Source organism: Mesorhizobium sp. CA13 (assembly GCF_020165235.1).
GTDB lineage: Bacteria > Pseudomonadota > Alphaproteobacteria > Rhizobiales > Rhizobiaceae > Mesorhizobium.
Genome location: NZ_JAIUHS010000004.1, coordinates 334,843 through 390,851 on the forward strand (window position 1 = coordinate 334,843; position 56,009 = coordinate 390,851).

At 63.8% G+C, this 56,009-nt stretch carries 54 protein-coding genes and 2 pseudogenes (2 of these 56 only partly in view); 25 read left to right on the forward strand and 31 right to left on the reverse strand.

The window, feature by feature from the left end; all coding sequences use genetic code 11:
- On the forward strand, positions 1–413 hold the 3' portion of the coding sequence (locus LB566_RS13070) for a DUF4864 domain-containing protein (RefSeq protein ID WP_224624685.1). The gene continues 7 nt to the left of window position 1, outside the view; only the last 413 of its 420 coding nucleotides appear in the window; its start codon lies off the left edge, out of view; it ends in the stop codon at positions 411–413.
- Positions 414–417: 4 nt separating this feature from the next.
- On the opposite strand, the gene tgt is transcribed toward LB566_RS13070, so the two are convergent.
- The 7 genes from tgt to coaD all read right to left on the reverse strand — a co-directional run bounded on the left by tgt (position 418) and on the right by coaD (position 4,995).
- Positions 418–1,548 carry a tRNA guanosine(34) transglycosylase Tgt gene (gene tgt, locus LB566_RS13075; protein ID WP_224624686.1) on the reverse strand — a complete coding sequence of 377 codons (1,131 nt, stop codon included), beginning with the start codon at positions 1,546–1,548 and terminating at the stop codon, positions 418–420.
- Positions 1,541–1,810 (reverse strand): hypothetical protein, encoded by a 270-nt coding sequence (locus LB566_RS13080; protein WP_224624687.1) that lies wholly within the window; start codon positions 1,808–1,810, stop codon positions 1,541–1,543. The genes tgt and LB566_RS13080 overlap by 8 nt, the downstream gene beginning before the upstream one ends.
- Positions 1,800–2,888, reverse strand: a complete 1,089-nt coding sequence (gene queA, locus LB566_RS13085) for a tRNA preQ1(34) S-adenosylmethionine ribosyltransferase-isomerase QueA (protein WP_224624688.1) — start codon at positions 2,886–2,888, stop codon at positions 1,800–1,802. The genes LB566_RS13080 and queA overlap by 11 nt, the downstream gene beginning before the upstream one ends.
- Entirely contained in the window at positions 2,888–3,337 is a 450-nt protein-coding gene (locus tag LB566_RS13090) for a DMT family transporter (protein WP_140515312.1), read from the reverse strand. Before LB566_RS13090 ends, queA begins: the two co-directional genes overlap by 1 nt.
- 12 nt (positions 3,338–3,349) lie before the next feature.
- Complete coding sequence (locus LB566_RS13095) at positions 3,350–3,862, reverse strand: peptidylprolyl isomerase (protein WP_140548255.1); 513 nt, start codon at positions 3,860–3,862, stop codon at positions 3,350–3,352.
- A gap of 27 nt (positions 3,863–3,889) precedes the next feature.
- Entirely contained in the window at positions 3,890–4,384 is a 495-nt protein-coding gene (locus LB566_RS13100) for a peptidylprolyl isomerase (protein ID WP_224624758.1), read from the reverse strand.
- Positions 4,385–4,494: 110 nt separating this feature from the next.
- The gene (gene coaD / locus LB566_RS13105) at positions 4,495–4,995 is read right to left on the reverse strand and encodes a pantetheine-phosphate adenylyltransferase (RefSeq protein WP_224624689.1); all 501 of its coding nucleotides are present in this window, start codon (positions 4,993–4,995) and stop codon (positions 4,495–4,497) included.
- A 193-nt stretch (positions 4,996–5,188) separates the two neighbouring features.
- On the opposite strand from coaD, the gene LB566_RS13110 reads away from it, so the two are divergent.
- On the forward strand, positions 5,189–5,341 hold the full coding sequence (locus LB566_RS13110; protein WP_140548251.1) for a hypothetical protein: 153 nt from the start codon (positions 5,189–5,191) through the stop codon (positions 5,339–5,341).
- 68 nt (positions 5,342–5,409) lie between these two features.
- On the opposite strand, the gene gyrA is transcribed toward LB566_RS13110, so the two are convergent.
- Together gyrA and LB566_RS13120 are read right to left on the reverse strand one after the other, a co-directional pair.
- The gene (gyrA, locus tag LB566_RS13115) at positions 5,410–8,208 is read right to left on the reverse strand and encodes a DNA gyrase subunit A (RefSeq protein WP_224624690.1); all 2,799 of its coding nucleotides are present in this window, start codon (positions 8,206–8,208) and stop codon (positions 5,410–5,412) included.
- Positions 8,209–8,391: 183 nt separating this feature from the next.
- A complete protein-coding gene (locus tag LB566_RS13120; protein ID WP_224624691.1) occupies positions 8,392–9,222 on the reverse strand; it encodes a helix-turn-helix transcriptional regulator in 831 nt (276 codons plus the stop codon).
- An 87-nt stretch (positions 9,223–9,309) separates the two neighbouring features.
- On the opposite strand from LB566_RS13120, the gene LB566_RS13125 reads away from it, so the two are divergent.
- Together LB566_RS13125 and LB566_RS13130 are read left to right on the forward strand one after the other, a co-directional pair.
- Complete coding sequence (locus tag LB566_RS13125) at positions 9,310–9,846, forward strand: hypothetical protein (protein WP_224624692.1); 537 nt, start codon at positions 9,310–9,312, stop codon at positions 9,844–9,846.
- A gap of 325 nt (positions 9,847–10,171) precedes the next feature.
- Positions 10,172–10,801: a MarC family protein gene (locus LB566_RS13130; RefSeq protein ID WP_140498833.1), complete on the forward strand. Its 630-nt coding sequence runs from the start codon at positions 10,172–10,174 to the stop codon at positions 10,799–10,801.
- Positions 10,802–10,806: 5 nt separating this feature from the next.
- On the opposite strand, the gene LB566_RS13135 is transcribed toward LB566_RS13130, so the two are convergent.
- Positions 10,807–11,232 carry an OsmC family protein gene (locus LB566_RS13135; RefSeq protein ID WP_140548243.1) on the reverse strand — a complete coding sequence of 142 codons (426 nt, stop codon included), beginning with the start codon at positions 11,230–11,232 and terminating at the stop codon, positions 10,807–10,809.
- Between the two features lie 75 nt (positions 11,233–11,307).
- Entirely contained in the window at positions 11,308–11,829 is a 522-nt protein-coding gene (locus tag LB566_RS13140; protein ID WP_140548241.1) for a single-stranded DNA-binding protein, read from the reverse strand.
- 236 nt (positions 11,830–12,065) lie between these two features.
- On the opposite strand from LB566_RS13140, the gene LB566_RS13145 reads away from it, so the two are divergent.
- The 8 genes from LB566_RS13145 (at position 12,066) to LB566_RS13180 (ending at position 20,175) form a co-directional block, all read left to right on the forward strand.
- A complete protein-coding gene (locus LB566_RS13145) occupies positions 12,066–12,380 on the forward strand; it encodes an ArsR/SmtB family transcription factor (protein WP_140548239.1) in 315 nt (104 codons plus the stop codon).
- Positions 12,377–12,880 (forward strand): SRPBCC family protein, encoded by a 504-nt coding sequence (locus LB566_RS13150; RefSeq protein ID WP_140548237.1) that lies wholly within the window; start codon positions 12,377–12,379, stop codon positions 12,878–12,880. The genes LB566_RS13145 and LB566_RS13150 overlap by 4 nt, the downstream gene beginning before the upstream one ends.
- A 32-nt stretch (positions 12,881–12,912) precedes the next feature.
- Entirely contained in the window at positions 12,913–13,518 is a 606-nt protein-coding gene (locus tag LB566_RS13155; RefSeq protein WP_140498846.1) for an ATP-dependent Clp protease proteolytic subunit, read from the forward strand.
- Between the two features lie 101 nt (positions 13,519–13,619).
- A complete protein-coding gene (locus tag LB566_RS13160; RefSeq protein WP_140549356.1) occupies positions 13,620–13,901 on the forward strand; it encodes a hypothetical protein in 282 nt (93 codons plus the stop codon).
- 708 nt (positions 13,902–14,609) lie between these two features.
- Positions 14,610–17,531 (forward strand): excinuclease ABC subunit UvrA, encoded by a 2,922-nt coding sequence (gene uvrA / locus LB566_RS13165; protein WP_140498850.1) that lies wholly within the window; start codon positions 14,610–14,612, stop codon positions 17,529–17,531.
- A 28-nt stretch (positions 17,532–17,559) separates the two neighbouring features.
- Positions 17,560–18,030 carry a GNAT family N-acetyltransferase gene (locus LB566_RS13170; protein ID WP_224624693.1) on the forward strand — a complete coding sequence of 157 codons (471 nt, stop codon included), beginning with the start codon at positions 17,560–17,562 and terminating at the stop codon, positions 18,028–18,030.
- Positions 18,031–18,071: 41 nt separating this feature from the next.
- Positions 18,072–18,875, forward strand: coding sequence for a DUF72 domain-containing protein (locus LB566_RS13175; protein ID WP_224624694.1), 804 nt, complete (start codon positions 18,072–18,074; stop codon positions 18,873–18,875).
- A gap of 148 nt (positions 18,876–19,023) precedes the next feature.
- Positions 19,024–20,175: a GGDEF domain-containing protein gene (locus tag LB566_RS13180; protein ID WP_224624695.1), complete on the forward strand. Its 1,152-nt coding sequence runs from the start codon at positions 19,024–19,026 to the stop codon at positions 20,173–20,175.
- Positions 20,176–20,226: 51 nt separating this feature from the next.
- On the opposite strand, the gene LB566_RS13185 is transcribed toward LB566_RS13180, so the two are convergent.
- The 6 genes from LB566_RS13185 to urtA form a co-directional block, all read right to left on the reverse strand.
- Positions 20,227–20,403, reverse strand: a complete 177-nt coding sequence (locus LB566_RS13185; protein ID WP_140498860.1) for a hypothetical protein — start codon at positions 20,401–20,403, stop codon at positions 20,227–20,229.
- Between the two features lie 230 nt (positions 20,404–20,633).
- Complete coding sequence (gene urtE, locus LB566_RS13190) at positions 20,634–21,329, reverse strand: urea ABC transporter ATP-binding subunit UrtE (protein ID WP_224624696.1); 696 nt, start codon at positions 21,327–21,329, stop codon at positions 20,634–20,636.
- 69 nt (positions 21,330–21,398) lie between these two features.
- Positions 21,399–22,145: an urea ABC transporter ATP-binding protein UrtD gene (urtD, locus tag LB566_RS13195; RefSeq protein ID WP_224624697.1), complete on the reverse strand. Its 747-nt coding sequence runs from the start codon at positions 22,143–22,145 to the stop codon at positions 21,399–21,401.
- Between the two features lie 6 nt (positions 22,146–22,151).
- Positions 22,152–23,381, reverse strand: a complete 1,230-nt coding sequence (gene urtC / locus LB566_RS13200; protein ID WP_224624698.1) for an urea ABC transporter permease subunit UrtC — start codon at positions 23,379–23,381, stop codon at positions 22,152–22,154.
- Positions 23,378–24,994, reverse strand: coding sequence for an urea ABC transporter permease subunit UrtB (gene urtB, locus LB566_RS13205; protein WP_224624699.1), 1,617 nt, complete (start codon positions 24,992–24,994; stop codon positions 23,378–23,380). Before urtB ends, urtC begins: the two co-directional genes overlap by 4 nt.
- 186 nt (positions 24,995–25,180) lie before the next feature.
- Positions 25,181–26,491 (reverse strand): urea ABC transporter substrate-binding protein, encoded by a 1,311-nt coding sequence (urtA, locus tag LB566_RS13210; protein ID WP_140498870.1) that lies wholly within the window; start codon positions 26,489–26,491, stop codon positions 25,181–25,183.
- A 312-nt stretch (positions 26,492–26,803) separates the two neighbouring features.
- Here urtA and LB566_RS13215 point away from each other — a divergent pair, with 312 nt between their 5' ends.
- Positions 26,804–27,202 (forward strand): hypothetical protein, encoded by a 399-nt coding sequence (locus LB566_RS13215; protein ID WP_140548219.1) that lies wholly within the window; start codon positions 26,804–26,806, stop codon positions 27,200–27,202.
- A gap of 49 nt (positions 27,203–27,251) precedes the next feature.
- Here LB566_RS13215 and LB566_RS13220 read toward each other — a convergent pair whose 3' ends face one another.
- From LB566_RS13220 to LB566_RS13230, 3 genes and pseudogenes are all read right to left on the reverse strand, one after another.
- Complete coding sequence (locus LB566_RS13220) at positions 27,252–27,974, reverse strand: DeoD-type purine-nucleoside phosphorylase (RefSeq protein ID WP_224624700.1); 723 nt, start codon at positions 27,972–27,974, stop codon at positions 27,252–27,254.
- A 160-nt stretch (positions 27,975–28,134) separates the two neighbouring features.
- Positions 28,135–28,336: pseudogene (locus LB566_RS13225) on the reverse strand (IS5/IS1182 family transposase); the annotation flags it as partial.
- Between the two features lie 85 nt (positions 28,337–28,421).
- A complete protein-coding gene (locus LB566_RS13230) occupies positions 28,422–29,264 on the reverse strand; it encodes an oxidoreductase (protein WP_224624701.1) in 843 nt (280 codons plus the stop codon).
- A 50-nt stretch (positions 29,265–29,314) separates the two neighbouring features.
- On the opposite strand from LB566_RS13230, the gene LB566_RS13235 reads away from it, so the two are divergent.
- On the forward strand, positions 29,315–29,941 hold the full coding sequence (locus LB566_RS13235; protein WP_224624702.1) for a TetR/AcrR family transcriptional regulator: 627 nt from the start codon (positions 29,315–29,317) through the stop codon (positions 29,939–29,941).
- Between the two features lie 55 nt (positions 29,942–29,996).
- Here LB566_RS13235 and cckA read toward each other — a convergent pair whose 3' ends face one another.
- Positions 29,997–32,573, reverse strand: a complete 2,577-nt coding sequence (cckA, locus tag LB566_RS13240) for a cell cycle histidine kinase CckA (protein WP_224624703.1) — start codon at positions 32,571–32,573, stop codon at positions 29,997–29,999.
- A 244-nt stretch (positions 32,574–32,817) separates the two neighbouring features.
- On the opposite strand from cckA, the gene LB566_RS13245 reads away from it, so the two are divergent.
- A complete protein-coding gene (locus LB566_RS13245; protein ID WP_224624704.1) occupies positions 32,818–33,555 on the forward strand; it encodes a flagellar biosynthetic protein FliO in 738 nt (245 codons plus the stop codon).
- Between the two features lie 131 nt (positions 33,556–33,686).
- Here LB566_RS13245 and dksA read toward each other — a convergent pair whose 3' ends face one another.
- Entirely contained in the window at positions 33,687–34,103 is a 417-nt protein-coding gene (gene dksA / locus LB566_RS13250) for an RNA polymerase-binding protein DksA (RefSeq protein ID WP_140498888.1), read from the reverse strand.
- A gap of 271 nt (positions 34,104–34,374) precedes the next feature.
- On the opposite strand from dksA, the gene LB566_RS13255 reads away from it, so the two are divergent.
- The 4 genes and pseudogenes from LB566_RS13255 to LB566_RS13270 all read left to right on the forward strand — a co-directional run bounded on the left by LB566_RS13255 (position 34,375) and on the right by LB566_RS13270 (position 38,179).
- Positions 34,375–34,878 (forward strand): SixA phosphatase family protein, encoded by a 504-nt coding sequence (locus LB566_RS13255; protein ID WP_224624705.1) that lies wholly within the window; start codon positions 34,375–34,377, stop codon positions 34,876–34,878.
- Between the two features lie 62 nt (positions 34,879–34,940).
- Positions 34,941–36,420: pseudogene (locus tag LB566_RS13260) on the forward strand (YcjX family protein).
- On the forward strand, positions 36,417–37,556 hold the full coding sequence (locus tag LB566_RS13265; protein WP_224624706.1) for a YcjF family protein: 1,140 nt from the start codon (positions 36,417–36,419) through the stop codon (positions 37,554–37,556). Before LB566_RS13260 ends, LB566_RS13265 begins: the two are co-directional and overlap by 4 nt.
- A gap of 71 nt (positions 37,557–37,627) precedes the next feature.
- Positions 37,628–38,179: a hypothetical protein gene (locus LB566_RS13270; protein WP_224624707.1), complete on the forward strand. Its 552-nt coding sequence runs from the start codon at positions 37,628–37,630 to the stop codon at positions 38,177–38,179.
- An 83-nt stretch (positions 38,180–38,262) separates the two neighbouring features.
- On the opposite strand, the gene LB566_RS13275 is transcribed toward LB566_RS13270, so the two are convergent.
- A complete protein-coding gene (locus tag LB566_RS13275; protein WP_140547541.1) occupies positions 38,263–38,529 on the reverse strand; it encodes a hypothetical protein in 267 nt (88 codons plus the stop codon).
- A 264-nt stretch (positions 38,530–38,793) separates the two neighbouring features.
- Between LB566_RS13275 and LB566_RS13280 the strand changes: the two genes are divergently transcribed.
- Together LB566_RS13280 and LB566_RS13285 are read left to right on the forward strand one after the other, a co-directional pair.
- Positions 38,794–40,632, forward strand: a complete 1,839-nt coding sequence (locus LB566_RS13280; protein ID WP_140548201.1) for a monovalent cation:proton antiporter-2 (CPA2) family protein — start codon at positions 38,794–38,796, stop codon at positions 40,630–40,632.
- A gap of 9 nt (positions 40,633–40,641) precedes the next feature.
- A complete protein-coding gene (locus tag LB566_RS13285) occupies positions 40,642–41,187 on the forward strand; it encodes a DUF924 family protein (protein ID WP_224624708.1) in 546 nt (181 codons plus the stop codon).
- Here the strand turns inward: LB566_RS13285 and folK are convergent.
- The 3 genes from folK to folP are packed head-to-tail and all read right to left on the reverse strand — an operon-like array spanning position 41,179 to position 42,904.
- On the reverse strand, positions 41,179–41,706 hold the full coding sequence (folK, locus tag LB566_RS13290) for a 2-amino-4-hydroxy-6-hydroxymethyldihydropteridine diphosphokinase (protein ID WP_140548197.1): 528 nt from the start codon (positions 41,704–41,706) through the stop codon (positions 41,179–41,181). The genes LB566_RS13285 and folK overlap by 9 nt on opposite strands.
- Positions 41,690–42,049, reverse strand: a complete 360-nt coding sequence (gene folB, locus LB566_RS13295; RefSeq protein WP_140498905.1) for a dihydroneopterin aldolase — start codon at positions 42,047–42,049, stop codon at positions 41,690–41,692. Before folB ends, folK begins: the two co-directional genes overlap by 17 nt.
- 3 nt (positions 42,050–42,052) lie before the next feature.
- Positions 42,053–42,904 (reverse strand): dihydropteroate synthase, encoded by an 852-nt coding sequence (gene folP, locus LB566_RS13300; RefSeq protein WP_224624709.1) that lies wholly within the window; start codon positions 42,902–42,904, stop codon positions 42,053–42,055.
- Between the two features lie 119 nt (positions 42,905–43,023).
- On the opposite strand from folP, the gene LB566_RS13305 reads away from it, so the two are divergent.
- Both LB566_RS13305 and LB566_RS13310 read left to right on the forward strand, forming a co-directional pair.
- A complete protein-coding gene (locus LB566_RS13305; RefSeq protein ID WP_224624710.1) occupies positions 43,024–43,641 on the forward strand; it encodes a DUF922 domain-containing Zn-dependent protease in 618 nt (205 codons plus the stop codon).
- 238 nt (positions 43,642–43,879) lie between these two features.
- Entirely contained in the window at positions 43,880–45,355 is a 1,476-nt protein-coding gene (locus LB566_RS13310; RefSeq protein WP_224624711.1) for an MDR family MFS transporter, read from the forward strand.
- 11 nt (positions 45,356–45,366) lie between these two features.
- On the opposite strand, the gene LB566_RS13315 is transcribed toward LB566_RS13310, so the two are convergent.
- The 3 genes from LB566_RS13315 to LB566_RS13325 form a co-directional block, all read right to left on the reverse strand.
- On the reverse strand, positions 45,367–46,401 hold the full coding sequence (locus LB566_RS13315; protein WP_224624712.1) for an NAD(P)/FAD-dependent oxidoreductase: 1,035 nt from the start codon (positions 46,399–46,401) through the stop codon (positions 45,367–45,369).
- Between the two features lie 334 nt (positions 46,402–46,735).
- Complete coding sequence (locus tag LB566_RS13320; RefSeq protein ID WP_137931040.1) at positions 46,736–47,056, reverse strand: 2Fe-2S iron-sulfur cluster-binding protein; 321 nt, start codon at positions 47,054–47,056, stop codon at positions 46,736–46,738.
- 98 nt (positions 47,057–47,154) lie between these two features.
- Entirely contained in the window at positions 47,155–47,523 is a 369-nt protein-coding gene (locus LB566_RS13325; RefSeq protein WP_224624713.1) for an Hpt domain-containing protein, read from the reverse strand.
- Between the two features lie 272 nt (positions 47,524–47,795).
- Between LB566_RS13325 and LB566_RS13330 the strand changes: the two genes are divergently transcribed.
- Positions 47,796–53,942: a kinesin gene (locus LB566_RS13330; protein ID WP_224624714.1), complete on the forward strand. Its 6,147-nt coding sequence runs from the start codon at positions 47,796–47,798 to the stop codon at positions 53,940–53,942.
- A gap of 97 nt (positions 53,943–54,039) precedes the next feature.
- Complete coding sequence (locus LB566_RS13335) at positions 54,040–54,654, forward strand: 3'-5' exonuclease (protein ID WP_224624715.1); 615 nt, start codon at positions 54,040–54,042, stop codon at positions 54,652–54,654.
- 31 nt (positions 54,655–54,685) lie between these two features.
- Here LB566_RS13335 and LB566_RS13340 read toward each other — a convergent pair whose 3' ends face one another.
- On the reverse strand, positions 54,686–55,285 hold the full coding sequence (locus LB566_RS13340; RefSeq protein ID WP_224624716.1) for an ABC-type transport auxiliary lipoprotein family protein: 600 nt from the start codon (positions 55,283–55,285) through the stop codon (positions 54,686–54,688).
- Positions 55,286–55,379: 94 nt separating this feature from the next.
- Positions 55,380–56,009, reverse strand: partial view of an MCE family protein gene (locus LB566_RS13345; protein ID WP_140498920.1) — the end only. Its footprint extends 744 nt past the window's final position; 630 of the gene's 1,374 nt are visible here — the last part of the coding sequence; the start codon falls outside the window, past its right edge — the gene reads right to left on this strand; its stop codon occupies positions 55,380–55,382.

Here is a 56,009-nt window from a genome sequence, read left to right on the forward strand (position 1 = left end):
GCACGTTTTTCGCATTCGCATTCGTTCCTCTCTTCCTGCCATCGTCGGTGTTTGCCGGCGAGGCTGAGGTCAAGGCGGCGCAAGCGGCCATTGACGGCCAGCTGAAAGCGTTCCTCGCCGACGACGGCGCCACCGCCTACAGCTTCGCCTCACCAAACGTGAAGCGGATCTTCCCGACCGTCGACACCTTCATGAACATGGTGACCAACGGCTACGCGCCGGTGCGCAACCCACGGAGCTATTCGTTCGGCAAGGTCGAGGAGACGGGTCCGACCTCGATCATCCAGCAGGTGCTGATCGTCGGCCCTGACGGCAAGGACTACGAAGCTGTCTACACGTTGGAGCGACAGCCCGACGGCACGTTCCAAATCACCGGCTGCAGCCTGCGCGCGTCGAATTCGCTGAGCACCTGAACCGTCACAGCGCCGGGATATCGCCCCTCGCCCAGCCCTGGGCAATTTCGGCAGCGCGTGCCTCGAAAGTGCCGGTCTCTATCGCGGCGCGTATGTCCTGCATCAGCTTCTGATAATAGGACAGATTGTTCCAGGTCAGAAGCATCGCACCGAGCGCCTCTTGCGAGCGCACGAGATGGTGCAGGTAGGCGCGGGAATAATCGCGTGCCGCCGGGCAGTCGCTTTCCTCGTCGAGGGGGCGCGGATCGTCGGCATGGCGGGCGTTGCGCAGATTGACCTTGCCGCGCCTTGTATAGGCAAGCCCATGCCGGCCGGCCCGCGTCGGCATTACGCAGTCGAACATGTCGATGCCGCGCGCCACCGATTTCAAGATGTCGTCCGGCGTGCCGACGCCCATGAGATAGCGGGGTTTGTCATCAGGCAGTTCCGGGCAGGTGATGTCGAGCATGTCGAGCATGACCGCCTGCGGTTCACCGACGGCAAGGCCGCCAACCGCATAGCCTTTCAGATCCATCGCGCTCAGCGCTTGCGCAGAACGCACGCGCAAAGCCGCGTTATCGCCGCCTTGTACGATGCCGAACATCGCCTTGCCGGGCTGGTCGCCGAACGCCGTCTTGCAGCGCTCGGCCCAGCGCAGCGACAATTCCATGGCGCGCTCGATTTCCTTGCCCTCCGCGGGTAAAGCGGTGCACTCGTCGAGCTGCATCTGGATGTCTGAATCGAGCAGGCCCTGGATCTCTATCGAACGTTCCGGCGACATTTCGTATGCAGCGCCATCGATATGCGAGCGGAAGGTGACGCCCTTCTCGGTTAATTTCCGAAGCTTCGACAGCGACATCACCTGGAAGCCGCCGCTGTCGGTCAGGATCGGATGCGGCCAGCGGGCGAACTCGTGCAGGCCGCCGAGCCGCGCCACGCGTTCGGCGCCGGGCCGCAGCATCAGATGATAGGTATTGCCCAGGATGATATCGGCGCCGACGCCGCGCACCTGATCCATGTACATCGTCTTGACCGTGCCGCCGGTGCCGACCGGCATGAAGGCAGGCGTCCGGATTTCGCCGCGCGGCATGCTGATCAGGCCGCGCCGCGCCTTGCCTTCGGTCGCCAGCACCTTGAAGGTGAACGTCTCAGCCATTGAATTCCTTGTCGTGTACCGGTGCGCCCGGAGCCTGTTCGTCCAGCGACTGGCGATAGTGGATGCAGCCGCGCATGAATTTTGGCCAGGGCGGCACGGCGATTGCCGGATCGATCTTCTCGGGCAGCAGCTCCCACAAATCGGGATGATGCCAGCAAAGATCGTGCCCCGATGCATCGCGATGCTGGCGAATGCCGGCGCGCAATTTTTTGACTTCGGCGATCAAACTGTCGCGGTCCAGCCTGTCGAGGTCATCGTCCATCGCTCATCTCCGCTCGATAAAGCAGGCTTGCATCTCCGTAGGAGTAGAATCTGTAATCGTGCCCAATGGCATGCGCATAGGCGGCGCGCATCGTCTCGAGGCCGCTGAAGGCCGAAACCAGCATGAACAGCGTCGAACGCGGCAGATGGAAATTGGTCATCAGCATGTCTGCGGTGCGAAAACGGTAGCCGGGCGTGATGAAGATATCGGTCGGCCCGGACCATCCAGCCAGCACGCCATCCTCTCGCGCGGCGCTTTCCAGCAGGCGCAGCGAGGTCGTACCGACGGCAATGACGCGCCCGCCCCTCGCCTTCGCCGCATTCAACGCGTCGGCTGTTGCCTCGCTGACCGAGCCGACCTCCGCATGCATCTTATGGTCGGCGGTGTCGTCCGCCTTCACCGGCAGGAACGTGCCGGCGCCGACATGCAAGGTGACGAAGCGGCGTTCGATCCCCTTGGCGTCGAGCGCGGCAAACAGCTCGGGCGTGAAATGCAGGCCGGCCGTCGGCGCTGCGACGGCGCCTTCCTCCCGGGCATAGATGGTCTGGTAGTCGGCCCGGTCGCGCTCGTCGTCGTCGCGCTTCGAGGCGATATAGGGCGGCAGCGGGATGTGGCCGACCGCATGCAGCGCCTCGTCGAGGAAAGGGCCCGACAGGTCGAAACCGAGCAGCGCCTCGCCCGCCTCGCCCTTTTCGATCACCGTGGCGTCAAGCTGGCCGAGGAAACAGGAATTGCCGTCATGGCCGAAATGGATGCGGTCGCCGACGGCAACGCGCTTGCCCGGCCGCATGAAGGCCAGCCAGCGGTCCGGCGCCACCCGCATGTGCAATGTGGCTTCGACCTGCGCCGCCGCCTCGCCGCGCCGCCTGATGCCCTTGAGCTGCGCCGGAATGACCTTGGTGTCGTTGAAGACCAGCACGTCGCCGGCCTGGAGCAGGGAAGGCAGGTCGCTGACCGTCCGGTCCGAAACCCCCTCGCCCGGCCTGACCACCAGCATCCTGGCGCTGTCTCGCGGCTCTGCCGGGCGAAGCGCGATACGCTCTTCCGAGAGGTCGAAATCGAACAGATCGACACGCATCAGAAGAGCCTGATAAGCAGCGCCCCGGCCAGAAGCAGCACCGCGCCGGCCACGCGGCCGAGCGAGATTTCGCGAACCGCGACGCCGAGGAACCCGACGCGGTCGATCAGCATGCCCGCCAGCAACTGGCCTGCCACCAGGAACGCCATCAGGGCGGCGGCGCCGATGCGTGGCGTCAGGATGGTGGATAGCGTGACGTAGAAGCCGCCCAGCATGCCGCCGGCGATGAACAGCCAGGGCGCGGGCGCCTTCCAGTCGAGCGAGATGCCTTGCAGTCTCACCACCGCGACGGCAATGATGCCGAGCACGATGGCGCCCGACAGGAACGAAAACGCAGCCGCCGCGACCGGGAGCCCCAGGCCGCGCGCCAACTGCGAATTGATCGGCGCCTGAATGGCTATGAAGGCGCCGGACAGGATGCCGAGAAGCGACCAGACGACGCCCATCATTGTCCCGTCGCCTTACTTGACGTCGGCCGCGACCTTCAACGACACGATCTTGTCGGGATCCTGCACCGGCTCGCCGCGCTTGATCTTGTCGACATTGTCCATGCCTTCGATGACCTGGCCCCAGACCGTGTACTGGCGATTGAGGAAGGCTGCATCGTCGAAGCAGATGAAGAACTGCGAATTGGCCGAGTTCGGATTCTGCGAGCGCGCCATCGAGCAGGTGCCGCGGCCGTGGTTGGCATTGGAGAATTCGGCCTTGAGATCCGGCTTGTCGGAACCGCCCATGCCAGCGCGAGAAGGCGCGAAAGAGGGCTTGCTCGAATTGCCGAACTTGACGTCGCCGGTCTGCGCCATGAAGCCCTCGATGACGCGGTGGAAAACCACGCCGTCATAGGCGCCTTCGCGTGCCAGTTCCTTGATACGGGCGACATGGCCGGGCGCCAGGTCGGGAAACAGTTCGATGACGACCTCGCCCTTGGTCGTTTCCATGATGAGCGCGTTTTCGCGATCCTTGATGTCGGCCATGTCTGATATCCTTTTCAAAAAACAGAACTATTTGTCGCCGGCGATGCGCACCTTGATCATCCGGTCGGGATCGGTGACGGTGCCGTTGTCGGCCTCGTCGCCCTTCTTGATATGATCCACCAGTTCCATGCCGCTGACGACATTGCCGACGATGGTGTACTGCCCGTCGAGCGGCGGCGCCGGCGCGAACATGATGAAGAACTGCGAGTTTGCGGAGTTCGGATCCTGCGAGCGGGCCATGCCGACCACGCCGCGCTTGTAATGCTCGGTCTGCGAGAATTCGGCCGGCAGGTCCGGCAGGTCGGAGCCGCCGGTGCCGACGGCCTGGGCGTTGAAGCCCTTGTTCATGTTGCCGAATTTGACGTCGCCGGTCTGCGCCATGAAGCCGTCGATAACCCGGTGGAAGGCGACGTTGTCATAGGCATGCTCACGCACCAGCTTCTTGATCTGCGCGACATGCTTGGGCGCGAGATCGGGACGCAGCGCGATGGTCACGTCGCCGTCCTTCAACGTTATGATCATGGTGTTTTCCGGGTCGGCGGCATAGGCCGAGACCGATGCGGTCACAAGACCGGCAAGCACGATGAGGAACGAGGCGAGCTTTTTCAGCTGCATGGTCTTCTCCGAGAAACCTATTTTGCGAATTTAGCGGTGAGCGCACCGGCAACGGCGGCCGGCACGAAGGGGCGGATGTCGCCGCCCATCGAGGCAATCTGGCGGACAAGTGTGGCGGTAATGGTGCGCACCGAGGGGCTGGCGGGCAGAAAAACCGTCTGCAGCTCAGGCGCCATGGTTTCGTTCATGCCGGCCATCTGCATCTCATAATCGAGATCGGTGCCGTCGCGCAGGCCGCGGATCATGATCGAGGCGCCCTGTTTCCTGGCCGCATCGATGACCAGCCCGTCGAAGGCGACCACCTTGATGCGCGTGCCGTCGCGGCCGAATTCGGCCCTGGTCGCGGCCTCGATCAGTTCGACCCGTTCCTCGAAGGAAAACAGCGGCTTCTTGCCGGGATGGATACCGATCGCCGCATAGACGATGTCGGCCACGGCCAGCGACGCCTTCAGCACGTCGAGATGGCCGTTGGTCAACGGGTCAAAGGAGCCGGCATAAAGGGCAATGCGCTCGGTCATGCCGGTGCTTCTAACGGGCGCGCGGACGGAAGGCAAATCTCATTGATGCGATCCCCGTGAACCTTTTGCCGGGATGAACGACAGATGAATGCGCCGATCACGAACGCTTCACGCAGCGTTCACTACCTTGCCCCTTTAAGAAGATGAAACCAAAGTCCCATTTAACCGTTGTAAGGCGCAGGAGAACACGCAAATGCTGATCTACATGCTCGCCACCGCAATGACCGTCGCCATGCTGATCGCCACCGTATTTGGGCTGCATCAGGAGGCCCAGCGCGTCCGTATCAAGACCAACGCCAAACGCTTCGAAGGGTTCGGCCCCCGCAAGCCGTACCGTCACTACTGAATTTACCCGAAGTTGTTGCGACGCGCCGGCCGATTGGCCGGCGTTGCCATGTCTGGGCCAAGCCAGACCTATTGCGCGTCTTCCGGGCCGGCGTCCGCCGTCGGATCGATCTCGACACCAACCTCGACGATTTCTTCCTCGTCCGATTGCGGCTCGGAAATCCGCTCGACCGAAACCACCTTCTCGCCTTCCGCCGTGTTGAAGATGGTCACGCCCTTGGTGGCGCGGCTGGCGAAGCGGATGCCGTTGACCGGCACCCGGATGACGGTACCGCCATCCGACACCAGCATGATCTGGTCGTCATTGCCGACCGGGAAAGTCGCCACCAGCCTGCCGATCTCGGCCACCTTCGACACATCGGTGGCGCGGATGCCCTTGCCGCCGCGTCCTGTCAGACGGAAATCGTAGGACGACGAGCGCTTACCGTAACCGAATTCGGTGACCGTCAGCACGAACTGCTCATGCCCTTTCAACTCTTCATAGCGGAGATCTGGAAGTTCAGCTTCTTCGCCAACCTCTTCATTGGTCAGCGTGATCTCTTCCTCTTCGCCAGCCGCGATGCCCGCCGCGAGACGCCGTTCGGCGGCCGAACGCTTGAGATAGGATGCGCGCTCGCCGGGCGATGCCTCGACATGTTCGATCACCGCCATCGAGATCACCCGGTCGGTATCGGACATGGCGATGCCACGCACGCCGACCGAATTGCGGCTCTGGAAGACGCGCACGTCACTGACCCGGAAGCGGATGCACTGGCCGGAGCTGGCGGTCAGGAGCACGTCGTCATTGTCGGTGCAGGTCTCGACGCCGAGGATCTCGTCGCCCTCCTCCTCCAGCTTCATGGCGATCTTGCCGTTGCGGTTGACCTGGACGAAGTCTGAGAGCTTGTTGCGGCGCACCGTGCCGCGCGTGGTGGCGAACATCACGTCGAGCTCGCCCCAGCTCGTCTCGTCCTCCGGCAGCGGCATGATTGTGGTGATGCGCTCGCCCTGCTCCAGCGGCAGCATGTTGATCAGCGCCTTGCCGCGCGACTGCGGATTGCCGATCGGCAGGCGCCAGACCTTCTCCTTGTAGACGATGCCGCGCGAGGAGAAGAACAGCACCGGCGTGTGCGTGTTGGCCACGAACAGGCGGGTGACGAAATCCTCTTCCTTGGTCGACATGCCCGAGCGACCTTTGCCGCCGCGGCGTTGCGCCCGGTAGAGAGACAGCGGCACGCGCTTGATGTAGCCGGAGTGGCTCACCGTCACGACCATGTCTTCGCGCTGGATCAGGTCCTCGTCTTCCATATCCGCGCCGCCCTCGCTGAGCTCGGTGCGGCGCGGCGTGCCGAATTCGTCGCGCACGGCCGCGAGCTCGTCCTTGACGATCTGCTGGACGCGGGCGCGGGACGACAGGATGTCGAGATAATCGACGATCTCGGCGCCGATCGTGTTCAACTCGTCGGCGATTTCGTCGCGGCCGAGAGCGGTCAGGCGCTGCAAGCGCAATTCAAGAATCGCGCGCGCCTGTTCCTCGGACAGATTGTAGGTGCCGTCCTCGTTGATGCGGTGGCGCGGGTCGTCGATCAGGAGGATCAGCGATTCGACGTCGCCGGACGGCCAGCGCCGCTCCATCAACTGCTCGCGCGCCGTCTGCGGGTCCGGCGCGGTACGGATCAGCTTTATCACTTCATCGATGTTGGCGACGGCGATTGCGAGGCCGACCAGTACATGGGCCCGGTCGCGCGCCTTGCGCAGCAGGAACTTCGTGCGCCGGGTGACCACCTCCTCGCGGAAGGACACGAATGCCCTCAGCATGTCGGTCAGCGTCAGCAGTTCGGGCTTGCCGCCATTCAGCGCCACCATGTTGGCGCCGAAAGAGGTTTGCAGCGGTGTGAAGCGATAGAGCTGGTTAAGGATGACGTCGGCCACGGCGTCGCGCTTCAGCTCGACGACGACCCGATAGCCCTGGCGGTCGCTCTCGTCGCGAATGTCGGAAATGCCTTCGATACGCTTGTCGCGCACCAGTTCGGCCATCTTCTCGATCATCGACGACTTGTTCACCTGATAGGGAACCTCGGTGATGATGATCGATTCGCGGTCATTGCCGCGCGCCTCGATGTTGACCTTGCCGCGCATGACGATGGAGCCGCGGCCGGTCGAATAGGCGCTGTAGATGCCGGAGCGGCCGAGCACGATGCCGCCGGTCGGGAAATCCGGCCCCGGGATGATTTCCATCAACGCCGGCAGGTCGATGGCCGGATTGTCGATGATGGCGATCGCGGCGTTGCAGACTTCGCCCAGATTGTGCGGCGGGATGTTGGTGGCCATGCCGACGGCGATGCCGCCCGAGCCATTGACCAGCAGATTGGGAAAGCGCGCCGGCAGAACCTTCGGCTCGCTGCCGGAAGCATCGTAAGTGTCCTGGAAATCGACCGTATCCTTGTCGATATCCTCCAGCAGTTCATGCGCGACCTTGGTCAGCCGCGACTCGGTGTAGCGCATGGCCGCCGGCGGATCGCCGTCGATCGAGCCGAAATTGCCTTGCCCGTCGATGAGCGGCACGCGCAGTGACCAGTCCTGCGCCATGCGCACCAAGGCGTCATAGATAGAGGCGTCGCCATGCGGATGGTATTTACCCATCACATCGGCAACCGGGCGCGCCGACTTCACATACTTGCGGTTCCAGTGATAGCCGCTCTCATGTGCGGCGAAGAGAATGCGGCGATGCACCGGCTTCAGGCCGTCGCGCACGTCGGGCAGCGCGCGGCTGACGATCACGCTCATGGCGTAATCGAGATAGGAGCGCTGCATCTCCTCGATAATCGAAATCGGCTCGATGCCGGTGGGGCCGCCGTCGGCGCCGCGCGGTGTTTTTTGGTCGGTCAAATCGGATCACAATCTAAACAGGAATCACTTGCCGTATATATAGGAAGCGCGGCCGAAACTCCAATGTCGCCGGCACTTTTCCAGTGTCGGTTTTGGCGGTGATTTCAAAAGGATACCGGTGATTGCGACGATATGGCCGAGATGCTTTTCGGAGCCGTCGACGCAGAGGCCCGCCATCTCGTGTCAGCGGCGGCCCGCGCGGCGGGCGCGATAGCCACCGGGTGTCTCCCCCATTTCGCGCCGGAAGCGGCGATTGAAGGTCGACAGATCCCCGAAGCCGGCCTCGAAGGCGACGGTCGAGATCGCCTCGTCCGAAGCGCAAAGCCGCACCGCCGCCCGGTGCAGCCTGGTCCTCAGCAGAAACCGGTAAGGCGTCATGCCGGCAACCTGCCGGAATGTGCGCAGGAAATGATAGGGACTGGTCGCCGTCTCCCGGGCCAGCATGGCCAGCGAAAGTGGCCGGTCGGCATCGATCTCGATACGCCGAACCGCCTCTGCGACCCGTTTCTGGTCGCAGAGGCTGGGTGTCCGCGCCACCTTGGTGGGCCCTGAGCTCGCGGCGACCACCGCCCCGGCAATGCGCAAGCCAAGTTCCTCGAAGGCGGCGGTTTCGCCCACATCGCGTGCGGCCTCCGCTTCGGCCAGCAGCGGCATCAGCGCCGGCAGGGGCGGCAGGCGCGGCGTCTCGAAGGCCAGCATCCTGGCGCCCGGCACGCCTTCAACGATCCGTTCCATATAGGCTGGACTGAAATGGAAGGAGAGGCAGCGGTCGCCGGCGCCGTGCTCGTGGCCGCATTCGTAGCATGTGCCGGGATTGCCCAGCAGCACCGCGCCTGGCGCGAGCATCGCGGTGCCCTGGCTGGCCCGGTAGCGGAAGGTGCCGCTGGTCACCGCGGCGATGCAGAACGTCCGGTGCTCTTCCTCGAACGGCCGGTCGCCGGCGCCTGCCGTGCACACCACGTCCGACACCTGCCAGCCTGGTCCCGAGGCAATGACCCTGTCGCTCGTCGTCATGGCCCGAAAGATAGCAATTTTTCCCAAGCGCAGAACCCCGCCCCGGCCTATCGCTCGCAGTCTCCTGACAGCATGAAGGCACCAGCCATGACCAACCAGCCCACTTTTACCGAAGCCCTTCATTGCGACGGGCCCGCCCCCGGCCTTGCCGAGAACCTGGATCTCTACGGCCGCTTTGTCGGCGCCTGGGCTTTCGATGCCAGCCGTCATCTCGAGGACGGGACGGTGTTGACCGGGCGCGGCGAGGTGCATTTCGGCTGGGTACTGGAAGGCCGCGCGATCCAGGACGTCTGGATCCTGCCCGCACGCGACGCCGGCCCTTCGCCTTCCCTCGGCAAATGGACGTTTTATGGCACGACCTTGCGCGTCTACGATCCCGGCGCAAACGCCTGGCACATCTTCTGGAGCGATCCCCGCAATCAGTATTACAGCCGCCAGCTCGGCCGCGCCGAAGGCGACACGATTGTCCAAGTGGGCGCCGACGGCACCGGTTCCTCCGTACGCTGGAGCTTTTCGCGGATCACGGAAAATTCCTTCCGCTGGCTCGGCGAGCGCTCGCACGATAATGGCGCGACATGGCGGCTCGAAGTGGAGTTTCTGGCGCGGCGCATGGGTGGAAATTGATCATCTTGAACGCCGCAGCGATACGAAATGAGAGCCGCAGCGATCCTTCGCACCCCCCTCTGGCCTGCCGGCCATCTCCCCCACGAGAGGGAGATTGGCAGCTTAAGCGACGGCACCCTTCCTGCAACGTTTGAGATAGGCGAAAGCGGCGATTGCAGCCGATCTCCCCCCTTGTGGGGGAGATGTCCGGCAGGACAGAGGGGGGCGCTGCCCGCCAGTATAAAAGGTTGAACTTCCAGTCATTCGCTGTCCTTGCAGTTCCCACCGACTGAGCTTTGCTCTACCAATGCAATGCTGCGGGCTCGGCCCGGCGGGAGGGTGAGAGATGCCGAGTTTCGACAGCCTGTTCAACGCCTTCGTCACCATTCTGGTGACCATCGACCCGCCGGGGCTGGCGCCGCTGTTTCTGGCGATAACACGCGGCATGAACCGCGAGGAGCGCCAGCAGGTCTCGGTCCGCGCCTCGGTCATCGGCTTCCTGGTGATGGCGCTGTTCGCGGTTGCCGGCGCTTCGATCCTGTCGGTGTTCGGCATCACGCTGCCGGCCTTCCGCGTCGCCGGCGGCTTCCTCTTGTTCTTCATTGCTTTCGAAATGGTGTTCGAGCGCCGGCAGGACCGCAAGGAGAAGATCGGCGACGTCGCCATCACCAAGGACATGATCCACAACATCGCCGCCTTCCCGCTGGCGATCCCGCTGATCGCCGGCCCCGGCGCGATTTCGGCGACTGTGCTGCTCTCCGGCTCGTTTCAGGGTTTTGGCGCCCAGGCGGCACTGGTCGGCATCATCTTCGTCTGCCTCGCCATCACCTATCTGGTGTTCGTGCTGTCGGAGCGCATAGACCGCATCCTCGGTCAGACCGGCCGTTCGATCCTGACCCGCCTGCTCGGCGTCATCCTGGCCGCCCTTGCCGTGCAGTTCGTGGCCGACGGCATCAAGGCCCTGATGGCCTCGTAGGCCGTTTATTTTGCGGTCGTATCGATGACTTCAAAGTCGTGGGTAATCGTCGCCGTCTTGGCCATCATGGCCGAGGCCGAACAGTATTTTTCGATCGAGAGATCGATCGCCCGCTTCACCTTGTCGTGCGACAACGCCCTGCCTTTGACGATGAAATGCATGTGGATGCGGGTGAACACCTTCGGGTCGGTTTCGGCCCGGTCGGAATCGAGCTCGACCACGCAATCCTCGACCGCCTCGCGCCCTTTTTCGAGAATATGGACGACATCATAGGCCGAGCAGCCGCCGGTGCCGATCAGCACCAGCTCCATCGGGCTCGGACCCGGCGTTCTCCCTTCAGGGCCGAACGCGGTCCCCAGCACGACCTTGTGACCCGTGCCGGACTCGCCGACGAAGGTGCGCTCCTCGACCCACTTTACCCGTGCTTTCACTGAATGTGTCTCTCGCTGGAATCCATCGGCCGGCGCGCTCGCCGCGTGCCGGTCATGCTATGATTTATCTGTCTCTCAGAACGGGATTTCGTCGTCCAGCTCGCGCGAAGAACCGCCGCCGCCACCGCCCTTGGGACCACCGCCGCCGCGGCTAAAACCTTCGTTCGGACCGGACTGGCCGAAGTCGGAACCGCGGCTGCTGCCGCCGCCGGAATAACCGCCGACCTGGCCGCCCTCGCCCTGGCCGCGCGCGTCGAGCATCTGCAGCTCGCCGCGGAATCTCTGCAGCACGACTTCCGTCGTGTATTTGTCGGCACCGGTCTGGTCCTGCCATTTGCGGGTCTGCAACTGGCCCTCGACATACACCTTCATGCCCTTTTTCAGGTACTGCTCGGCAACCTTGGCGATGCCTTCATTGAAGATGACGACATTGTGCCACTCGGTTTTTTCCTTGCGCTCGCCGGAATTCTTGTCGCGCCAGCTTTCCGACGTTGCGATGCGGATGTTGACGACCGGCTCGCCCGAATTCAGGCGGCGGATCTCCGGGTCCGCTCCGAGATTGCCGACCAGAATGACCTTATTGACGCTACCCGCCATGATACTTCTCCGCGCTCGTCCGAAACAAATTTTTGTCGCAGCACCTTACAGCTTGCGCACACCCCTTGCCTGCTGTGGCTGCCTTTTCCCACAAGGTTTTTGTTCTCTTTTCGTTCCTATATGCATCGCCGCTCATTGTCAAGGATTGGCAGCAATGCCGCAGCAGCCCGCTCCCTCTCATATGGGCCGCAAAAGACCGCTTGCCAAACCGATAAGTATCGACTTATGCTTTTGCCATGATCGAAGCGGAAATTTTCCGGGCGCTGGCTGACCCCACCCGACGCGCCGTCTATGAACGCCTCGCCACCAGCGAGATGACGGTGTCGCAACTGCGCACCGGCATGACGGTGTCGCAGCCAGCTGTGTCGCAGCACCTGGCCGTGCTGCGCGGCGCAGGGCTGGTGGTCGAGCGGCGGGCGGGCCGCAACGCCTATTACCGCGCCGATCCGCAAGGGCTCGATCCGCTGCTCGGCTGGATCGAACGCTACCGGACGTTCTGGCCCGAACGCATCGAAAGACTGAAGACGGTTCTCAAGGACATGGACCAATGACGCACGCACCAGTGACCGACGAAAGCCATGCGCGGACCGCCCCCGACGCGATCGAGTTCGAGTGCGATCTTCCCGAGCCGCCGGAAAAGGTATGGCGGGCGCTGACCGTGCCCGAATTGCTTGCGGCCTGGATGATGCCCAACGACATCAATCCTGAGATCGGCAGCAATTTCGCCTTTGCCGGCCCCGAAGCGCCGATCGAATGCGAGATCCTCGATGCCGAGCCCGGAAAAAGGCTTCGCTATACCTGGCGGGAACAGCCGCGGCCGGACGAGAAACGGAACCCGCTCGACAGCATCGTCACCTTCACGCTCGCCCGCACCGTTTCGGGCGGCACGCATCTGCATATTATCCATGAAGGCTTTGCCCGTGCGGCGACATCCGCCGCCGGGCCCATGGTGACCATGGCAGGCGCCGGCTGCCGGCTTTCATTCGCTGCGCGTGGCTCCGGCCGCCGCCCCGCAGCCAATTCATTTTGCCTTCTGCAGCGCGCCGCTTGACTGGCCGACACAATGAAAAACGGAGAGAGACGATGACCGGTTTTGCCAATCTGGTGCCGATGGTGATCGAGCAATCGAGCCGCGGCGAGCGCGCCTTCGACATTTTCTCGCGGCTGCTGCGCGAGCGCATCGTCTTCATCAACGGCGAGATCAACGACGGCATGTCGGCGCTGGTCTGCGCCCAGCTTCTGTCGCTGGAATCCGATAATCCCGACAAGGAGATCTCGCTCTACATCAACTCGCCTGGGGGCGTGGTGACCAGCGGCTTCGCCATCTACGACACCATGCAATATGTCAGCTGTCCGGTGTCGACGGTGTGCATGGGCTTTGCCGCCTCGATGGCTTCGTTCCTGCTGATGGCTGGCACGCCCGGACGGCGCATCGCGCTGCCCAACGCCAGCCTCGTCCTGCACCAGCCACTGGGCGGCTTCCAGGGTCAGGCATCGGACATCCAGCGTCACGCCGAAGGCATTCTGCGTACCAAGCGGCAGATGACCGAGCTCTATGCGCGCCATTGCGGCCGCACCTATGAAGAGGTCGAGCGGACGCTCGACCGGGACTATTTCATGACCGCCGAGGAAGCGAAGGCATGGGGTCTCGTCGATCATGTCTACGACACCCGCAAAAAGGCGGCGTGACCGGCACGAGCACGATGAATTGAGCCGCGACGGCCCCGCCATCCGGCGATTTGGTGACCGCCGGTCTGGCCCCTACGGCGTGGCGGCGCTATAACGGGCCGATGATCGACAGCCGCTCGTTCCGACCTCGGCGTCTTGCCGTCGCCATTTTCGCCGGAGCGCTCATGCTGGCCGGCGGCGCCTTTGCCGGCGACAGCCAGCAAGGCAGCCTGCCCGGTGTGGCCGGCGATTACCGCATCGCCAAGCCGGCCCCGCAGCCCGAGCCCGATGACGCCTTCCCAGCCAACGGCAACGGCCAGTTCAAGATCGGCGATACCGATGTCAGGATTTCCGGCAGCATCACGGTCGATATCGGCGCCGGCGGGATCAAACCACCGCGGTAGCTGACATGTCGCGGGCCGTCAGTACCTGCGCGTTCGCTCAAAAGAGCAGCCCCGCCGTGCTTTTAGCAAACGGACGGGGCTTTTCTGGATCTATAATCCAATCTTTCGCCGGGAATGTTTTACCGGCTTTCGATTTCGGATGCTACGCGGCGTTCAGCCGACGATCCGACCAGTAGTCTCTGATTTTGGTGCATCCGGCAGGGTCACGTCGGAAGGCGCTCGCGCCTCCCCGGCATTTATGCCTGCCGCGGCTCCAATCACTGCTGGAGCCTCAAGGGACTGTCCGGTGGCGTCATGCTCCACTCCTGTGTCCGTTGCGACAATCGTCGTCAGAAGCACTGATCGCAAAAGCCCGCGGCGTCTCGCAGGCCGCCTTTGGGCGGCGAGGCCATCGAAAGACAGCCGGCTTCATTGACGTATGGAGTCTGCTCCCCTCGGCCGGGGACGTCAACCGCCCGATGGCCGAACGGGAAAAATGTGATCGACCGACACATCCATCAATCGACAAGGCCCGCCTGGTCCATTGCTTTTGTCAGGAGCGTGTTCGGTCTTTGTTCTTTCCGCTTGCCCGTTCGCGCGAAAGACGGTTAAACGACTTGGTCGAGAATTGTGGCGTCTCTCGACGCGGCGGCAAAAATACCTACATAGGGGATGGCCGGGGAAAACCCGCCGATCCCACAAATTCCAGATCTGAGGCGGCGACCGGCGATGGCCGACCATAAATATCTTTCCATTCGCGGGGCGCGCGAACACAATCTGAAGAATGTCGATCTCGACCTGCCGCGTGACAGCCTGATCGTCATGACCGGCCTGTCGGGCTCGGGCAAATCGTCGCTCGCCTTCGACACCATCTACGCCGAGGGCCAGCGCCGCTATGTCGAGAGCCTGTCGGCCTATGCGCGGCAATTCCTCGAAATGATGCAGAAGCCGGACGTCGACCAGATCGACGGCCTTTCGCCGGCCATCTCGATCGAGCAGAAGACCACCTCGAAAAACCCGCGCTCGACGGTCGGCACCGTCACCGAGATATACGACTACATGCGGCTTCTGTTCGCGCGTGTCGGCGTACCCTATTCGCCGGCCACCGGGCTGCCGATCGAGAGCCAGACGGTGTCGCAGATGGTCGATCGCGTGCTGGCGGTCGAGGAAGGCACGCGCCTGTTCATCCTTGCGCCGATCGTGCGCGGCCGCAAAGGCGAGTACCGCAAGGAATTGCTCGAGCTGCAGAAAAAAGGATTTCAGCGCGTCAAGGTCGACGGCGTCTTCTACGAGATCGCGGACGTGCCGCCACTCGACAAGAAATACAAGCACGACATCGACGTGGTCGTGGACCGCATCGTCGTGCGCGGCGACCTCGCAACGCGCCTTGCCGATTCCATGGAGACCGCGCTGAAGCTCGCCGAGGGGCTGGCGGTGGCGGAGTTCGCCGACAAGCCGCTCGATGCCAGCCAGACCGGCGAGGATTCGGTCAACAAGTCGAAGAACGAGACGCATGAGCGCATCCTGTTCTCGGAAAAATTCGCCTGCCCGGTCTCCGGTTTCACCATTCCCGAGATCGAGCCCAGGCTGTTCTCCTTCAACAACCCGTTCGGCGCCTGCCCGACCTGCGACGGGCTGGGCAGCCAGCGCGCCATCGATCCCAATCTGGTCGTCCCCGACGAGAACGTCTCGCTGCGCGACGGCGCCGTCAGCCCATGGGCGAAATCGACTTCGCCCTACTACGTGCAGACGCTGGAGGCGCTCGGCAAGGCTTACGGCTTCAAGCTCGGCGACAAGTTCAAGGATTTGAGCAGGGAGGCCCAGGAAGCCATCCTGCGCGGCACAGGCGAGCGCGAGATCACCTTCCAGTATGATGACGGCCTGCGCTCCTACAAAACGACCAAGACCTTCGAGGGCGTCATCCCCAACCTCGAGCGGCGCTGGAAAGAGACCGAATCCGCCTGGATGCGCGAGGAGATCGAGCGCTTCATGTCGGCCACCCCCTGCCCGGCCTGTCGTGGCTACAGGCTGAAGCCGGAAGCGCTGGCGGTGAAGATCGCCGGCAAGCACATCGGCGAAGTGACCGAACAGTCGATCCGCAAGGCCGACCAGTGGTTCACCGATCTGCCGGCGCAGCTCAACGACAAGCAGAACGAGATCGCCGTGCGCGTGCTCAAGGAGATCCGCGAGCGGCTGCGCTTCCTCAACGACGTCGGCCTCGATTATCTCACCCTGTCGCGCAATTCCGGCACGCTGTCGGGCGGCGAGAGCCAGCGCATCCGGCTGGCATCGCAGATCGGCTCCGGCCTCACCGGCGTGCTCTACGTGCTGGACGAACCGTCGATCGGCCTGCACCAGCGCGACAATGCGCGCCTGCTCGACACGCTGAAGCACCTGCGCGACATCGGCAACACGGTCATCGTGGTCGAGCATGACGAGGACGCCATCCTGCATGCCGACTACGTCGTCGACATCGGCCCGGCCGCCGGCATCCATGGCGGTGAAATCATTGCCCAGGGCACGCCGCAGCAGGTGATGGCCAACCCGAATTCGATCACCGGCAAATACCTTTCGGGCGAACTCGAAGTGGCGACACCGGCGGTTCGCCGCGAGGCGAAGAAGAACCGCCGCCTGAAAGTCGTCGGCGCGCGCGGCAACAATCTGAAGAACGTCACCGCCGAGATTCCGCTCGGCACCTTCACCGCCGTCACCGGCGTATCGGGCGGCGGCAAGTCGACCTTCCTGATCGAGACGTTGTTCAAGGCGGCCTCGCGCCGCATCATGGGCTCGCGCGAGCATCCGGCCGAGCACGACCGCATCGAGGGCCTGGAATTCCTCGACAAGGTCATCGACATCGACCAGTCGCCGATCGGACGGACCCCGCGCTCCAACCCCGCCACCTATACCGGCGCCTTCACGCCGATCCGCGACTGGTTCGCGGGCCTGCCCGAGGCCAAGGCGCGCGGTTACCAGCCGGGCCGCTTCTCCTTCAACGTCAAGGGCGGCCGCTGCGAGGCCTGCCAGGGCGACGGCGTCATCAAGATCGAGATGCACTTCCTGCCCGACGTCTACGTCACCTGCGACGTCTGCCACGGCAAGCGCTACAACCGCGAAACGCTCGACGTGCTGTTCAAGGGCAAGTCGATCGCCGACGTGCTCGACATGACCGTCGAGGAAGGCGTCGACTTCTTCGCCGCCGTGCCCGGTGTGCGCGACAAGCTCGACACGCTGAAGCAGGTCGGCCTCGGCTACATCCATATCGGCCAGCAGGCGACCACGTTGTCGGGCGGCGAGGCGCAGCGGATAAAACTTGCAAAGGAACTGTCGCGCAAGGCGACCGGCAAGACGCTCTATATCCTCGACGAGCCGACTACCGGCCTGCACTTCCACGATGTCGCCAAGCTCTTGGAAGTGCTGCACGAACTGGTCGACCAGGGCAACACGGTGGTGGTGATCGAGCACAATCTCGAAGTGATCAAGACCGCCGACTGGGTGCTCGATCTCGGCCCCGAGGGCGGCGACGGCGGCGGCGAACTGGTCGCCTCCGGTACGCCGGAAGCGATCGTGCGCGAAAAACGCAGCTACACCGGCCAGTTCCTCAAGGAATTGCTGGAGCGACGCCCCGGAGGCAAGCGCGAAGCGGCGGAGTGATGGCGGGCTGGCATTGGGAATCTCCGGAATGAAGATCAGGAAAGCCCTCGCCCCGGATGTCACCGCCGTCATGACTCTGACCACGGATGCCTACGCGCCCTACACCTCGCTGTTGGGCGGGCCACCGATCCCGGTCAACGAGGACTATGCACCGCGCATCGCGCGCGGCGAGGTCTGGCTGCTGGAGAGCGGCGGCGAACTGGCCGGGCTGATCGTCCTGGAGCGGCACGAAGACCACGCGATGATCTTCTCCGTCGCCGTGGCGCCGGGATTTCAGGGCAAGGGCTTCGGCATCGCGCTGCTGAGACATGCGGACGAACAGAGCCGCCTGTGGCGCCTGCCGGAGGTGCGGCTCTACACCAATGCGAAAATGGAGCGCAACATCGCGCTCTATCTGGCCTACGGCTATAGCGAAACGGGTCGCCGGCCCAACCCCTACCGGCCAGGATGGGTGCTCGTCGACATGGCCAAGCCAGTCGCCGAGGTCACGACGGCGTGATTTTTCTGAACTCGCCAGACTTCTGAAACGGGAGGACGACAATGAGCAAATCAGGAACAATCCGCGCCGGCATGGGCGGCTGGACCTTCGAGCCGTGGGATACGTCCTTCTACCCGGAAAAACTCTCCAAGGCCAAGCAGTTGCAATACGCCAGCCGGCAGGTGCCGAGCATCGAGGTCAACGGCACCTATTATTCCAGCTTCAAGGAGCCGACCTTCGTCAAATGGGCCAATGAGGCCCCCGATGGTTTCGTCTACTCGCTGAAGGGCAACCGCTTCGTCACCAACCGCCGCGTGCTGGGCGAAGCAGGTGAATCGATGATGCGTTTCCTCGGCTCCGGCGTCGCCGCGCTCGGCGACAAGCTTGGGCCGATCCTTTGGCAGTTCGCGCCGACCAAGAAATTCGATCCCGACGATTTCGAAGCGTTTCTGAAATTGTTGCCGGAAAAGCAGGATGGCGTTGCACTGCGCCACGCGCTCGAAGTCCGCAACGACAGTTTCATCGTGCCGGAATTCCCGGCGCTCGCGCGCAAATACAAGGCGGCCATCGTCTATGCCGATCACGCAAAATATCCTGATATCGCCGATATCACCGGCGATTTCATCTATGCGCGGCTGCAGACCGGCTCGGATGACAATCCCGATTGCTACACCCCAAAAGGCCTCGATGAGTGGGCGGCGCGGGCCAAGGTCTGGGCGGAAGGCAAGCAGCCAACCGATTTACGCCGCGCCGACCCTGCCACCGACGCACCGGTGCAACCGCGCGACGTGTTCGTTTACTTCATCACCGAGGGCAAGGTGCGCGCGCCCTTCGGCGCCATGGCGCTTATGAAGCGGGTCGCCTGAGAAAACTCCGCGCAGACGGCCCACTGGCGGCGGCGCCGGGCCTGAACCGTCGCATCTTCGTCGCTATCGTAACCTTATCGACACTTCCTTGCGTCATGACTCCAGCAACGTCAGGCTGCAGGGTCGTCGCGGGCAAGGAACGAGGGGCATGTCGCTCGACTACAACTCACTTCTGCTGGCGGTCGGTTTCTCCGCTGCCTGCCTGAGCCTGACGTTGTTCGGCACATGGCTCACCGCCCGCACCGACAAGTTCCTGCTCACCTGGGCGCTCAGCGCCTTGCTGGTGGTGGGCGAGGTCTTCACCTATGACGCCTATATCGACGCGCCCAGGCGCGGCCTCGGCATCGCCACCTTCACCTTGCTGCTGGTCGGCTTCTCGATGATGCTGGGCGCCGCCTACCAATTCAGAAGCGGCGGCTCGCCGATCCCCAGAGTTTTGATCGGGGGCGGCATTTCGCTGGCAGTGGCGCTGCCGCCCATGGCTCTCGGCTATGACGGGCTCGGCTTCATGTTCGAGAACCTGTTCGCGGCCCTACTCCTGTTCGCAACCGCCGCCGAATACTGGAAGGGCCGTGCCGAGGCCCCAGCGCTTACCATCGGCGCCGCCGCACTCTATTCGGCGACCGCCATGTCCTTCCTGCTTTGCGCGACGGTTTTGGCTTGGGACGGCAAGCTGATCCTGAGCCATGCGCCGAGGAACTGGGCCGAGGATCTCAGCCTCATCGTCGTCATCGCCAGCATGACCGGCATCGGCGCCTTGTCGCTGGCCCTCAACCAGGGGCGTCTGGCGAGGCATCACCGCCGCAACGCGCTGACGGATCAGCTGACCGGCCTGCTCAACCGCCGCGCGCTGTTCGACCTCTTTGGCGATTCTCCCGTCGGCGCCTTTACCGCCGTGGTCGTGTTCGACCTCGACAGCTTCAAGGCCATCAATGACGAGTTCGGCCACGCGACGGGCGATGAGGTGCTGAAAGTGTTCGCCAAGGAGCTTGCCGGCAACCTTCGCCCGACCGATGTCGCCGCGCGCATGGGCGGCGAGGAGTTCGCGGTGGTACTGAAGCGGACTTTGCCCGAAACAGTGGAAAACACGGCCGAGGCGATACGAACCTCATTCGCCGCGCGCCGCACCGACACCGAGAACGGTCCCCTGACGTGCACCGTCAGCGCCGGCTTTGCTTTCGGCGCCAAAGAGGGCCTGAGCTTCGACAAGGTGCTCAGCGCCGCCGACAAGGCGCTCTATGCCGCCAAGCGCGGCGGCCGCAACCGCGTCACCGCCTCTCCATTCCGGCGCGCCAGCTGACCAAGGGCATCAATGCCGTGCCCATGACCGTTGAATGGGCGAATGCGGCTTTTACGCCGCCATGACAATTTCATTGAAGGCATCGAGGTCGACATAGAAGACCTTGGTGATCTCCTCGATCAGCTCGTCGTGGTCATAGCCTTGGGATTTCAGGATGTTGATGGCTGTGATGATGTCGACGCGCTCGGTAAGCCGCCGTTTCTGGTAGTCCTCGACGTAACGTTCCATGGCTGCCCCTTAGCCTGTGTGCCCAAACGCGTTGAACGACAGAAATCGCAGGGAGGATGCTAGGAACGCATGCTTGCGCGGAACTTGCCCGGCGCCCACCTCGATCTGCGACAAACCAGACTGATACGGAAGCGGCCGACTCACAAAGCCATCGGAAGACTAGCATCTAGTATTGGGCGTGCCAGCGGGTGTTGAAGAAAGATTGAAAAATCTTTCATCAGGAGATGGATCTAGACCGTCAGGAACTTCCTGACGTCCGCCCGGTCGAGATCTTCGGCAGGACCAGTATGCACGATCTGGCCGCGGTCCATGATGTTGACCTCGTCGGCGAGTTCGCGGCAGAAGTCGAGATATTGCTCGACCAGAAGCACCGCAATGCCGGCCTGGTCGCGTAGATAGCGGATGGCACGGCCGATATCCTTGATAACAGACGGCTGGATGCCTTCCGTCGGCTCGTCGAGCACCAAGAGCTTCGGCCGCATCACCAGCGCCCTGCCGATGGCGAGTTGCTGCTGCTGGCCGCCGGAGAGATCGCCGCCGCGGCGGCCAAGCATCTGCTTGAGCACCGGAAACAATTCGAAGACATGCGCCGGCACGTTGCGGTCGGTCCGTTTCAAGGGCGCGAATCCCGATTCGAGGTTTTCCCGCACGCTGAGCAGCGGAAAGATCTCCCTGCCCTGCGGCACGAATGCGATGCCCGACCGGGCGCGGTCATACGCCGCGCTCCGGTCGAGCGCCTTCCCCTCGAAGGCAACGCTTCCGCTCGTCAGCCTGTGATGGCCGACGATCGATCTCATCAAACTGGTCTTGCCGACGCCGTTGCGGCCGAGCACGCAGGTGATCTTGCCGGCGCCCGCCTTCAGCGACACGCCGCGCAGCGCCTGGGCGGCGCCGTAGTGAAGCGTGGCATCGGAAACTTCGAGCATGTCAGCGCCTTCTCCAGAACCGGAGGAAGGCAAGATCGAAGCGATGGAATTGCACCCGCCAAACCATGATCATCTCCCCAGATAGACTTCGACGACACGCTCGTCGGCCGATACGAAATCGAGCGTGCCTTCGGAAAGCACCGAGCCCTCATGCAGGCAGGTGACCTTGACGCCGAGCTCGCGCACGAAATGCATGTCGTGCTCGACGACGATCACCGAATGGTCGCGGGCGATCTCCTTGAGCAGACGCGCGGTCTCCTCGGTTTCGGCGTCGGTCATGCCGGCGACCGGCTCGTCGACCAGAAGCAGCTTCGGGTCCTGCGCCAGGAGCATGCCGATCTCCAGCCACTGCTTCTGGCCGTGGCTGAGATTGGCGGCGAGCTCGTCGCGCTTGTCGCCGAGCCGGATGGTACCGAGGATGTCATCGATCCGCCGCGCCTCGGCGGGTGAGCGTCGATGGAACAGCGCCGGGAAGATCGAGCGCGGCCCCTTCAGCGCCAGCATCAAATTTTCCTCGATCGTGTGGCTTTCGAAAACGGTCGGCTTCTGGAATTTGCGGCCGATGCCCATCATGGCGATCTCGGCCTCGTCATGGCGGGTGAGATCGACCTGGCCGTCGAAGAACACCTCCCCCTCGTCGGGCCGTGTCTTGCCGGTGACGATGTCCATCATCGTCGTCTTGCCGGCGCCGTTGGGGCCGATGATGGCGCGCATCTCGCCCTTGTCGAGCACCAGCGACAGATTGTTGATGGCGCGAAATCCGTCGAAGGAAACCGAAACGCCGTCGAGGTAGAGAATGGTGTTCGACCTCGACATCGCCCGTCACTCCGCCGGCTGAGGTTCGAGGCTGGACGAGGACCATTCGCCGGGTGTTCTGGCCGCCGACTGCACGACTTTGGACGGCGCGATTTCACCATCGGCGCCGGCCTCCTCGGCCAACGATGCCGCGCGCAGCGCCTTGGCGTTGCCGCGCCAGCTATCCCACATGCCGATGATGCCTTTCGGCAAGAGCAGCGTCACGGCGACGAACAGGCCTCCGAGTGCGAACAGCCACAGTTCAGGCAGCACGCCGGTGAACCAGGATTTTCCGGCGTTGACCAGCAATGCGCCGATGATCGGCCCGACAATGGTGCCGCGCCCGCCGACCGCTGCCCAGATCACCACCTCGATCGAATTGGAGGGTTCGAATTCGCCCGGATTGATGATGCCGACCTGCGGCACGTAAAGCGCGCCCGCGATGCCGGCCATGACGGCTGAAACCGTGAAGGCGAACAACTTCACGTTCTCAGCCCGCCAGCCGAGGAAGCGGGTGCGGCTTTCGGCATCGCGCACCGCCATCAGCAGCTTGCCGTATTTGGAGCCGACGATCGCCCAGGTGACGAAGACGCCGAGCGCCAGCGTCACCGCGCTGGCCGCGAACAGCGCCGAGCGGGTCGCGTCGGCCTGCACGTTGAAGCCCAGAATATCCTTGAAGTCGGTCAGGCCATTGTTTCCGCCGAAGCCCATGTCGTTGCGGAAGAAGGCGAGCAGCAGCGCATAGGTCATCGCCTGTGTGATGATCGAGAGATAGACGCCGGTGACGCGGCTGCGGAAGGCGAACCAGCCGAAGACAAAGGCGAGCAGGCCGGGCACGGCGAGCACCATGATCGCGGCGAACCAGAAATGGTCGAAGCCGGTCCAGAACCAGGGCAGTTCCTTGTAGTTCAGGAACACCATGAAATCAGGCAGGACCGGGTTGCCATAAACACCGCGCGAGCCGATCTGGCGCATCAGATACATGCCCATCGCGTAGCCGCCGAGCGCGAAGAAGGCGCCGTGGCCGAGCGAGAGGATGCCGCAATAGCCCCAGACCAGATCGAGCGCGAGTGCCAGCAGCGCGTAGCAGAGATATTTGCCGGTCAGAGCCACGATATAGGGCGGGACGTAGAATGCGCTTGTAGGCGAAACAACCAGGTTGAGCAGCGGCACGATAGTGGCCGCCGCCAGCAGGATGAGGATGGTGATGGCGATGCGGCGGTTCGCGCCCGCGGCGAAGAAGCGTCCCGACATCATGCTTCCACCGCCCTGCCCTTGAGCGCGAACAGGCCGCGCGGGCGCTTCTGGATGAACAGGATGATCAGCACCAGCACGACGATCTTGCCGAGCACCGCCCCGGCATAGGGTTCGAGGAACTTGTTGACGATGCCCAGCGAAAAGGCGCCGACCAGCGTGCCCCACAGATTGCCGACGCCGCCGAAAACGACGACCATGAAACTGTCGATGATGTAGCCGCGGCCGAGATTGGGGGAGACGTTGTCGATCTGGCTGAGCGCCACGCCGGCAATGCCGGCAATACCGGAGCCGAGCGCGAAGGTCAGCGCGTCGACCCATGGCGTCCTGATGCCCATCGAGGCGGCCATGCGGCGGTTGGCGGTGACGGCGCGCATCTGCAGCCCCCAGGGGGTGCGCTTCATCACATAGAGCAGCATCGCGAAGACGGTGAGCGCGAAGACCAGGATCCAGAGCCGGTTCCAGGTGATGGCAAGCTGGCCGACATCGAACGAACCCGACATCCAGGAGGGATTGCCGACCTCCTGGTTGGTTGGCCCGAAGATCGAGCGCACTGCCTGCTGCAGGATCAGCGAAACGCCCCATGTCGCCAGCAGCGTCTCCAGCGGCCGGCCGTAGAGGAAGCGGATAACGCCGCGCTCGATGGCGAGGCCGACAAGCCCCGCGACCAGGAAGGCAAGCGGCAGTGCGATCACCAGCGACCAGTCGAACAGGCCGGGAAAGGACGTGCGGATCACCTGCTGGACGACGAAGGTCGTGTAGGCGCCGAGCATCACCATCTCGCCATGCGCCATATTGATGACGCCCATGACGCCGAAGGTGATGGCAAGCCCGATCGCCGCCAGCAGCAGCACCGAGCCCAGCGAAATGCCGTACCAGATGTTCTGTCCGGCGTCCCACAGGGCCAGTGTCGAATCGATGTTGGCGATTGCCGCTGCCGCGGCTTCCTTTGCTGCGCCCGAGGCATTGGCCTCTACCGAGGTAAGCAGCGATACCGCATCGCGGTCGCCGCGCGCGCCGATCAGGGCGATTGCCGCGAGCTTGTCGGCATCCGGCCGATCCGAGCTCAGAATCGACGCGGCACGAGCCTGTTCCAGCAAGGTCTTGACACTGGCGACCGTCTCATTGGCGATCGCAACATCGAGCGGCTCGATGTTTGCGGCATCGGGCGTCTTGAACATGGTGTCGGCGGCGGCGAGCCGCACGGCCGGATCCTTGGCGCCGAGCGTCAGCGTGCCGAGCGCATCGCGGATGGTGCGACGCAGCGTGTTGTTGACCTTGATCTTGGTGATGTCGTCCTTGGCCGCTTCACCGGATGATTCACCGCTCAGCGGGTCGAAAAGCTGGACCCGTTCGCCGGCTTCCTTGCCGACGAAGACCAGGGAATCGATCTTTCGTATGTAAAGATTGCCATCGGCCAGCGCCGCAAGCGGCCGCTCCACTGCCGGATCGCCGGTGGCCGCCAAGTCGTGAACGACAGCTCCCGTGTCCGAAAAACCCTTGGCGGCGGCGAACTTGGCGATGACGCCACGCAGATCGGCTTCGCCAGCGCCCGACGACGACAGCGTCGCCAGCAAGAACAGCAGCGTCAGGCCAAGTGCGCGGAAAAGGTTCATCGGCGTCAGGCGACTCTTCAGGGTTGAGTTGGACGTCCGGACGGCGGAGGAACCGCCCGGACGCTCGCGGTCATGGGCATGGACTTAAAAGTCCAGACCGGGTCATGGACTTAACAGTCCAGACCGGGGGGCATGGACTTAGCAGTCCAGACCGAGTCATGGACCTGAAGGTCCAGCCCGGGAGGATCAGTTTGTGCCCTTGCCGCCGCATTTGCCGGTGGCGACATTGAAGTTGCCGCAGGACAGCGGCGCCCGCCAATCGGAGATCAGGTCCTTGGAATCGGGCAGGTAATCCGACCACTCGTCGCCCATCACCAGCCCCGGCGTGCGCGAGACCGTCTCGAACTGGCCGTCTGCCTGGATTTCACCGATCAGCACCGGCTTGGTGATGTGATGGTTCGGCATCATCGTCGAATAGCCGCCGGTCAGGTTCGGCACGGAGACGCCGACCATGGCATCGATCACCTTGTCCGGATCGGTGGTGCCGGCCTTCTCGACCGCCTTCACCCACATGTTGAAGCCGATATAGTGGGCCTCCATCGGGTCGTTGGTGGTGCGCTTGTCGTTCTTGATGAACTTGTGCCAGTCGGCGATGAACTTCTTGTTCTCGGGTGTGTCGACGCTCTCGAAATAGTTCCAGGCGGCGAGATGGCCGACCAGCGGCGCCGTGTCGAGACCGGCAAGCTCCTCCTCGCCGACAGAGAAGGCCATGACCGGGATGTCCTCGGCCTTGATGCCCTGGTTGCCCAGTTCCTTGTAGAACGGCACGTTGGCGTCGCCGTTGACGGTGGAGACGACGGCGGTCTTCTTGCCGGCCGAGCCGAACTTCTTGATCGCCGAGACTTCGGTCTGCCAGTCGGAGAAACCGAACGGCGTGTAGTTGACCATGATGTCTTCCGCCGCGACGCCCTTGGCCTTCAGATAGGCCTCGAGGATCTTGTTGGTGGTGCGGGGATAGACATAGTCGGTGCCTTCCAGCACCCAGCGCTTCACCGAGCCGCCGTCCTCGCTCATCAGATAGTCGACGGCCGGAATGGCCTGCTGGTTCGGCGCCGCGCCCGTATAGAACACGTTGCGCTCGCTCTCCTCGCCCTCATACTGGACGGGATAGAACAGGATGTTGTCGAGTTCCGAAAACACCGGCAGCACCGATTTGCGCGACACCGAGGTCCAGCAGCCGAACACCGCCGCGACCTTGTCCTTGGAGATCAGCTCGCGCGCCTTCTCGGCGAAGAGCGGCCAGTTGGACGCCGGATCGACGACGACCGCTTCGAGCTTCTTGCCGAGCAGGCCGCCCTTGGCGTTCTGCTCGTCGATGAGCATCAGCATGGCATCCTTCAGCGTCGTCTCCGAAATCGCCATCGTGCCGGACAGCGAATGGAGGATGCCGACCTTGATCGTGTCGTCGGCCGCCTTCGCGGGCGCCGACATCGACAGGCCGGCAGCGACCACCCCCGCCGAAAACATTTTTGTTATTGTCGAGAAATTACCCCTCATGCCTGACACTCCCAAGCTGATTGATTGCAACGCAACACTACGAAGCAACCCCCATGCCAATCGCCAGGGCGGTCTCGCGGAAGACGTTAATGCTCAATTTTTTCAGTGGGTTGACATATCGTACTTAGAGAAATCGTGAGGGCCGGTTAAAAATTGGTTGAGAGAATTTTGCGCAGCGCACACGGCTTTTGCCTAATTTTTGTCCAATTTTGTCAAATGCCTAGATTTTGATCTCCGCGAGCCGGCCGCACGCGACAATATTGCGGCACGGCACACAAATGGGGCAAGTTCGATCCTCAACCGAGCGACGTCATGGCATCCGGAATTTCACGCATCTCTACCGGCCTATTGTTTCTGGCGGCGGCGACCGGGGCGGCGCGAGCCGACTTCAGCGACGGCAAGATGCCCGACGGCATTTATCATTGCGAGGTCTACCTGCTCGGCATGTTCCTCAACCTCGGCGACATCACCATCAAGGGAAATGTCTATACCGGCCCAGTCACCTTCGGGACGGCCCAGCAGGGCTACAATTACCAGATGGACGCGAACGGGGTGATCTCCTGGCTGGGACCGCTCGGCGGCTACACCGCCGGCGGCAACTCGTTGTCGCTCACTCAGGCGACTCTGGATGGTCAGGGCCCGCCCTCATTCGACATCATCATGAGGCAACCCGACGGCGCCTTCACCGCCTCGACCTGCACGAAGGACTGAAATGTCCGTTCGGAATTGCACCAGGAATTGGAACGGCTCGGCGGGCCTGTCACGCACCGGGCCGCTCGGCGGCGGCGATTTCCAGCGCCAGCCGCGTCATATCGGCAAAAAGATCCTGGCGCTCTGCATATTGGGTCTGTTCGCCGCTGTCGATATTGTCGACCACCGTGCAGATCGATAGCGCACGGGCGCCGAAATGCCTGGAGATCCGATAAAGCGCACTGGTCTCCATGTCCACGGCGAGCGCGCCGGCTGCCTGCGCATCTGCAAAACGGGCGCGTCCCTCCGGATGGTGGAAGACGTCGCTGCATGCCGTCAGCCCGGCACGATGGTCAATGCCGAGTTCGGCCGCCTTCGCCAATGCGCGAGCAAACAGCGTCGGGTCCGGCCCGGCAGCAGCGTCATAGAGGCCGAAAACCTGACCGCTTCGGGCGCTTTCGGGCCGCACCGATTGCGAGATGACGAGGCTGCGCAGTTTTACGTCAGCGGTCAGCCCGCCGCAGGTGCCGGTACGGATCAAAGTCCGCACGCCGTAGCCGTCCAGCAGCTCGTGCGCATAGATCAGAAAGGAGGACCCGCCGATGCCTGTCGCCTGGATGCTGATCGGCTGACCACGAAACTGGCCGGTGAAGCCAAGGGCGCCGCGCCGGCGGTTGATGCAGCGTGGGGCCTCCAGGAATCTCATGGCCATCCATTCGGCGCGTTGGGGGTCGCCCGGCAACAGCACAATGTCGGCATAGTCACCCTTGCTGGCTTCGATGTGTGGCGTCAACAGCTCGTCCCTGCCGTTTCATCCACAATCATGGCCCTGTCGCAGTATTGCGCAAGAGGCATTCGGGAACGCTAATACACGGAAACTTCGTTTCAGGACGACAATATCACGAAAACAAAGAGTTAAAGCGGGTCGGCGACTCCATCAAAGCTGAACTGTTCTAGGACTCATAAGCGCGGAGCCACAGCCGCATCGAGGCGAACTGGACCATGGCGAGGAAGTTGGCGGCGAGCTTGTCGTAGCGGGTGGCGACACGCCGGAAGTGCTTCAGCTCAGAGAAGAACCGATCGATCAGGTTGCGCTCGCGATAAAGCCGCTCGCTGAAGCAAGGCTTCACTTTGGTTGCTCTTCGGCGGGATGTTCGGCCGGCGGTCAGGCCGAGCCGCCCCAATTGCAGGCTGATGAAGACGCGCGGCGCGTCTTCATCAGCCGAGGCATTCGAAGCACTCATGATACGAAGCCGGTTGAGCGCGAAAGCTCCTCCCACGCGCTGATTTCGCCCCGCATCGCGTCGAGCTTCTGGTCGACCAGCCCCAGCGCGTCGTCGCCCAGGAACAGCCGTACCGGGGGGTTCGCAGCATCGACCAGCACGAGCAACGCCTGCGCGGCCTTGGCCGGATTGCCCGGTTGGTTGCCGCTCTTGGCCTGTCGCGCGGCGCGCACCGGGTCCATGACCGGGTCATAGTCGGCAATGCAGCGCGGCGTGCGATCCATCGAGCGTCCTGCCCAATCCGTGCGGAATTGGCCCGGAGCGAGCGCCGTCACCCGAATTCCAAAGCCTGCCACTTCCTTGCCGAGCGCTTCGGAAATGCCTTCGAGCGCGAATTTGCTTCCGCAATAGAAGGCGATCCCGGGCATGGTGATGAAGCCGCCCATGGACGTGACGTTGATGATATGGCCGCAACGCCGCTCGCGCATGCCCGGCAGCACCGCCTTGATCATCGCGACCGGCCCGAAGACGTTGGCGGCGAACTGGCGCTGGAGATCGTCCATGGAGGACTCCTCCAGCACGCCCTCATGGCCGTAACCGGCGTTATTCACCAGCACGTCGATTGGACCCGCCTGCCGTTCGGCCGCGCTGACAGCCGTCGGGACCGTCTCGAAATCGGTCACGTCCAGCAAGAGCGGGTGGGCGCGGTCGGGCGCGAGCGCGGCGAATATCTCGGCGTCGGCCTCCCGCCGCACGGTGCCGATCACCCGATGGCCCGCTTCAAGCGCGCCTCTTGCAAATGCTCGCCCCAGCCCGGAGCTCACACCGGTGATAAGGAATGTCTTAGGGGTGGAAGTCATGATTCAACTCCAGGCTATGATTGAAACTATATCATGATATAGATAGCAGCATGACACCGAACAAGACCAAGGTCGCTCCGACCGCCACGCGGGGTGAGCCGCTTCGCCAGCGTGTGATCGATGCGGCGGAGCGACTGCTCCGACAGGGTAAGGCCGATTTCTCGATGCGCGACCTCGCTACCGAAGCCGGAGTCAGTTTCGCGACGCCGTTCAATCAGTTCGGGAGCAAGGCCGCGATCATGCACGCCCTTTCGCGGCGGCGGATCGATACGATGGCCCAGCGCTTTGCCGGGATGCCACCGCCTGCCGATGCCGCCGGCCGCGTGCTGTTGGCCATCGATACGGCGGTCGAGGTGATGCTGGAGGAGCCGGAGATAAACCGGGCCGTGATGGGGTGGATCGGCACGGCCGGCCCGTCCCCCGGAAAGGTCCTGGCGCACTCCGCAACCTTGTGGTCGCTGGCCCTTGGAGCGGGCGAAGGCTTGGTCGCGGCCAGCAGGCAGGAGGCGCTGCGCAGTTTGCCGGAGCAGCTCGCATTTGCCTTTCGTGGGGTTCTGTCGTTCTGGACCGCCGGCGAACTGCCGGATGAGGCGCTTGCCTCGAAGGCGCGAGAGATCGCAAAAACCTTGCTGCTCGGATTTGCTGAACGGCCGCTATTCGGCGATTCCGCCTCCTAAGCTGCCCTCCGGGGAACCACCAATCTCGGCCATTCGCGACTTATGGGTTCACGGCTTAAGACTCCAGCATGTCCTTGACGATCGTCGCCAACTGCTTGAGCGAAAACGGTTTCGGCAGGAATCCGAAATGCGCGTCCGCCGGCAGGTTCCTGGCGAAAGCATCCTCGGCATAGCCGGACACGAAGACGAATTTGATGTCCGGCTGGCGCTTGCGCAGCTCGCCGAGCAGCGTCGGCCCGTCCATCTCCGGCATCACCACATCCGAAACCACGATGTCGACCTTGCCGCCGAGCGCTTCGAACACTTCCAGCGCCTCGACCCCGGAGGACGCCTCATGCACGGTATAGCCGCGCGAGGTCAGTGCCCGCATGCCGCCCATGCGCACCGCATCCTCGTCCTCGACCAGCAGCACAGTGGCCGACCCCGACAAATCCTTGCCTGTCTCGGCCGACTTGGCAGGCGCCGCTGCCGGTGCTTCCCCGGATTCGTCTGCCTTCTTCGCCTCGGCGATGTGGCGCGGCAGGAAAATGCGGAAGACCGAACCCTTGCCGACCTCGGAATCGCAGAAAATAAAGCCGCCGGTCTGCTTGATGATGCCGTAGACCATGGACAGGCCAAGGCCGGTGCCCTTGCCGACCTCCTTGGTGGTGAAGAACGGTTCGAATATCTTCTTCAGCACGTCGGGCGCGATGCCGCTGCCGGTGTCTTCGACCTCGGCCACCACATAGTCTGCCGGAGTGAGTTCGCGGTAGGGGAAGGTCTTGCACTCCTCGGCGGTCACATTGCGGGTGCGCACCGTGAGGTCGCCGCCCGCCGGCATTGCATCGCGCGCGTTGACCGCCAGGTTGACCACCACCTGCTCGAACTGGCCGATATCGACCTTGACCGGCCAAAGATCGCGACCGTGGTCGATCTTCAGCTTGATGTCGTTGCCGACCAGACGGGCGAGCAACATCCTGAGATCGGCGAGCACGTCGGTGAGGTTCAGCACTTCCGGCCGCAGCGTCTGCTTGCGCGAAAAGGCCAGCAACTGCCGCACCAGCGAGGCTGCCCGGTTGGCATTCTGCTTGATGTTCATGATGTCGGGGAAGGATGGGTCCGACGGCCGATGGTTGGTCAGAAGCAGGTCAGACGCCATGATGATGGCGGTCAGCACATTGTTGAAGTCGTGCGCGATGCCGCCGGCAAGCTGGCCGACCGCCTGCATCTTCTGGCTTTGCGCCATCTGCCCTTCAAGCGCCTTCTGCTCCGTCGTCTCGACGGCGTAGACGATGGCCGACTCCTCGGCCCCCTCGCCGCCTGTGCCGTCGGCGACCGCATTGACGTAAAAACGGATGTGGCGCTCCTCGTTGCCGGGCAGGAGCGTGTCGATCGGCTCGATATCGGCCTGCCGCTGCCTTGCCTTTTCGAAGGCCGCGGCAAAGGCCGGGCGGTCACGTTCGTGGATGACCGTGTCGAGCCGCATGCGGCGGTCGACGGCGTCCCGGTCGACGACCGATGAAAACAGCGAAAGGAACGGCGCATTGGTGCGCAGGATGCGCCCGCTGGCGTCGACGCCGGCGATCGCCATCGGCGTCGAATTGAAGAAGCGGGTAAAGCGCACTTCCGAGGCGCGCAGGTCCGCCGAGGCGTCCTCGCCTTGCGTACGGTTGAGCACGATCGTGCGCGTCGGACCGTTGAGACCTTCGCGGCTGGCTGAAACGCGATGCATGAAGCGCACCGGCAGCGCCTCGCCCGTCATCGTCGTGAGGTCGAGATCGATGACCGCGTTGCGCGTCGTACCGGGGTCGGCCTTGACCGAGCGCACCAGCGCCATGCCGTCGCCGGCGACGATCTCCGGCAGCGAGACGGCGCCGGGCGTGAAGCTGGCAAGGTCGATACCCAGCCATTCGGCGAGCGTGGCGTTGATGTAGGTGACGCGGCCTTCCTGGTCGGCGGAAAAGAAGCCGGCGGGCGCGTGGTCGAGATGATCGATCGCCTTCTGCAGGTCCAGGAAGAAACGCTCCTGCTCGGCGCGTTCCTGCGAAATATCGGCAAGTTGCCAGGCGAGCATCGGCAGCCGCTGGCCCGGCACGCTGAAGGTGCGGGCGCGGGCGCGATACCAGCGCGCGCCGGGCTCAGCGCCGGGCTTGATCGACTGCGCGAGCCGGAACTCGCCGTCGCCCGGCTGGCCGTCACGCAGGCCGGAGGCCAGTCGGTAGATGGTGACCGAAGCTTCCGGAACATCCGAAAGCAGCCCTTCGACCGTCTTCAGGTCGGCCGCGGAAGAGGCTCCGGTCATATCGGCATAGGCGCGGTTGGCATAGACCACGCGGCCCTTGGTGTCCGTGACCAGAAGGCCCTGCGACATCGAATCGACGAATGCCTTCGACAGTTCGTCGCCCGTCGAGCGCGGCGTGATCTGCACGAAGCCGATCGCTGTGGCGAACAGGAAGCCGACGCCGATCATCGCCAGCACGCCGAGCATCCCCAGCAGGAAAGGGTCGCCGAGCCGCTCGCGGAACAGGCCGAAAACGATCGCGGCCCCCGTCAGGACGGCAATGAAGATGACGAGCCGGGTGACGGCGCCGGGCCGCGTGTTCTGATCGACGATCGGTACCGGATAGAAATCGCCGCGCGCTTCCTTGGCCATGTGCCCCCTGCTCTTGAAGTCCGGTGTTCCGATACTCGCCGCAATATGTGCCGACGCCCGCCCCTGTCGGGTTGAATCATATTCTCCTGGTCGCGAAAAGGCCCGCGCCGCAAATGTCAGATAAAAATGATGTCGGCCGGCCCTCCTGTGTTTCAAGCTGTTCATGAAGCGTGAAAGGCAACTTGCGGTAGCCTGCCGCAACGGTCTAGTGTCGCGTCACTTCCAAACCGATCAGGGGGAACCAATGCTGCAATGGCTGGATAGCGTAGCGGGCCCCGGCTATGTAGCGGCACTGCTGTGGACCTTCGCGGCGCTGGTCCTGCTGGTCATCGTCCTCATCATCGTCAAACTCGTTCGCAACCTGACCTTCGGCACCTTTGTCGCGGGCGGACGGAACCGCAAAACGCGGCTTGCGGTCATGGACGCCACCGCCGTCGACAGCCATCGCCGCCTGGTGCTGGTGCGCCGCGACGACATCGAGCATCTGCTTTTGATCGGCGGCCCGACCGATGTCGTCGTCGAGCGTGACATCCGCCTTTCTGCGCCACGCCGTCCCGCGCTGACCGGAGATGGCGGCTCGCAGCAGCCTGTCGCGGTGGCAAAGCCGCGTCCGCCTCAGCCCACCCCGGCGCCGGCGAGACAGGCACCTCCTCCGCAGCCGGTGAGCGCGGCGCCGCCCGCCCGTCAGCGCGCTCCGGAGCCGCCGAAGCCGGCTGCTGCGCAGGGCTATCAGCCGACCAATGTCATGCCGCTGCCTTCCTACGGCTCCGCAAACGCCAATGCCGTCCGGCATGCCCCGCCTCCGGCTTCACCACCGCCGGGGCAGGAAAGCATAGACGAAACGCTGATGAAGGAACTCGAGGTTTCGCTCGACCAGCCCCGCTCGAGCAGCCCAGCGAATAAGCCGGTGGCAAAAACACCGCCGTCGCTCGACGATGAGATGACCAGGCTTCTGGGCGAACTCTCCAGCCAGAAAAGATGAGCAGCACTTGCGCCCGGTCCGAAAGCGATCGGCGTTTTGAGCGCATCGCCCGGGTCTGAAAAAGAAATGGCCGGAAAACCGGCCATTTCGACAGCGATATCGCTGAAATCTTCTTGAATGCAGACCGCAGGCTAGTCGTCGCGATAGACCTTCTCGCGGCGCTCGTGCCGCTCCTGCGCTTCGATCGACAAGGTTGCGATCGGGCGAGCATCCAACCGCTTCAGCGCGATCGGTTCGCCGGTCTCCTCGCAATAGCCGTAAGTGCCTTCCTCGATGCGCTGTAAGGCCGAATCGATCTTTGCGATGAGTTTCCGCTGGCGGTCGCGCGCCCTGAGTTCGATGGCGCGGTCGGTTTCCGAAGAGGCGCGGTCGGCTAGATCGGGATGGTTGGCGTTTTCCTGCTGCAGGATTTCGAGAGTTTCGCGCGCTTCGCGCAATATGTCATTCTTCCAGGTGACGAGCTTTGAGCGGAAGTAGGATTTCTGCCGCTCGTTCATGAACGGCTCGTCTTCGGAGGGTACGTAATCGGCGGTAACGGCATCGTTCATTCGACTCACCCAAACAGCCCCAAATTTGGCGCCTATATATTCGCGGTCAAACGCCTGCACAAGCGCAATCGATTACCGATTCACGCAATTGTTAATCTGCCTCGATGAGCGCGATTGGGGTGATTCGGGCTGGTCTTAAGCACTGAATCCTTCGAACTGGCGGCCGCCGGCTGATGATTCGTCATGTCCGAAAAACGACTGCCATTGTGCGCCGCGCCGTTCTTGTGGCTAATCACGGCACGGTTCGGGCTGTTGGCACGGTGGAGGTTGGGTGAGCAGGCTTTATCTGTTGAGGCACGCCAAGGCCGGATGGGCGCTGCCCGGCATGCGTGATTTCGATCGCCCGCTCGATGCGTCCGGCCGCGCTGATGCCGAGGCGGTGGGCATCGCCATGCGGTCGCGCGCCTATGTACCCGATCTGACGCTTTGCTCCACAGCCCGGCGCGCGAAGGAGACGCTGGACGGTGTGGCCGGTCGGGCCGACACCGGCCGGGTTCTGTTCGTCGACGCGCTCTATGGCGAGGACGCGGCCGCGTACCTCAGCCTCATCCGGGACAATGGTGGGGTGGGTTCGATGCTGCTCGTCGGCCACAATCCGATGATGGAGGATCTCGCCATGGCGGTGTCCGGCGATGGCGAGGAAAGCGCCCGCGCCATGCTCAATCATGGTTTCCCGACCTCGGGCCTGGCGGTCGTGGGCTTCAGCGGCGACCTTGCCGCGGCCGCCCAGGGTGCCGGCTATCTCGAGGCATTCCTGACGCCGGCCGACCTCTGACGCCATTCCAAACCAGCACGGCAACGCCTATATCGGACCTGTCGCAGCCTCGAGAAACAATTTTGGCATCATCGCTGACCACTTTCACCGACGAGGCGAGAATTGCCCTCGACACGCTTTCGGGCCGCGCCAGCGGGCTTTTTTCGCCGTCGCTGCGGCTGGGCGTCACGGGCCTTTCCAGGGCGGGCAAGACGGTTTTCATCTCGGCCTTGGTTCACAACCTTATTCACGGCGGGCGCCTGCCGCTGTTCGAGGCGCATAAATCCGGGCGCATCGCCCGCGCTTTCCTCGAAGAGCAGCCCGACGACGCGGTGCCGCGATTTCAGTACGAGGACCATATCGCCGCCTTGGTGAACGACCGCGTCTGGCCCGATTCGACACGTGCCATCTCCGAATTGCGGCTGACCATCGAATATGAATCGGCTTCCGGCTGGAACAGGATGTTTTCCTCCGGAAAACTGTCGGTCGACATCGTCGACTATCCCGGCGAATGGCTGCTCGACCTGCCGCTGCTCGGCAAATCCTTCGCCGATTTTTCGCGCGAAGCCTTTGAAATGGCTGCGTTGCCGGTGCGCGAGGACCTGTCCCGGGCCTGGCGGGCGCTATCGGCCGGGATCGACCCGAACGCCGATGCCGAGGAGATGACGGCGCGCCGCCTGGCCGAGGATTTCGCCGCCTATCTCAAAGCCTGCAAGCTCGACGAGCGGGCGCTTTCGACCTTGCCGCCGGGCCGTTTCCTGATGCCTGGCGATCTCGAAGGCTCGCCCGCATTGACCTTCGCGCCTCTGGCCGGCCTGGGCGACAAGCGCCCGCGCAGCGGCTCGCTGCACGCCATGATGGAAAGGCGCTACGAGGCCTACAAGACCCATGTCGTCAAACCCTTCTTCCGCGAACACATCACCCGGCTCGACCGCCAGATCGTGCTGATCGACGCCATGCAGGCGCTGAACGCCGGCCCCGGAGCCATGGCCGACCTGGAGCGCGCGGTGACCGAGATCCTGGCCTGTTTCCGTCCTGGACGCGGCAGCTTCCTCACCGATCTTTTCTCGCGGCGCATCGATCGTATCCTGATCGCCGCCACCAAGGCCGATCACCTGCATCACGACAGCCATGACCGCTTGCAGGCGATCGTGCGGCGGCTGGCAGACCGCGCCGTGGCGCGGGCGAATTTCACCGGCGCCGGCGTCGACGTCGTCGCCATGGCGGCGGGTGCGCGCAACACGGGAAGGCACCGTCAAACAGGGCCGCGAGACATTGCCGGTCATCATCGGCACACCGCTCGCGGGCGAGACGATCAATGGCGACACCTTTGACGGGAAAGCTGAAACAGCCATATTTCCCGGTGATTTACCGGAGAAAATTGATGCCGTCTTCGAAGCCCCCGAGGGAGCTCACAGGCAGGACAATACCGACCCGGCAATCCGCTTCGTGCGTTTTCGCCCGCCAAAACTCGAGCGCACGGCCGAGGGCGTCACGCTGTCGCTGCCGCATATCCGGCTCGACCGTGCCTTGCAGTTCCTGATCGGAGACCATCTGGCATGACCGCGCCCCGCAAGCCGGCGGCATACCGCATCGAACCGGAGGCCACATCGCAGCAGGACGCGGCGCAGACACGCCGTGCCCAGGCCGGGGCGCCGGAGGCGCGCCGTGCCCAGACCGACACACAGCGCAAGCCCCGCGCGGTGAAGAGCGATGTCGCGCTGGTCATCCCGTCGGAGATCGACGTGTTCGACGAGCCGGACATCGTTGCCGCCGCACCGCCGCCGGCAGTCGCTCGCAGGAAACGTTCATTGCTTGGCTCCATCTTCTTCGGCGCGTTCGGGGTGCTGGTTTCGCTGGCCGTCGGCCTGTGGACCGATCGGCTCATCCGCGATCTGTTCGCGCGCGCCGAGTGGCTGGGTTGGCTGGCCGCCGGGATGGCGGCCATCGCCCTGCTGGCGCTGGTGGTGATCCTGATTCGCGAGTTCCTGGCGATCGCCCGGCTTGCCGAGGTCGAAAAGCTGCAGAAGCGTGCGCTCGATGCGATTGCGCGCGACGATCCCAAGGCGGCGCGATTGGTGGTCGACGAACTGTCGGCGTTCGTCGCAGCCAAACCCGAAACGGCTGCCGGCAGGCGCGCGCTGGCCGATCTGCGCGACGAGATCATTGATGGCGCCAATCTGGTGCGTCTCGCTGAAGCGGAGATCCTGGGTCCTCTCGACGCCAGGGCCAAGATCATGATCCTGGAAGCCGCCAAACGCGTGTCGCTGGTGACGGCCGTCAGTCCGCGTGCGCTCGTCGACGTGGCCTATGTCGTGTTCGAGGCCGGGCGCCTCATCCGGCGCCTTTCGGAACTCTATGGCGGGCGGCCGGGAACGCTGGGTTTCTTTCGCCTGGCGCGCAGGGTGCTGGCGCATCTGGCGGTCACCGGTTCGATCGCCGTCGGCGACAGTTTCGTCCAGCAGATCGTCGGCCACGGCCTGGCCGCGCGCCTCTCGGCCAAGCTCGGCGAAGGCGTCGTCAACGGCATGATGACGGCGCGCATCGGCATCGCCGCGATGGAGACGGCGCGCCCCCTGCCCTTCAGTGCGGCAAAACGGCCGGGACTGGGCGATTTCCTCTCCGCGCTGACATCGTTCGCAAGCAGGAAGGAAAGCGAGAACACCCGCCTGGCAAGTGAACGACGACCCTGGCAGTGACGAAGCATTAACCAATCTTGTTCATGGTCGCACTGGTTCCAAAACAGCCTCTTTGTTGCCGGGTGTCGTCGATGAAAAGCGTAATTCTGTCCAGCCTGTTGCCCCTGGCGGTCGCGATCACCACTGTCGCCGGCATTGCCGCACAGGCGTCCGCTGCGGAGCCGGACAAGCAGTTCTTCCGGTCCGCCGAAGGCAAATGGGTGGGCCCGGGCGAGATCGTCGCCGGCAAATACAAGGGCACGAAGTTCAATTGCAGCTTCACCGGCTCGACGCCCGACGGCAAGATGGGCATGACGCTCGACGGCGGCTGCCGGGTCGGCATGTTCACCCAGCCAATGTCGGCCAAGATCGAGCGCAAGGGTCGCGATTATAAGGGCTCCTTCATGGGCGGCGCGGCCGGTGCCGGCCTCGATATCATCGGCGGCAATGTGGTCGACGCCCGCAAGGTGGTGTTCACCATCAACCGCAACCAGCTGCGCGGCGTCATGCAGGCCCGCATCCCCGACGACAATTCGATGACGGTGACAGTTGCCGTCCGCGTCGCGGACCAGCTGGTGCCGGTGATCGGCATGAGCCTGAAGCGGGTCGACGCGATCGAAATCGGCTCCATCGCGCCGAACTGAGCGGGTATCAACCGCCTGTAACCAACCACGAAAAAGAGGCGGCGGCCCATCGCCGCAGCCTCCTTTGAAGACGTCGAGGACGATCAGCCCTTGATCGCCGCCGTCACCTCGTCATAGGCCTTGCAGGCGTCGGCCAGGGTCGTGGTGCCCTGATATTTGGTCGTCACCTCTTGCACCTTGGCCGTCAGATCGGCCGCCTTGGACGGATCCTTGGTAACCGCCTCCTGCAGCGCGGCGGCCATGTCCTGCGCCTTCTTGGTCGCGACCTCGGCAGTGCACTCAGGCGCCTTGGAGCAAGCCGAACCGGCAAGCACCGCCAGGCCGACGGCAACAAGCAAAAACTTCTTCATGTCAGTCATCTCCTCAAAAAGGGCGCGACTTGATCGTCACACCCTCCACTGGCCGAAGCCGAGCGTGCTTAACCTCCGATTGCAGCCGGATGCAACGCGGTCTCGCGCTCAACTTGCGTAACGTGCCTGCAACATTACCCGCCGGCGGGATTCGGGCTGTTACATGCTCACCGAAGCCCCTATCCTTGGGACACTGGCGCCCGATCGAGGCGCATTGACCCGACCGCACAGGCTGCGGTCCTCAAACGAGCGGAATGGCGGGAAATGGCGGCAGAGGCAGCGGGCAGCGAGCTTGTTCAGGTGGTGGCGCTGCTCGCCGCTGGTGTTGTCGCCGTTCCCATCTTCAAGCGTATGGGCCTGGGCTCGATTCTCGGCTATCTGGCCGCGGGCGTGGTGATCGGCCCGTTCGGCATCGGTGTGTTTTCCGAATCGGGAGCCATCCTCCACGTCGCCGAGCTCGGCGTCGTCATGTTCCTGTTCATTATCGGGCTGGAGATGCAGCCGTCGCGGCTCTGGGGCTTGCGACGCGAGATCTTCGGCCTGGGCGCGCTTCAGGTCGGGGTCTGCGCGGTCTTGCTGACCGGTGTGGGAATAGCCGGGGGCTTTTCCATCGCGCAATCCTTCGTCGCCGGAGCCGGCTTCGTGCTGACCTCGACGGCGATCGTCATGCAGCTTCTGGAAGAGCGCGGCGAAATCGCCTCGCCCAAGGGCCAGCGCATCGTCTCCATCCTGCTGCTGGAGGATCTGGCCATCGTGCCGCTGCTGGCCCTGATCGCGTTCCTGGCGCCAGGCGGCACCGACACCAGCCTGTCGGAGCGGCTGGCCGAGGTCGGCATCGGCCTTGCCGCGATCATCGGCCTGGTGCTGGCCGGACGCTTTCTGCTCAACCCTTTCTTCCGCATCCTGGCGGATGCCCGCGCCCGCGAGGTGATGACGGCGGCCGCCCTTCTGGTCGTTCTCGGATCCGCGCTTGCCATGCAGCTCAGCGGCCTGTCGATGGCGATGGGCGCGTTCCTGGCCGGCGTGCTGCTGTCCGAATCGACCTTCCGCCACCAGCTCGAAGCCGACATCGAACCGTTTCGCGGCATCCTGCTCGGCCTGTTCTTTCTCGCCGTGGGCATGTCGCTCGACCTGCATGTCGTGGTTCAGAACTGGCGGCTGATCGCCGTCTATGTCGTTGCCTACATGGTCATGAAGGCGCTCGGCATCTACATCGTCGCCCGTATCCTGAAGTCGGGCCATCGCGAGGCGCTGGAACGCGCGGTCTTCATGGCGCAAGGCGGCGAATTCGCCTTCGTCCTCTATTCGGCTGCCGCTTCCGTCGGCATCATCGACGGCCAGGCCAACGCGACGCTGACGGCCATCGTCATCATCTCCATGGTGCTGACGCCGCTGGCGATCGTCGCGTTGCGGTATCTGACGCCGCGTGACGAGCTGTCGCTGGATGGCGTCGACGTCGCCGAAGGGCTGACCGGCAGCGTGCTGATCATCGGATTCGGCCGCTTCGGCCAGATCGCCAGCCAGCCATTGCTGCTGCGCGGCATCGACGTGTCGATCATCGACAACGATGTCGAGATGATCCAGGCGGCGGCCGATTTCGGCTTCAAGGTCTATTACGGCGACGGAACTAGGCTGGACATCCTGCACGCCGCCGGTGCCGGGCGTGCACGCGCCGTGCTCATCTGCGTCGACAAACCCGATGCAGCCGTACGCATCGCCGAGCTCGTCAAAGCCGAGTTTCCCTTGCTCACCGTGCTGGCGCGCGCCTTTGACCGAGGCACCGCGCTACAGCTCATCCGTACCGGCGTCGACTACCAGCTGCGTGAAACATTCGAATCGGCGCTGGTTTTTGGCGGTTCGACGCTGGAGGCCCTGGGCGTCGACCCGGAAGACGTCGCCGAGGTGGTGGAGGACGTCCGCCGCCGCGACACCGCCCGCTTCGAGACGCAACTCGCCGAAGGCATCCGCTCCGGACAGCGTTTCCTGAAGGGCAATATCGGCACGCCGATCCCGACGCCGCTCTCCACGCCGCGCCGCCCCGGCCAGGCGCTCAACGAGGAAACGGCCGGCGTTCTGCACAAGTCCGAGCCGGCGGATCGATAGGAGAAAAGCATGGATTTGGACAGCAGAGCCCTGTCGGTCACCAGATTCTGGCGTGACGCCGGAGCGGACGCATGGTTCGAAAAAAGCGATGTTTTCGATGGCGATTTCCGCAACCGCTTTCTTGAGCTGCACTACGCGGCTGCACGGCGCGAATGCGACGACTGGTCGGAGCATGCCGAAGGCTCGCTGGCGTTGATGATCCTGCTCGATCAGTTTCCGCGCAACTGCTTTCGCGGCACCGGCCACATGTACGCCACCGACCCGCTGGCGAAGCATTTCGCCCAAAAAGCTGTAACGGCCGGCCAGGATCTGGCGCTCGAACCGGAATTGCGAGTGTTCCTGTATCTGCCGTTCGAACATTCGGAATTGCTCGCCGACCAGGAGCGGTCGGTCGAACTCACCGCGGCCAATGCGCCGGACTACCTCAAATACGCCGAGGAACACCTCGACATCATCCGGCGCTTCGGCCGTTTTCCGCACCGCAACAAGATGCTCGGCCGCGAAACCACGCCGGAGGAAAAAGCCTTTCTGGACGATGGCGGGTTCTCAGGCTGACCCTGCTCTAGCCAGCCACCAGTCGCGGCCCGACGGCAGGCGTTCGATGCCGGCCGCATCGACGGCGGCCAGCCGCTCCGAGACGCTTCGCCCGCTTACGGCAAGATCGGGCGCGATCTCGGCCAGCGGCGCCAGCACGAAGGCACGTTCAAGCATGCGCGGATGCGGCACTTCCAGGCCGGTTTCGTGGATGACGCGGTCGCCGAAAACCAGGATGTCGATATCGATCAGGCGCGGCCCCCAGCGCTCCTCGCGCACGCGTTTCAGCTTGCGCTCGGCATCGAGGCACAGGTCGAGCAATGCTCGCGGCGAGAGCCGGGTCGAGAGTTCCGCGGCGGCATTCAGGAAGTCGGGCTGGTCGAGCTTGCCCCAGGGCGGCGTGCGGTAGAGCGAGGAGACCGAGGCCACGCGAGTGGCGGGATCGGCGTCGAGCAGGCGCAGCGCCGCCGCCATCGAACTCGCCGGATCGCCGAGATTGCCGCCAAGGCTGAGATAGACGGTGTTACTGCGGCCAGACAACGGTCACCTCGACGTAATCGAGCACGCCGGGCACCGGCGCATTCGGCTTGCGGACCGTGATTTCGGCTTTCCTGATCTGCGGGAAGCGTTCCGTCAGGGCTTTTGCGACTTCCAGGGCCAGCGCCTCGATCAGGAAGCGCCTGTGTCCGGTGATGATCTCCTCGATCACCGTGAAGGCAACGCCGTAGTTGACGGTTTCCCCGATGGCATCATCGACCAGCGCGCGCCCGGGCTCCACGGTGAGCGAGGCGTCGACATAGAAGCGCTGGCCGAGTGCCTCCTCCTCGTCCAGCACGCCGTGCCGGGCAAAGAAGGCGCAGTTCTTCAGGCGGATGACATACATGGTTCAGCGTTCCGAAGCGGCGGTTTCGCGCGCCAGCATAGCATCCGCCACGGCCAGCGCGTCCACGTTGATTGCGACATCGTGGACGCGAAACAGGTCGGCGCCCTTCAATCTCAGTATGACGCTCGTCGCCGCAGTCCCGGCCCCTCTTTCGGCGGCGTCGCGGCCCGTGACGGTGCCGATGAAGCGCTTTCGCGAGGTTCCGGCCATCAGCGGAAATCCGAGGGCGTTGAGCTCGGAAAATCGCGCCATCAGGTCGAGGTTATCCTCGGCCGTCTCCTTGGCGAAGCCGAAGCCGGCATCGAGAACGATATGATCGTCGGCGATGCCGTACCGGTGGGCGATTTCCAGTGATTTTTCGAGGAACGCGAACTGGTCGGCGATGACGTCGGGCAGTTTCCGGCGATCCCGCCCGGTATGCATGATGATGAGCCCCGCGCCGGTTTCGGCTGCGACACGCGCAATGTCCGGCTCGCGCTGCAAGCCCCAGACGTCGTTGACGATATGCGCCCCGGCCGCGACGGCCAGCCGCGCGGTCTCGGCGCGATAGGTGTCGACCGAAATCAGCACCTCGCCGGAACCCGCCAGCGCCTCGATCACCGGCAGGATGCGCGCCTGCTCCTCGCCTGCCGTGATCGCGGACGCGCCCGGCCTGGTCGATTCACCGCCGACATCGACGACCAGAGCGCCTTCGCCCAGCATGCGGTGCGCCTGGACCAGCGCGGTTTCGGCGGCATCGAACAGACCGCCGTCGGAAAAACTGTCGGGCGTGACATTGAGAATGCCGACCACCACGGCCTTGTCGCCAAGGTCGAGATGACGTCCGTGCGCCAACTGCCATCGCCTCGCCGTCATTGCTCATCAACCATGGGGCTCATCAACCGTGTGGCTCATCAACCATGTGTGATCCGCACCATATCAATTCCGTTGCGCCGGCAATGGCCGTAAAGCAAGGTAGGTCGAGAGGCAACCTGATGACACGAACCCTGCTTTGCGCATTGCTGCTTGCCGCCACCGCCGTTCCGGCGGGTGCGGCCAATCTCGTCAAGACATATAGCTACTTCGCCGTTGGCGGCAGGACACTGGAAGACATCGAGGCGCAGCTTTCCAAACACGGTCCGCAGGTGAAGAGCACGGGCTCGCGGCATCCCGGCGCCACACAGATGGCCTTCACCACGCGCATAAGCTATGCCGGGCAGTCCGGCTCCTGCCGGATCGCCGACGCCGCCGTGACCGTCAAGGTCAAGGTCATCCTTCCCGAATGGCGCCGTCCACGCAAGGCCGACGCGGATGTGCGGCTGTTCTGGGACACGCTGTCGGCCGACATCAAGCGCCATGAGGAACGCCATGTCGAGATCGCCAAGAATCACGCCCGCGAACTGGAAGACGCGCTGAAAGGCGCCTACCCGCAGAAGGACTGCGATGCGGCGAAGGCCAAGGCCGCCCAGATCACCGCCGCCATCCTGGCCAGACACGACCGTGCCCAGGTGCAGTTCGATCGTGTCGAAAGCGTCAATTTCGAAAGCCGCATCCTGCGGCTCCTGCGTTATCGCGTCGAGCGCATCGGGAACGGCCGATTGCCGCCGACCTGAATGTCCTGATTCATGTCGCCTAAAGGGCTGCGGTGCGAGCCAACCGGGCCGAAGCGTAGTGCCAGCTTCGAAAAATTTTCGGGCAACGGTCGAAATCGGCCTATACGGGACGACATATCAGGGGTTGGCAAGGGCACGACCTTTCAATCAAGAGCATCACGACCGATCGCGCCGCGGATGCAACCCGGCAAGCCCAGCCGGTCCACCGGACGGCGCGCAAGCATATGGACGAAAGACTATGGACCAGGCTGTCGACAAGCAGGCCGTGGCGGCCGCGAGCGCGCCGCTGACGGAAAGCGAAAAGAACGCCATCATCGGCGGCGTTCTCCTGTCGATGCTGCTGGCAGCACTTGACCAGACCATTGTGGCGCCGGCCATGCCGACCATCGCGCGAGCGCTCGGCCACGCCGAGTACCTGCCCTGGATCGTAACCGGATATCTCCTGACCGCAACCGCCATGGCGCCGCTCTACGGCAAGATCTCCGACGTCTACGGCCGCCGGCCGACCGTCTATGGAGCGATCCTCATCTTCCTCGCCGGCTCGCTGGTCAGCGCAATGGCGCCCAACATGTTCGTGCTGGTGATCGGCCGCGCGATCCAGGGCGCCGGCGGCGGCGGGCTTTTCGCCCTGGCGCAGACCGTCATCGGCGACCTCGTGCCGCCACGCGAACGGGCACGTTACGCGGCCTGGATCTCGGGCACCTGGGCGGTCGCCAGCATCGCCGGGCCGTTGCTCGGCGGCACGTTCGCCGAACATCTCCATTGGTCGCTGATCTTCTGGATCAACATTCCGCTCGGCATCGTGGCCATGGCCATCATCAACAAGCCGCTGCGCAAGCTGCCGGTCGCGGCAAGACAGCACCGCATAGACGGGCTCGGCGCGCTGCTTCTCGTCGCCGCCACGGCCCTGCTGCTTCTGGCGCTGAACTGGGGTGGCAGCGAATACCCCTGGCTCTCGACGGAGATCCTCGGGCTGGTCGCCAGTTCCTTGGTCTTGTGGGGCGCCTTTGCGCTGCGCCTGCTGCGCGCAACCGAGCCGCTGATTTCGCTCGAGGTACTGAGCAACCCGATCGTCCTTGCCGGCACGCTCTCCATGTTCCTTCTGCAGGCGGCCAATATCGGCCTGTCTGTCTACCTGCCGGTCTATCTCCAGTCGGTCATCGGCCTGTCGGCGAGCGAATCCGGCACCGCCCTCCTGGGGCTGATGCTTGGCACGGTGGCGGGCGCGACATTCAGCGGGCGCACCATTCCGCGTTTCGTCCATTACAAGCGGATCGCCATGGTCGGATTGGGCTTCGCCGTTCTATGCCTCGGCGTCCTCAGCCTGGTGGCGGGGCACGCCTCGCTGCTGGTTGTCGAGATCCTGACGACGTGCGTCGGGCTGGGCAGCGGAACCACCTTTCCGGTGGCCACGGTGTCTGTTCAGAACGCCGTCGACCCCAGGCACCTCGGCGTCGCCACCGGCGTGCTGACGTTCCTGCGCTCGCTGGGCAGCGCGCTCGGCGTTGCTATCCTCGGTGCGGTCGCCCTGGGCAACGGGCTGCCGCTGGCGGGCGAAGGCGCGCAGGCGACCGGCGTCGGTGCTGAAGCTGCCGCCTTCGGGTTGATCTTCGTCGCCGCCGTGGTGATGTTGATCATGGCGCTGCTGACGCTAAGCCTGATGCCGGAAAAACCGCTGCGCGGCCATCCTGAGGCCCCCGTGCTGGCGGAGTGAAGCGATACGCGTCAGGAGGCCTCCACCACGCCGAGCTTCTTCTGCAGGCTGGAGGAGGAGGTCGTGTACTGGAAAACGATGCGTTCGCCCGGGCTGACGATACGCTTGGCGGCCTGGGCCATCAGCGCGACCTCGTGAAAGCCCGACAGGATGAGCTTCAGCTTGCCTGGATACCAATTGATGTCGCCGACCGCGAAGATGCCCGGGACCGACGTCTGGAACTTCTCGGTGTCGACCGGAATCAGGTTCTCGTGAAGATTGATCCCCCAATCCGCGATCGGTCCGAGCTTCATGGTCAGGCCGAAGAAGGGCAGCATCCGCGTGCAAGGAACTTCGATGTCGCCGTCCGGCCCCTTGATCAGGGCGGACGACAATTGGCCGTCGGCGCCGGTCAAGCCGGTCACTTGCCCGACCTGGAAATCCAGTTGCTTCATCTCCTGCATGGCGTACATCTTGTTGACGCTGTCGGGCGCGGCGCGGAACTCCGGGCGCCGGTGGACCAGCGTCACGCTTTTTGCCACAGGCTGTAAATTGAGCGTCCAGTCCAGCGCCGAATCGCCACCGCCAACGATAACGAGGTCGTGGCCGCGAAAATCTTCCATCCGGCGCACCGAATAGAAGACGCTCTTGCCCTCATAGGGCTCGATGCCCGGGATGGGCGGGCGTTTTGGCTGGAAGGAGCCGCCGCCGGCGGCGATCACCACCACCTTGGCCTCGAACACCTCATTCTCGTCGGTGGTCACGCGAAAGCCGCCGTCCTCCAGTCTCTCCAGGCTGGAGACCATGCGATTGTAGGTGAAATCGGGCTTGAACGGCACGATCTGCTCGAGCAGCTTGTCGACCAGGCCTTGCGCCGAGATCGAAGGCCAGCCGGGAATGTCATAGATCGGCTTTTCCGGATAGAGTTCCGCGCATTGGCCGCCCGGCCGGTCGAGAATGTCGATCAGGTGGCACTTCATGTCGAACAGGCCGAGCTCGAACACGGCGAACAGGCCGACCGGCCCTGCCCCGACAATGAGTACGTCTGTCCTGGTGATGCCGGTCATGATGCGCGCCTCGCTGCTGGATTGGCGTGAGACTGCATGACCACCGGCTTGCTGCCAAGCGGTAGCGGCAAAAATCAGGGCTCCGAACTCGGGTTACAAGGCTTGACGACCGCAAGTCCGGCAGCCCCGCCAGCTTTTCACGGCAGGCAGCTTCTCACGATAGGAATTTTTTCTTGACTGGGTGAAGGCAGCTATGGTAGATATTCGGTTATGGTGTTGAGTTGCGCCAGAGCCCGCCGCACAGGCGGGTTTTCCATTCAAGGCGCCATCAACAGCCGGCGAAGGCCCCTAAGGAGCCCCCTACCGGATTCATTGCCTTGGGCAAAATCGGCTTTTAGCCTTGGCGCTCGGGCACCCGAACCACCAGTCCGTCGAGCGCGTCGCGCACCTTGATCTGGCACGACAGCCGCGAATTCGGCTGGACGTCGTAGGCGAAGTCTAGCATGTCCTCTTCCATCGCTTCCGGCTCGCCGACTTCCGCCGTCCAGGCCTCGTCGACATAGACATGGCAGGTTGCACAGGCGCAGGCGCCGCCGCACTCCGCTTCGATACCCGGCACGGCATTGCGGATGGCGTTTTCCATGACCGTCGAGCCGTTCTCGGCATCCACGTCAAAATGTGTGCCGTCATGGGCAATGAAGGTCAGTTTGGTCATTTGTCACCTGAGGGAGTTTCCGCCGAGATAATCACTCGGGCACACAAGTCAACTGCGGCGAGAAAGCGCCGCACGGTGACGTTTTTCCGCAAACCGGTCTAGCGGTTGATGGCGGCGATGAAATCGCGCACTTCGTCGATCAGCTTGCCCAGTCGCGCAAGCGTCTGGCTGTCTTCCGGCTGCCGTTCTATCTCGGTGGCGCAATCGGCAATGGCAAAGGCTCCGACGCCGCGCGCCGAGCCCTTCAGACCGTGCGCCAGGAGCAGCCGGTCCTTGATGTCTGCATCGACTATCCTGTCGCGCACCGACAGCGCCTGTTGTACAAAGAGCGCCAGCACCTCCTGTTCGAGGCTGCGGTCGCCCATCGTCTGCCGCGCAAGGTGTGCCAAATCGACCGGTCGGGACCGCCTCGTTCCCGATACATCGCCCCCGGGCATTGAGAAGGCAATGCCGCTTTCGCCACGCATGAACTCGTACTCCGCTTCTTCGGCCGCCTGAAAAACTAGGCGAATCCAATGGACAACGGGTTAATGAATGGCCGGGAAAAATGTTGGGAAAGCGGCGCCGGAATCACGCTTCCGTTAACCTTATATTTAAAGTTTTACGTATCCCGCGGAATGCATGTTTTCTTTACCCCCCTGTGTCATTACGATACGAGGGGTCCATTTTCAGCCTCCTGCGCGTGGGTGCGACAACCAGAATCATAAGCCCGCGGCAGCTAGTACAGGGTAGCGAAGGCATGGCGAAGAAAACAACGACGACCAGATCTCTGGACAACGATGTGGCCAGGGAACTCGAGAAGGCGCTCGATCTCGACCTCGGCGGCGACACCGGCAGCGGCGACCTCGATATCGCGGCCTCGATGGAAGATCTGGAAGCGCAGATATCCCAGGCCGCCGACGAATTGGCGCGCGAGGGACGCAATCAGACGCAGGCACCCGTCGTAAACCAAGCCCAGGCCGCGAATCCCGCGCCAAAGACCAGACCCGCCGAACTGCGCCCCGTCGAAACACGCAATGGCGGTCAGCCCGCCGGCTTCTCGCCGGCCAATGACGATCGCCAGAAGGACTATAAGACGCTTCTGCACAGCCTCAACCGGCGCGCCTCGAACACGATCTACTGGGTTATCGCCTTCGTTTCGCTGGCCTGGATCGCCGGCGCGGGCGGATTGGCCAACCTCCTCTTCGGGCCGAGCATCTGGAGGATCCGCACGCTCGACCAGTTCTTTGCCCGTCCCGAGCTGATCGGCCTTGCTGTCGCGGCCATCGTGCCGGTCATCCTGTTCTGGGCCTTCGCCGCCATGATTCGCCGCGCCCAGGACATGCGCATCGCCGCCCAGTCGATGACGGAAGTGGCCTTCCGCCTCACCGAGCCAGAAAACATGGCCCAGGATCGCGTCATGATGATCGGCCAGGCCGTCCGCCGCGAGGTGGCCGCCATGGGCGAAGGCATCGAACGTACGCTGGCCCGCGCCGTCGAACTGGAAACGCTGGTCCACAGCGAGGTCAACCAGATCGAGCGCTCCTATTCGGAAAACGAAACCCGCATCCGCTCGCTCGTCGACGGGCTCGGCAGCGAGCGCGAGGCGGTCGTCAGCCATGCGGAGCGGGTTCGCGCCTCGATCGCCGGCGCGCACGACACGCTCAAGGACGAAATCGGCGCTGCCAGCGACCTCATCCGCGACAGCATTCTCAATGCATCGACCAAACTGTCGATGACCATCACCAATTCCGGCGACACGCTTATCGACCGCATCAACGAAAGCTCGCTGTCGATCTTCGATTCGGTGGAAGGCCGGCTCGACACCATAACCGACAAGCTTTCGACTTCCGGCGAGGCTTTCGCCAGCCTGCTCGACACGCGCATCGCCAAGCTGACGGACACGACAGACGGCCTGACCCGGTCGCTGACCGACCTGCTCGACGATCGAACCAACGGCATGGTGTCGTTGCTTGGCGGCGCCGCGCGCACACTCAATTCGGAATTCGAGGCCAGCCTCAACGGCATCGAGCGCACGCTCGCCGAGCGCGGCCAAGCGCTGATCAGCGAGTTCCAGACCCGTGCCGAGGCCCTCGACACCGGCACCCAGAAGCTCAACGCAGCGCTCGAAGCCCGCGCCCGGCAGATCAACGAAACGCTGGTCGAACGCGCGCGCGAAATCGCCCACACCTTCGCCGAGAGCAAGGACACGCTGACGGCGATGATCGACCAGGGCAAGACCCAGATCGGCGCCGACATGGCCGATATCGTCACCTCGACCTCATCCATGCTCGAAGCGCGCGCCAGCGATTTCGCCGGACGCATGGAAGCGGCGCGCCACGTCGTCTCGCGCTCGTTCGATGCCGATATCCAGCGGCTTGCCGATGCCCGCGTGGGCATAGAGGAGGCGGTCGAAAATCACAGCCGCAGCCTTTCCGAGAGCCGCGAGCGCATGGCGGCCGCGATGCAGGCCGACCTGGCCAAGTTCGCCGAGAGCCGTGCCGGTATCGATGCCGCGGTGACCGACCAGGTGCAGAAGCTGGCCGAGGGCCGCAGCCTGATCGCGCGCGCTCTCGAAGAAGATCTGCGCAAGGTCAACGAATCGCGCGCTGCCATCGACGCTTCGCTCGGCAGCCACCTCGAAAGGCTGGAAGAAGGTCGCAACCGGCTCTCCCAGGCTCTCAACGAAGACTCCGGAAAGTTGGTGCAAGCCCGTACAATCATTGACGAAATGGTAGCTGGACATGTTGGCAAACTGGCCGAGGGCCGCAGCATTCTCTCGCGCGCGCTCGAAGCCGACCTCGGCAAGCTCGTCGACACGCGCGCCGACATCGATGGCCTTGTCGCCGGTCAGGTCGAGAAGATCGCCGAGGGCCGCGCGGTACTCGCCAAGGCGCTGGAGAACGACATCGCCGGCATCAAGGACCTCATCGAGGCGCATTCGGCGAAACTGGCGGAAGACCGCTCGCAGCTCGGCCGTTCGCTGGAGGACGATCTATCCAGCATACGCGGGCTGATCGAAGATCATTCGGGACGCCTGGCCGAAGATCGCAGCCTGCTGTCGCAGACCCTTGAAGCCGACCTTGCCAAGCTCGCCGAGAGCCGCTCGAGCATCGACGGTCTGGTCGCCGGTCAGGTCGAGAAATTGGCCGAAGGCCGCGATATTCTCAGGCGGGCGCTGGAATCCGACCTCAACGCGATCAAGGGTGTCATATCGAACCAGTCCGAAAGGCTGGCCGAGGACCGTGGGCAGTTGTCGCGGGTTCTCGAGGCCGACTTGCAGAATGTGAACAGCGTCATTGCCGACCACATGAACAAGCTGGTCCAGGACCGTTCGACCTTGTCGAAAGCGCTTGAGGACGATCTCGCCAAGCTGGCCGAAAGCCGCTCAAGCATCGACGGGCTGGTGGCCGGCCAGGTCGAGAAGCTGGCCGAAGGCCGCGACATCCTGCGCCGTGCGCTGGAAGCCGATCTCAATACGATCAAGAGCACCGTCGCCGACCAGTCCCAGAAACTGATCGAAGATCGAGGACAATTCGCCCGGGCGCTCGAAGCCGACCTCGAAAGCGTCAACAGCCTCGTCAACAGCCACTCGGAAAGGCTTGTCCAGGACCGTTCGGCGCTGTCGAAGGCACTCGAAGACGATCTCGAAAACGTCAACGGACTGGTCAACAGCCACTCCGAGCGACTTGTCCAGGAGCGTTCGGTGCTGTCGAAGGCGCTTGAGGACGATCTCGCCAAGCTGGCCGAAAGCCGCTCGAGCATCGACGGCCTTGTCGCCGGCCAGGTCGAGAAGCTGGCCGAAGGCCGCGACATCCTCAAGCGCGCGCTGGAGGCCGATCTGCAGAAGCTGTCGGAGAGCCGTGGCGATCTCGACGGCATCATCGCCGGACATGTCGGCAAGCTGGCCGAAGGCCGCGACGTGCTGAGCCGCGCGCTGGAAGACGATCTCGGCAGGCTCGCCGAGACCCGCAAGGATATCGATCGTTCGCTGTCGGGTCACATCGACCAGATCGCGGCGAGGAGCACCGACATCTCCGCTGCGATCGCCGCCGACGTGGACAAGATCGAGCAGGCGTTCAGTCGCCAGACCGGCATCATCGAGGAGCGTGCGGGCACCATGGAGCGTGCGCTGTCGACAGGCGTCGACAATGTGCGCAACGTGCTCGAGAAGAGCGCCGTCTTCGTGGCCGGCGCCTTGCGCGAGAAAGTCCTGGAAGTCACCAGCGTCCTGCATGAGCAGGCGGGCCTCGCCTTCTCCGATGCGGATCGCAAGATCGCCGAGCGCGCCGAGCAGACCTCGGCCGCCCTGCTGGCTCGGGCCGAAGACATCGCCCGCACCTTCGAGGAGGCGGATCGCCGTCTCCACGCCCGTGCGGAAGACACGTCGAGCGCCTTGCTTGCCCGCGCGGACGATGCGTCCAGTTCCTTGCTGGCGCGAGCCCATGAAACCGCCGATCAGCTTGCCGCCCGTGCAAGCGAAATCGCCGGGACGTTCGACGCGGCTGACCAGAAGCTGGCCGCCCGCGCCCAGGAAACCGCCGACCAGTTGGCGGCTCGGGTGAGCGAAATTGCCGGTACCTTCGACGCGGCCGACCAGAAGCTGGTTGCCCGGGCCGTCGAAACGGCACAGTCGCTGGCCGCGCGCGCCGGCGATATCCTGCGCAATTTCGAGGGCGCCGATCAGCGGCTCGGCATGCGCATCGGCGAATCAGCCGAAGCTCTTGCCGCGCGTGCAGCGGATCTCGGTCGCATCTTCGATGCCGCCGACCAGCACTTGGTCTCGCGCATCGCCGAAGGTTCGGAAGCACTGTCAGGCCGCGCCTCCGAAATCGCCCGCATCTTTGACGATGCCGATCAACGTCTGGTGTCACGCATCGCCACCAGCACCTCGACCATCGGCGAACATGCGCAGAGCATCGTCGGCGCCTTCACCAGCACAGAGCAGAGGGTCGCCGACCGTGCGCGCCAGACCGGCCAGGAACTGGCCGCGCATGCCCGTGAGATCGAGCAGGCGCTCGCCGGCGCCGACGAGCGGCTCGCATCCACCGCCGCAACGGCTGCCGCCCGCGTCGAAGAGCAGATCGCCAGCGTCGAGAACCGGCTCGCCCATACCGCCGAGACGATGGGCCAGAAGCTCAACGAGCAGGTGTCGAGCGCCGAGGCGCAACTCGTGTCGCGCGCCAATGTCATCGCGGAGACCTTCACCGCGGTCGGCCAGCATATCGGCCAGAGCACCAACGACGCCGCCAAGACGATCGGCGCCAACACCCGCGAGCTCAACACCATGCTCGCGGCACGGTCGGCGGAGATGTCGAAGATCCTCGACGAGACCGCGCGGCCGCTGGTCGAGCGTTTCGCCCAGGGCGGCTCGGAACTGCAAAAGAGCATGGAAGAGGTCACCGAACGTGCCGCCGAGAAGTTGCGCAGCGAAAACGCAGCCCTTGTCAACGCGCTCGCCAGCCGCACCGCCGAGACCCTTTCGGCGGTCGAAGGTGCCCGCTCGTCGCTGTCCGACAGCGTCGCCGACCTCATTGGCCGCATGACCACGTCGAGCGCGCAGCTCGGTCAGTTGATCGAACAGGCCGCGCTCAATCTCGGCCAGGTCGACGAACGCCTGACCGGCAGCACGCAAAGCTTCGCCGCAACCACCGAGAAAGCGGCGCAGACCTTCGCCAGCTCGGCAAGGCTGGTCGATTCGAACACGACAAGACTGACGGAACTGTCGTCGTCGACCTTGCGCGAGGTCGCGTCGATCGCCACCAAGTTCGATGAACACAGCCGCCTGCTCGCCGGGGCTTCGGACCTCCTGAGCTCGGCCCAGAGCAACCTCGAACACACGCTCGAAAGGCAGTCGTCGCTCGAGGATCTCGCCGTCGGCCTGGTCAAGAAGTCGGAAGATCTCGAAAAGGTCATGCGTTCGTTCGAGAATCTGGTCGGTCAGACGCTGCAGAACGCCGAAGGCAAGACGCTGGAATCGGCCGACAAGATCCGCAACGCCATCACCGACGTCGTCGATTCGGCCACCAAGCGCTTCGCCGACGCCACCGAGGAGATGCGGCGCACCGCGAGCTCGATCAAGAGCGAGCTCGACCTCACCCGCGCCGAACTCAAGAAAGGCGTCATCGAGATGCCGGAAGAGGCCAAGGAATCGACCTCGGCCATCCGCCGCGCGGTTTCCGAGCAGATCAACGCCCTGAAGGAGCTTTCGGACATCGTTGCGAAGTCCGGCCGCAGTGGTGGAGAGCCCTCGGAATCGCGCAATTTGCGCCCGGCGCCGCAAGCCCCGGCCGCGCCGCGCGCGGCGGAGCCGCCGCGCCGCGCTCCCGCGCCACAGCCGGAACTTCGCGCGCCGCAGGCGCCGTCGGGCGGCACGGCGCTACGCGGCACGCTTGACCTGGAGCGCCCTGCCGACACGGCGCCGCGCCCGCGTTCCGACGCCCGCACGCAACAGGGCGGCTGGGTGCGCGATCTCCTGAGCGGGGCATCACGCGAGGACGAAGCCAAGCCGGCAACACCCGCCGACGCACCGCGCGCCGCCCCTGCCCAGCGCTCACCGCTTCACGTCGTGGAATCGCTGAACTCGCTGTCCGTCGATATTGCACGAGCCATCGACCACGATGCGTCGATCGAACTATGGAACCGGTACCGGCGCGGCGAGCGTGACGTGTTCACGCGGCGGCTCTATACGCTGAAGGGCCAGCAGACGTTCGACGAGATCCGTCGCAAGTACCAGACGGAGGCAGAGTTCCGCGCCGCCGTCGACCGCTATTGCGATGATTTCGAGAAGCTGCTGAAGGATGTGTCGCGCAACGACCGCGACAACATCATGGCGCAGACCTACCTGACATCGGATACCGGCAAGGTTTACACCATGCTGGCCCACGCCAGCGGCCGCCTGCACTAGGCAGCGGCAGACAGCCAAAACGAAAAAGGCGGGGGACTTGTCTCCCGCCTTTTCGCTTGGAAGGCTGATAGTCGCATCCGGAACTGGATACCGACCTGTGAAGACGGCGATCATATTCGACTGCGAGTTTCTTTGTCTCGAGGGCTCGCAACGTCGATTCTGGTGCGCGGCCCACGATCCTGATCCGGTGATCGCGCAGATCGGCGCGGTCAGGCTTGGGCTCGAAGAGAACTTTCCCATCCTGGGCACGCACAAGGCCTATGTCAGACCGATCGACCGGTTTGGCAGGAGATACGCGCTCGACCCTTTCTTCACCGAACTGACCGGCATCACAGAAGAAAAGCTGGAGATCGAGGGAGTCGCGCTAGGACAAGCTCTGGTTGACGTCGATCGTTTCTCGGGTGGGGCCCGATTCTGGTCCTGGGGCAAGGACGAACTGAACATGATGGCCATCAGCTGCTATATCGCAGGCATCCCCGCTTCCATCCCGGCCGCCCGTTTTGACAATGCCGTAAAGCTGCTCATCGCGGCCGGCATGCCGATCGAGGACCTGGCAAGGACGCCGAGCAACAAGCTTGCCGACTATTATGGCGTTCAACACCCACCATTGCAGGGACACGACGCGCTCGATGACGCGCTGTCCGTAACCTACACCCTGCAGCACCTGATGAAGACTGGAAAGCTGCGGCCGGACGTCTTTGACCGCGTGTAGCCTGGTGCTGGCGCCCGCCCGGCATCGCCGCTCAGATCGCCGAATCGGTCCAGCGCACGATCTGTTTGGCCGCATCGCCGAAGGCAGCATCGAGCGCGCCGACATAGCCTTGATTGCCGCTGCCCGAGACGGGCGCTGACGCCGTAAAGCTCTTGGACGCACGCACCTCGCCATTGCGGTCGTTGAGGATGCGCACGAACAGGTCGACCTCGGCATGATCGCCGCCGTCGACGCGGACTTCGAACGAACGGATCTCGACGATGACCTGGTAGTCGATCGCCAGCCCCTCGCCCGGCTTGCCCACGCCGGCGAAGCTGCCAGAGCGCTGGAAGGTCTCCGCCAGCCGTGCCTGCACGATCAGCGGCAGCCGGTCCGCCCATTGCGCGCCCTTGAGGTACTGGATCGAGCGTGGGGACGGTTTTATGACGATATTCTGGCTGTCCAGCGCCTTGAGCGCGGACGGCTGCGCGATCAGGATCTGGCGGCGGCTGTGGCCATGCGCCTCGACCGACGGCGCCGACAGCTCGAATGTGTCAAGCGGCGCAGGCCCGCCGCCCGGCAGCGCGGCACAACCGGCAAGGGTCAAGGCAAGCAAGGCCACGCCCGATCTGAACACAATCGTCGACTTCACGCGCGATCCCTGCTGTCCCCGGCCTCGCTATCCCTGGATTGTAAAAACAACCCGCGGATGCAGACACTGTTTCTGGGGCGAGCCGAGACCGAAGTCAACGCCGCGCCCTGCCATCATACTGCCGAACCTCGCCCTCGCCGCCCGACAGGATGCGTTGCGGATTGCGGCTGAGGTCCGTAACCGCCTCCTCGATGCGGCTGATCGAACGGCGGCTGTCCTGAACCAGCGCCTCGACATTCGAAAGGCCCTGGCCGGAGAACCGGGCTATATTGTCGGTGATGACGCCAAGCCGCGAATTCAGCGTATCGGCGACCTGCTTGAACGATCGCAACGTGTCCCTGGCATCCGCCATCACGCCGTCCGCCTGGCCCGAGCCGAGCAGCTTGTCGACTTTGGCCAGGATGCCGTCGACGCGCACCGAGGCGTCGTTGAGCCGCTGCGCGAGTTGCCTCGCATCCTTGATCGTCTCGTCTATGTCGTCCGCCCGGTTCGCGAATTTGCCGGTCACCTTGGCGATGTCCGACGCGGCCTTGTCGGCGCTTTCGCTTGCCTTCTGGATGTTGGCCAGAGCCGTGCGCACCTGTGCCGGATCGATGCCGTCGAGCACGCCGTCGACCTTGGCCAGAGTACCTTGCGTCTGCTTGGCGAAATCGTTGACCGACCCGACCGCCGTATCGACGTTCCTGATCACGCCATCGAGCTGTTTGGAGGTTTCCTTGAGGTT

What these genes read in the sequence shown, in the direction of transcription:
- LB566_RS13100 (WP_224624758.1), bottom strand. Translation starts at nt 4,384, where the DNA reads ATGATCATAACGTTGAAGGACGGCGACGTGACCATCGCGCTGCGTCCC.
- LB566_RS13175 (WP_224624694.1), top strand. Translation starts at nt 18,072, where the DNA reads ATGAGCAAATCAGGAACAATCCGCGCCGGCATGGGCGGCTGGACCTTC.
- LB566_RS13265 (WP_224624706.1), top strand. Translation starts at nt 36,417, where the DNA reads ATGACCGCGCCCCGCAAGCCGGCGGCATACCGCATCGAACCGGAGGCC.
- LB566_RS13245 (WP_224624704.1), top strand. Translation starts at nt 32,818, where the DNA reads ATGCTGCAATGGCTGGATAGCGTAGCGGGCCCCGGCTATGTAGCGGCA.
- LB566_RS13215 (WP_140548219.1), top strand. Translation starts at nt 26,804, where the DNA reads ATGGCATCCGGAATTTCACGCATCTCTACCGGCCTATTGTTTCTGGCG.
- urtD (WP_224624697.1), bottom strand. Translation starts at nt 22,145, where the DNA reads ATGTCGAGGTCGAACACCATTCTCTACCTCGACGGCGTTTCGGTTTCC.
- LB566_RS13285 (WP_224624708.1), top strand. Translation starts at nt 40,642, where the DNA reads ATGGATTTGGACAGCAGAGCCCTGTCGGTCACCAGATTCTGGCGTGAC.
- folP (WP_224624709.1), bottom strand. Translation starts at nt 42,904, where the DNA reads ATGACGGCGAGGCGATGGCAGTTGGCGCACGGACGTCATCTCGACCTT.
- LB566_RS13080 (WP_224624687.1), bottom strand. Translation starts at nt 1,810, where the DNA reads ATGGACGATGACCTCGACAGGCTGGACCGCGACAGTTTGATCGCCGAA.
- LB566_RS13145 (WP_140548239.1), top strand. Translation starts at nt 12,066, where the DNA reads ATGATCGAAGCGGAAATTTTCCGGGCGCTGGCTGACCCCACCCGACGC.
- LB566_RS13130 (WP_140498833.1), top strand. Translation starts at nt 10,172, where the DNA reads ATGCCGAGTTTCGACAGCCTGTTCAACGCCTTCGTCACCATTCTGGTG.
- urtC (WP_224624698.1), bottom strand. Translation starts at nt 23,381, where the DNA reads ATGATGTCGGGACGCTTCTTCGCCGCGGGCGCGAACCGCCGCATCGCC.
- LB566_RS13090 (WP_140515312.1), bottom strand. Translation starts at nt 3,337, where the DNA reads ATGATGGGCGTCGTCTGGTCGCTTCTCGGCATCCTGTCCGGCGCCTTC.
- queA (WP_224624688.1), bottom strand. Translation starts at nt 2,888, where the DNA reads ATGCGTGTCGATCTGTTCGATTTCGACCTCTCGGAAGAGCGTATCGCG.
- LB566_RS13280 (WP_140548201.1), top strand. Translation starts at nt 38,794, where the DNA reads ATGGCGGCAGAGGCAGCGGGCAGCGAGCTTGTTCAGGTGGTGGCGCTG.
- LB566_RS13230 (WP_224624701.1), bottom strand. Translation starts at nt 29,264, where the DNA reads ATGACTTCCACCCCTAAGACATTCCTTATCACCGGTGTGAGCTCCGGG.
- LB566_RS13110 (WP_140548251.1), top strand. Translation starts at nt 5,189, where the DNA reads ATGCTGATCTACATGCTCGCCACCGCAATGACCGTCGCCATGCTGATC.
- tgt (WP_224624686.1), bottom strand. Translation starts at nt 1,548, where the DNA reads ATGGCTGAGACGTTCACCTTCAAGGTGCTGGCGACCGAAGGCAAGGCG.
- LB566_RS13120 (WP_224624691.1), bottom strand. Translation starts at nt 9,222, where the DNA reads ATGACGACGAGCGACAGGGTCATTGCCTCGGGACCAGGCTGGCAGGTG.
- uvrA (WP_140498850.1), top strand. Translation starts at nt 14,610, where the DNA reads ATGGCCGACCATAAATATCTTTCCATTCGCGGGGCGCGCGAACACAAT.
- urtB (WP_224624699.1), bottom strand. Translation starts at nt 24,994, where the DNA reads ATGAACCTTTTCCGCGCACTTGGCCTGACGCTGCTGTTCTTGCTGGCG.
- LB566_RS13305 (WP_224624710.1), top strand. Translation starts at nt 43,024, where the DNA reads ATGACACGAACCCTGCTTTGCGCATTGCTGCTTGCCGCCACCGCCGTT.
- folB (WP_140498905.1), bottom strand. Translation starts at nt 42,049, where the DNA reads ATGTATGTCATCCGCCTGAAGAACTGCGCCTTCTTTGCCCGGCACGGC.
- LB566_RS13180 (WP_224624695.1), top strand. Translation starts at nt 19,024, where the DNA reads ATGTCGCTCGACTACAACTCACTTCTGCTGGCGGTCGGTTTCTCCGCT.
- LB566_RS13125 (WP_224624692.1), top strand. Translation starts at nt 9,310, where the DNA reads ATGACCAACCAGCCCACTTTTACCGAAGCCCTTCATTGCGACGGGCCC.
- LB566_RS13185 (WP_140498860.1), bottom strand. Translation starts at nt 20,403, where the DNA reads ATGGAACGTTACGTCGAGGACTACCAGAAACGGCGGCTTACCGAGCGC.
- coaD (WP_224624689.1), bottom strand. Translation starts at nt 4,995, where the DNA reads ATGACCGAGCGCATTGCCCTTTATGCCGGCTCCTTTGACCCGTTGACC.
- LB566_RS13155 (WP_140498846.1), top strand. Translation starts at nt 12,913, where the DNA reads ATGACCGGTTTTGCCAATCTGGTGCCGATGGTGATCGAGCAATCGAGC.
- urtA (WP_140498870.1), bottom strand. Translation starts at nt 26,491, where the DNA reads ATGAGGGGTAATTTCTCGACAATAACAAAAATGTTTTCGGCGGGGGTG.
- LB566_RS13310 (WP_224624711.1), top strand. Translation starts at nt 43,880, where the DNA reads ATGGACCAGGCTGTCGACAAGCAGGCCGTGGCGGCCGCGAGCGCGCCG.
- LB566_RS13315 (WP_224624712.1), bottom strand. Translation starts at nt 46,401, where the DNA reads ATGACCGGCATCACCAGGACAGACGTACTCATTGTCGGGGCAGGGCCG.
- LB566_RS13325 (WP_224624713.1), bottom strand. Translation starts at nt 47,523, where the DNA reads ATGCGTGGCGAAAGCGGCATTGCCTTCTCAATGCCCGGGGGCGATGTA.
- LB566_RS13275 (WP_140547541.1), bottom strand. Translation starts at nt 38,529, where the DNA reads ATGAAGAAGTTTTTGCTTGTTGCCGTCGGCCTGGCGGTGCTTGCCGGT.
- LB566_RS13140 (WP_140548241.1), bottom strand. Translation starts at nt 11,829, where the DNA reads ATGGCGGGTAGCGTCAATAAGGTCATTCTGGTCGGCAATCTCGGAGCG.
- LB566_RS13330 (WP_224624714.1), top strand. Translation starts at nt 47,796, where the DNA reads ATGGCGAAGAAAACAACGACGACCAGATCTCTGGACAACGATGTGGCC.
- urtE (WP_224624696.1), bottom strand. Translation starts at nt 21,329, where the DNA reads ATGCTCGAAGTTTCCGATGCCACGCTTCACTACGGCGCCGCCCAGGCG.
- cckA (WP_224624703.1), bottom strand. Translation starts at nt 32,573, where the DNA reads ATGGCCAAGGAAGCGCGCGGCGATTTCTATCCGGTACCGATCGTCGAT.
- LB566_RS13170 (WP_224624693.1), top strand. Translation starts at nt 17,560, where the DNA reads ATGAAGATCAGGAAAGCCCTCGCCCCGGATGTCACCGCCGTCATGACT.
- LB566_RS13160 (WP_140549356.1), top strand. Translation starts at nt 13,620, where the DNA reads ATGATCGACAGCCGCTCGTTCCGACCTCGGCGTCTTGCCGTCGCCATT.
- LB566_RS13095 (WP_140548255.1), bottom strand. Translation starts at nt 3,862, where the DNA reads ATGGCCGACATCAAGGATCGCGAAAACGCGCTCATCATGGAAACGACC.
- LB566_RS13320 (WP_137931040.1), bottom strand. Translation starts at nt 47,056, where the DNA reads ATGACCAAACTGACCTTCATTGCCCATGACGGCACACATTTTGACGTG.
- LB566_RS13270 (WP_224624707.1), top strand. Translation starts at nt 37,628, where the DNA reads ATGAAAAGCGTAATTCTGTCCAGCCTGTTGCCCCTGGCGGTCGCGATC.
- dksA (WP_140498888.1), bottom strand. Translation starts at nt 34,103, where the DNA reads ATGAACGATGCCGTTACCGCCGATTACGTACCCTCCGAAGACGAGCCG.
- LB566_RS13150 (WP_140548237.1), top strand. Translation starts at nt 12,377, where the DNA reads ATGACGCACGCACCAGTGACCGACGAAAGCCATGCGCGGACCGCCCCC.
- LB566_RS13235 (WP_224624702.1), top strand. Translation starts at nt 29,315, where the DNA reads ATGACACCGAACAAGACCAAGGTCGCTCCGACCGCCACGCGGGGTGAG.